Origin of the sequence: Micromonospora hortensis, from assembly GCF_022230935.1 — a bacterium.
In the GTDB taxonomy this organism is placed as follows: domain Bacteria; phylum Actinomycetota; class Actinomycetes; order Mycobacteriales; family Micromonosporaceae; genus Micromonospora; species Micromonospora hortensis.
In genome coordinates, this window is sequence record NZ_JAKKFE010000006.1 from 56,660 (window position 1) to 112,990 (window position 56,331).

Genomic DNA, 56,331 nt, shown 5'->3' on the forward strand with positions numbered 1-56,331 from the left:
ACCACCGGCCGTGCCGACCAGGCCGCCGTGGACCTGCTGCGCCGCTCCAGCCCGGCCGGTGTGCTGGACCGGATCAAGGCACCCACCCTGCTGGTGCAGGGTGAGGCGGACACCCTCTTCCCGCTCGGTGAGGCGGACGCCAACGCGCGCGGCATCGCCGCCGCCGGCACCCCGGTGCGGGTCGCCTGGTTCACCGGCGGGCACGACGGTGGCAGTGGACCCCGCTCGGACGAGGACCGGGTGAAGTTCCTGACCGTCCAGTGGCTCGACCACTACGTCAAGGGCGAGGGCGACGCGCCCGGCGACGACTTCACCTGGTCGCGGATCGCCGGCTTCGACGCGCTCGACAGGGGCCTCGTCGCCACCGGCTTCCGCCGCCCCGACTACCCGGGCCTCACCGGTAACGCCCGTCGGGAGGTGACTGTCGCCGGCCCGGCACAGCCGATCGCGAACCCGCCGAACGGCAACCCGGCAGCCATCTCCTCGATCCCGTTCGCCGGCGGACTCGCCTCGCTGCTGGACGGCGTGGCCGGTGACGTGCCGGGCCAGCACGCCCAGTTCGAGTCCACCCCGCTGACCGAGGCCGTGGACGTGGCCGGTGCGCCCACCGTCACGGTGCGGGCCGCGTCGCCGACCGGCGAGGCGGTGCTCTTCGTCAAGCTCTACGACGTCGACCCGGACGGCGCGGCCACCCTGCCGAACGGCCTGGTCGCCCCGATCCGGCTCACCGGCCTTCCGCAGCAGGTGCAGGACGCCCGCCCGGTCACCGTGACGCTGCCGGGGATCGTGCACCGGGTGGAGGCCGGGCACCGGTTGCGGCTGGTGGTGGCCACCTCCGACCAGGCGTACACCACGCCCGCCGCGCCGACCGTCTACACGGTGGCGGCTGACGGCGCGGTCAGCCTGCCCACTGTCAGCGGTGAGCCGATCCCCACCGCGGCGACGATCTGGCGCTGGGTGCTCGCCGGCCTGCTCGCCGCCATCGTGATCGGGCTCGTCGTGGTCGTCGCACTGGTCCGCCGCCGGCACCGCCGCCAGGACCGGTCGGTGCACCCGGAGTACGCGGACACCCCGCTGGCAGTGCGCGCGCTGCGCAAGGAGTACGCGGACGGCTTCGTCGCCGTGTCGAACGTGGACTTCGAGGTGCACCCCGGTCAGGTAGTGGGTCTGCTCGGGCCGAACGGCGCCGGCAAGACCACCACCCTGCGGGTGCTGATGGGGCTGACCCAGCCGACCGCCGGGGAGATCTACGTCTTCGGTCGTCGGCTGGTGCCCGGCTCGCCGGTGCTGTCCCGGATCGGGGCGCTGGTGGAGGGGCCCGGTTTCCTGCCGCACCTGTCGGGTCTGGACAACCTGAAGGCGTACTGGCGGGCCACCGGGCGGCCGTGGGAGGACGCACAGTTCGACGCGGCGCTGGAGATCGCCGGGTTGGGCGACTCGGTGCACCGGAGGATCAAGAACTACAGCCACGGGATGCGCCAGCGGCTCGCCATCGCCCAGGCCATGCTCGGTCTTCCCGAACTGCTGGTGTTGGACGAGCCGACCGACGGGCTGGACCCGCCGCAGATCGCCGAGATGCGCCGGGTGCTCCAGCGGTACGCCACTGACGGTCGGGCGGTGCTGGTCTCCAGTCACCTGCTGGCCGAGGTGGAGCAGACGTGCACGCACGCGGTGGTGGTGAACAAGGGCCGGATCGTGGCGTCCGGGCCGGTGGAGGAGATCGTGGGCGAGTCGCCGAGCGTGCTCTTCGACGTCACCGACCCGGTGGCGGCGCGAGCGGTGCTGGACCGGCTGCACGGGGTCCGCGTGTTGCCGGAGAGCGACGGCCAACTGGTGGTCGACACCAACGGCACGGCCCGCAGCGAGGTGGTGGCGGAGCTGGTGCGCGCCGGCATCGGGGTGGACCGGGTGGTGCCTCGGCGGCGCCTGGAGGACGCGTTCCTCGCCCTGGTGGGCGAGAACTCTCGGGGAAGCGGTGACCGGTGATGGTTGTTACTGACGCGGGTGAGGCCCGTGGTTACCGGCCGTCGGCCACCATGCCGTTCGTGGCGGAGTTCCGTCGGCAGGCGTCCCGGCGGCGGACCCAGTTGGCGCTCGGGTTCATGGTGTTGCTGCCGCTGATCATCCTGATCGCGTTCCAGTTCGACTCGGGCGGCGACGACGACAACGGTCGCAACGAGTTCGCCAGCCTGGTCGAGCTGGCCACGTCGGGCGGGCTCAACTTCACCCTGTTCTCGATCTTCGTGTCGGCGTCGTTCCTGCTGGTGGTGGTCGTCGCGCTGTTCTGCGGCGACACGGTGGCCAGCGAGGCGAGCTGGGGCAGCCTGCGATACCTGTTGGCGATCCCGGTGCCCCGGGCCCGGTTGTTGACCGTGAAGCTGGTGGTCGCGCTCGCGTACTCGGGACTGGCCCTGGTGCTGTTGGCCGGCACCGCGTTGCTGGCCGGCACCCTGCGCTACGGCTGGTCACCGCTGCGCAGCACCGTCGCCGCCGAGCTGGAACCCACCGAGGGGTTGCTCCGGTTGCTGGCCGTGCTGGGCTACCTGGCCGTCGTACTGCTGGTGGTGGCCGGCCTGGCGTTCCTGCTGTCGGTGATCACGGACGCCGCGCTGGGCGCTGTGGGTGGTGCGGTTCTGCTCTGGATCCTGTCCAGCATCCTGGACCAGATCACCGCCCTGGGCGCGCTGCGCGACTTCCTGCCCACCCACTTCAGCACCGCCTGGCTGGGTCTGCTGTCGACTCCGGTGCAGACCGACGACGTGGTGCGCGGCTGCATCTCGGCGATCAGCTACGCGACGCTGTTCTGGGGGTTGGCGTTCTGGCGCTTCACCCGCAAGGACATCACCTCGTAGGTGGGCTGCTCGGGTCGGCCTTCTTCCAGGCGCTGACGCCGATCCGGCCGGTGTTGCCGAGGTCGATCGGCCCGTCCGGGTCGACCTCCTCGGCCGGCTGCCCGGCGGCGGGCGCCACGGTCAGGAACTCGCCGTTTGTGGCGACCACTGTCGAGTCGGTGACCAGGTTGCGCCAGAGCACCACTGCTGTGGCCCGCTCCCCGGCGGCGAGGGTGACCTGCCGGGGTGGTTGGTCGAAGCCCAAGGTGATCTCCTTGGCGCCGTTGACCACCCGCAGCATGATCGGCTCGCGCGCTTCGTCGAACACGTGCAGCACCGGGTACCCGTTGAGCTGGTAGGGGTGCTCGCCGCAGTTGACCAGCTCTAGGCCGAGGGCGCGCAGGCCCATCGCGGCGTCCCCGCCGGTCGACCGGATCCGAACGCCGCTCGCCGGGCACTCGGCCGACGGCTCGGTGCTGGAGGACGGGCCCGCTTCCGCCCTCGCCGCAGGGGGCGGCCCGCTCGGGTCCCCGCCCTGGCCCCGATGGTCGCCGGGAGTGCAGCCGCCGAGCGCGAGAGCCATCGCGACCGTAGCGGTGACGCGTCGCCGTGCTGCCGTGTCGGGGGAGATCATCTGTTGATCCTCGCCCACGTGCGGGGCACACCGCCGCCCGGCCCCGGCCGCGCCGGCTCTCCCGCGCCGCCGGGCCGGCTCCGCGATCTTGCACTTTCTGTGCCGACATAAGGCGCTTAACCACCCATACCGACTACACAAAGCGCAAGATCGGCGCGGGTTGGGCCGTACTTGACACAGGCGCGGCTCGTCTACGCCGGCGGGCGCTGGGTGAGGACCGCGTCCAGCAGGCCGGGGTAGAGCTCGTCCACCTCGTCCCGGCGGAGCCGGACCAGTCGGCTGGTGCCGGCCGCCCGGGTCCGGGTCAGCCCCGCCTCGCGCAGCACCTTGAGGTGGTGGCTGCGGGTCGCCTTGGAGACGCCGAAGTCGAAACTGCCACAGGCGGCCTCGCCGCCCTCGGCGAGCGCCCGGACGATCTGTAGCCGCACGTCGTCGGCGAGTGCGGCCAACACGCTGGTGACCGGTACGGCGGTCAGGTCGGGCTCGTGCGGCTCCATGTGACCAGTGTAACCCTTGTTCGACAACGATCGAACGACGCCCTAGGGTCGGTGTCGTTGGTTCGACGATACTCGAACATTGGAGTTGCCGATGCGATCCCGCGCCACCGCGTACCCACTGGTCGCCGTGCTCGGCTGGGGCGTGATGTTCCCGATCCTGGCCAGCGCGCTCGACCGGGTCGACCCGCTCAACCTGACCACCGCGCGCTACCTGCTGGCCGCCGTCGTCCTGGTCGCCATCCTGCTGCTCCGCGAGGGTGCCGGCGCGCTCCGGCACGGTGGCCGGGCGCTGGAGGTGGTGGGGCTCGGAGTGGTCGGCTTCGCGGGCTTCAACCTGCTCACCAACCTGGCGCTCGAACACGCCGCCCCGCAGCAGATCTCCCTCTTCGTGGCCACCACGCCGGTGATCACCCAGCTCGTCCGCTGGGCCCGCGACGGCGTACGCCCGAAGCCACTCCTGCTGGCCCTCTCCCTGGTGGCGCTCCTCGGCGTCGGTCTGGTGATCACGCGCGGCAGCCTGGCCGGGCTCGGCCAGTTCGGCCTCGGCGGGCTCATGATGATCGGCGCGGTGCTGGGCTGGGGCATCTACACCCACGGCGCGAGCCGGTTCGGCGAGTGGTCCCCGCTGCGCTTCACCACACTGACCGCGCTCGCCGGCACGGCCGCCATGCTCGTCCTGAGCGTCGGCGCCGACGCCGTCGGCTGGCAGCACGCGCCGGCCGCCGCCGACCTCGTGGCGGTCGCCCCGCAACTGGCGTACGCCGTGCTGGTGGGCGCCGTGATCGCGGTCCTGGCCTGGAACACCGGTGTGCAGCGGCTCGGCGCCGCCAACGCCGCGCTGTTCATGAACCTGGTTCCGGTGACCACCTTCGCGGTGCAGATCGCCCGCGGCTACCGCCCGGAGCCCGTCGAACTGGTCGGGGCCGCCATCACGATCGCCGCCCTGGTCGCCGCGAACCTCGCCGCCCGGCCCCGGACCACGTCGCTGCCCCGGCCGAGCGCGGTGACGGATCCGATCGCGGTGACCGACCCGGTGGCGGTGAGCGCCCGCTGACCCACTACCTGGGATCAGCGGTAGCAGCGACCGACAGCGTTGTCCTAGACTCGACGGCACAACTGAATACCTCATCCAGAGGGGCTGAGGGATACGGCCCGACGACGCCCCGGCAACCACCCCGCGCGCTCACCGCTGAGCGACCCGCGGGGCAGGTGCCAATTCCGTCCCCGCCGCACCGTGCGATGCGGGGAAAGATGAGAGGACCCTCGACATGACGTCGACGCTCGTCGCCTCCGGCATCGACACCTCCGCCAGCCCCGCCCGCGCCCTGGTCTGCCGTGCCTGTTCGGCCCGCTACCCGCTCGCCGCCCAGCACGCCTGTTACGAGTGTTTCGGCCCGCTGGAAGTCGACTACGACACCGCCGCGTTGGCCGCCGTCACCCGCGAGCAGATCGAGGCCGGCCCGAACAACATCTGGCGGTACGCCGCGCTGCTCCCCGCCGGTCAGGACCCGGCCAGCCGGGTCACCCTCGACCCGGGCCTGACCCCACTGGTGGCGGCCCCGCATCTCGCCGCCGAATTGGGCATCACCGCGCCGCTCTGGGTCAAGGACGACAGCGCCAACCCCACCCACTCGTTCAAGGACCGGGTCGTCTCGGTGGCGCTCACCGCTGCCAAGGCGCTCGGCTTCAGCCGGTTCGCCTGCGCGTCGACAGGCAACCTGGCCAACTCGGTGGCCGCCCACGCTGCCCGCGCCGGTGCGCCCTCGGTGGTCTTCATCCCCAGCGACCTGGAGCAGGGCAAGGTCATCACCACAGCCGTCTACGGCGGCGAACTGGTCGCCATCGACGGCTCGTACGACGATGTCAACAGGCTCTGCGGTGAGCTGGTGGAGACCGACGAATTCGAGGACACCGCGTTCGTCAACGTGAACGTCCGGCCGTACTACGCGGAGGGCTCCAAGACCCTCGGCTACGAGGTGGCCGAGCAGCTCGGCTGGCGGATCCCGGCGCAGGTGGTCATCCCGATGGCCAGCGGCGAGCTGCTCACCAAGATTGACAAGGCGTTCTCCGAGCTGGTGGAGATCGGCCTGGTCGAGGCGCCCGCCGACGGCTGGAAGGTCTTCGGCGCGCAGTCCGCCGGCTGCAACCCGATCGCCGTCGCCCTGCACGCCGAGACCGACACGATCGTCCCGGTCAAGCCCACCGGCATCGCCAAGTCGCTCAACATCGGCGACCCGGCGGCCGGCCTCTACGCCCTGGAGGCGGTCCGCCGCACCGGCGGCTGGATGGAGTACGCCGACGACGACGAGATCCGCGCGGGCATCCGCGATCTGGCCCGTACCACAGGGGTCTTCGCCGAGACCGCTGGTGGGGTCACGGTGGCCGTGCTGCGCAAGCTGGTCGAGTCCGGTCGGCTCGACCCGACGGCCGAGACCGTCGTGTTCAACACCGGCGAGGGTCTGAAGACCATCGACGCGGTAGCCGGCCAGGTCGGGCCGACCCACCACATAAAGCCCTCGCTGCGCGCTGCCCGCGACGCCGGCCTCCTGGGCTGACGGGCTCGCTCGGACCCGGGCGGAGTCGATCAGTCGGTAACTGGGTTTTCGCTGTGAGTGTGGAAAACCCGCCGCTACGGACTTGACGGCAGGAACCGGACGGCGCAAGATGCTCCGTGCGGGAGGGCATTTCGCCGAAGACTTTTGAAGTTCTTGCGACCCAACGCCGGAGGCGTTGTGCGAGTGTCCCTCCCGACCAACGTTCGATCGGGCCAGCGAGTAATTCGCTGGCCCGATCGCTTTTGTAGGGTGCACGCTCACCGGCATGAGCATCACGATCGCGTCGTTCGACGGCGCCGACCGGACGCCGGTCGACGAGGCGTACCGGATCGGGTCGGCGGCCAACGACGCTGATCTCCCGGACTTCCCGCCCTTCTGCCGGCGTCGCTTCGACGCGATGTTCCACTCGCCGATGCCCGGCACCCGGTCGCTCTGGGCGCTGGCCCGCCTGGACGGCGTGCCGGCCGGCTACCTCCAACTGGACCTGCCGCAGCTCGACAACCCCGACAACGCCACCGCCGAGCTGCTGGTGCATCCGCGGCTGCGGCGCCGGGGCGTCGGCCGGGCCCTGCACGAGTACGGGCTGCGCCTGCTCCGCGAGCACTGCCGCAAGCGGGTGGTGGCGATGGCCGTCTCCGCGCTGCCCGGCGGCGCTGCCCGAAGCGTGGCCGGTGACGCGTTCGCCGCCGCGACCGGCGCCCAACCCGCCCTCGCCGAGGTGCGTCGCCGGCTCGACGTCGGCGAGATCGACCGGGTCGCTCTGCGGGCGGCGCTCGCCGAGGCCCGACCGCGAGCCGAGGGCTATCACTCCGTCTGCTGGCAGGGCTCCACCCCACAGGAGTACGTGGCTGACATCGCCTACCTCGACGGCCGGCTGCTGATGGACGCGCCCATGGGCGACGTGCAGTGGGAGCCGGAGCAGGTGGACGCCGAGCGGATCCGTGGCAACGAGCGGGCACTGGACGCCCGGGGCCGGCGGCGCTACCACCTCGGGATGCGGCACGAGGCGTCCGGTCGGCTGGTCGCCTGGACGCTGCTGGACGTGGGCGCCTCCGCCGACTGGCACGCGTTCCAGCAGATCACCATCGTCGACCCGGCCCACCGTGGGCACCGGCTCGGCCTCATCGCCAAGGCGGAAAACCTGCACCAACTGCTCACCCACGAGCCGGCGGTACGGGTGATCGACACCTTCAACGCGGCCAGCAACAGCTACATGGTGTCGATCAACGAACAGCTCGGCTTCCGCCCGGTGGACCGCTGGACCGACTGGCAGCTCACCCTCTGAGTCGACAGGTCACCCGTCCGTCCGTTCCAGGCGCTCGACCAGTTCGCCGACCGCGGCGTGGAAGTCGTCGTCGGGAGTGAACCGGTGGCCCTGCACCGGCGGAGGCACGGTGTCGGTCGGTGGGATCAGCAGCCCTTTCGGATCCCGTACCCGACGGTCGACCCGGGCGGCGGGGTCGTCGGGTCCGTCGACGAACGGGACGAACACCGCCCCGCCCACCGCGTCGGTGTACCGCCACAGGTTGATCCACCGCCAGGCCAACCGGCTGCCGACCTCGCGCAACATCTCGTCGCTGACGTACGCCGGGAAGATCCGCCGGTACCGGTTGCCGAGCGGGGAGCCGTAGGTGAGCAGGGCCACCCGCCGGCGGCAGTGGTCGGGCAGTTGAAGGATCGTCACCGCCGCGAGCACGCTGCCGTGACTCTGCCCGGACAGCAGCACCGCGTTCCCGTCGGCGGTGAGCTGCCCGATCCGGCGGGTCAGCTCGGGGACCGCCCGCTCGACGTAGCACGGCGGGGCGAGCGGATGCGCGGCACGCGGCCAGAAGGTGGCCAGCTCCCAGAGCACCCCGACCAGCCGGATCGCGCCGGAACGGTAGGCGACAAGTCCCATTATCGCGAGGACCGTGGCGAACAACCCGATCAGCAGGGCGCCCAGGTCGGTCACGAAGATCACCGGACGGGCCAGCGACTCGCCGCCGAGTCGCAGCGCGAGCACACCCGGGCCGGGACCGATCACCGAGAGCCCGGCCGCAGCCAGGGTGAGCAGCGCCAACACCACGTACGCGGTGGCCAACAGCCCTCCGAGCCGATCCGTCAGCCGGGCGCGCACGACCGCGTCGCGGACGGCCCGGACCCGTTCCGGGGCCGCCCGAGAGGCTTCCGGATAGTCCCGCCGGATCAGCTCCTCGGCCTCCCGACGGCGACGAGCACGGCGAAGCCGGGGCACGAGCACTGCCGTCACGACCACCAGAAGCACTGCGAGGGTGAAGCCGAGGGTGACCCAGCGGTAGGCGATCGGCGGCGACAACGGTGGCGCGCCGGGCGGCAGCGGCCGTGCGGGCGTCGGGCTGGACCCACGGTCCAGATACTCGGCGAGCCCGTAGGTCAGGCCCGAGGAGTAGGCGACGCCCAGCCCGATCGCGACAGTTATCAGCACCGGCGCCCCCAACCCGGCCAGCAGGAAGAAGGGGCGGGGGAGGGAACGGCGCTGCACCGCCACCACCAGGCCGAGCATCGCGAGCAGCACCACCTGCCCGGCGAACAGCCCGGCCACCAGCAGCCCGTACCCCGGCAACATCCCCTCGGCCTTCCACGGCGACCGTGGCACCACCGCGTAGCCCACTGTCAGCGCGGTGAGCGCCACGGCCACCCAGCGGATCGTCCGTGAACTCCGCTGGTCCTGCTCTCCGCGACGTTCTATCGCCGGCCGGCAGAGCAGCACCACCGCGCCGGCGAGCAGCGCCACGTCCGCGGCCAGCAGCAGCCAGCCGGGCACCGTCGCGTCGTGCGGTGCCAGGACCAACAGCAGAGTGATGTCGAGCGTGCCCAACGCCACCGCGACGTGAACCGAGCGCAGGCGGCGCAGCAGCGAGCGGGTGTCCCAGAAAGCGGGCGCGTCGAGCCGGTCCGCACCCACCCCGGGCGCGTGGTCGCTGTCCTCGGGGAGCTGCCAGCTCCGGGCACCGAGTCGCCAGATCAGGAAGATCGCGATGATCGGCGGTACGGCAAGCAGCGCCAGCCGCTGCCCGGGCGGCACGTCGCCCAGCCACGACAACTCCCGCCGCCCCTCCAGGCACCTCGGGTAGGCCGCGCACTGCCACGCGATCAGGTCGACTGACACCCCGACGGTGGAGAGCACGTACATCGCGGTCATCGTCGCTGCCAACAGTCGGCACAGCGCCCGCGCGGCGTGGCCGCCGCGTCCGGTGACCGGCAGCATCCAGGCCGCGATGTTGCTGAGCATGAACGGCAAGAGCAGGACCAGGGAGAACGTCCGGGTGGCGGTCCCGCCGGTCAGCCTGCTCCAGCGGTACGCCTCAAGCGTCACCCCGTTGCGGTCCGCGGCGGCACCGTAGCCGGGCCGCGGCCGGTAGAAGCCGGCGTTGTCGTCTCCCGCGACCCGCGCGACGATCGGTCGGTCGAGGATCGTCTCGGGCCCTTTGTCGGCGACCCCGTGCACCCGGATCTCGGTGATCCTCACCCGCCGCCCTCCCCTGGCCGGCTTTCCTGGCCGGAGGCCCGCGGTTACCCGCTGCCGCCGCGAGCAACCTCGTGCCGTCGGCCATTGGCGCTTCTGCTCGCGGACCGGACTGCGGCATGATGGCGGGCATGACGGAGACCCCGCATCCCCTGTACGACAGGCACGCCGACACCCTCAACCGTGCGCTGACCGCGATCACGGAGCGGGGCTACTGGTCCGCCTATCCCGAATCCCCCAGCCCCCGGGTGTACGGCGAGACTGCCGCCGCCGACGGCAAGGCCGCCTTCGAGGCGTACCTCGGTGGTGACTTCCCGCTCGACCAGCCCGGCGCGGGCGTTCGGGTCGCCACCGAGACGAGCCCGTTCGGGGTGGAGTTGGCGGTGCGTTACCCGCACGCCGGCCCCGGTGAGCTGATCAGCGCCGCCTCCGCCGCGCTGCCGGCGTGGCGCGACGCCGGCCCGCAGGCCCGGGTCGGCGTCTGCCTGGAGATCCTCGACCGGCTGCACAAGCACATCTTCGAGCTGGCCAACGCTGTGCAGTTCACCAGCGGGCAGGCGTTCGTGATGGCCTTCCAGGCCGGTGGCGCGCACGCGCTGGACCGGGCGTTGGAAGCGCTGGCGTACGCGTACGCCGAGATGACCCGGCACCCGGGCACGGCCGGCTGGGAGAAGGCCGCCGGCAAGGGCGACCCGCTGCGGATGACCAAGACGTTCCACGTGGTGCCGCGTGGGGTGGCGCTGGTGATCGGCTGCAACACCTTCCCGACCTGGAACTCGTACCCTGGGCTGTTCGCCTCGCTGGTCACCGGCAACCCGGTGATCGTCAAGCCGCACCCGCGCGCGGTGCTGCCGCTGGCCATCACAGTGAAGTACGCCCGGGAGGTGCTCGCCGAGGCCGGGTTCGACCCGAACCTGATCATGCTCGCGGCCGAGGCGCCCGGTGAGAAGCTCGCCAGCGACCTGGCCCTGCACCAGGCGATCCGGATCGTCGACTTCACCGGCTCCACCGAGTACGGCGACTGGCTGGAGACGCACGCGCGGCAGGCATCGGTCTACACCGAGAAGGCCGGCCTCAACACCGTCGTCATCGACTCCACCGACGACTTCGCCGGCATGTGCCGCAACCTCGGGTTCACGCTGACCCTCTACAGCGGGCAGATGTGCACCACCTCCCAGAACATCCTCATCCCGGCCGGGGGCATCGAGACCGACCAGGGGCACAAGAGCTTCGACGAGGTGGCCGGCGGAATCGCCGCAGCGGTCGGCAAGCTCACCGCCGACCCGGCCCGAGGTGTGGAGCTGACCGGCGCCATCGTCAACGACGGGGTGCTGGAGCGGCTGGCCGAGGTGACCAAGGTCGGCGAGCCGGTGCTGGAGTCGCGGGCCGTGGCCCACCCGTCGTACGCCGACGCGGTGGTGCGTACCCCGACGATCGTGAAGCTGGCCGCTGACGACGCGGAGACGTACGGCCGGGAGTGGTTCGGGCCGATCTCGTTCGCCATCGCTACCGACTCCACCACGCACAGCCTGGAGCTGCTGCGCCGGACGGTCGGCGAGAAGGGCGCGCTCACCGCCGGGGTCTACTCGACCGACGAGGCAGTGCTTGACGCAACCGAGGCGGTGGCGGTCGAGGTCGGGGTTCACCTGTCCTGCAACCTCACCGGGGGCGTCTTCGTCAACCAGTCGGCGGCGTTCTCCGACTTCCACGGCAGTGGGGCCAACGCGGCGGCCAACTCGGCGCTGACCGACGGGGCTTATGTGGCGAACCGGTTCCGGATCGTGCAGTCGCGGCGTCATGTTTGATCTCTAGTCGCGGTGGGGGTTTCCGGGGCGGGCCCCCCGGAAACCCGCCGTGGGCGCGGTGGTCGTCGGCGTGTCCGGCCCGGAGCCTCTGCTTTTCCCATGATCGTGCTCGACCCAGGAAGTAGTGGCCTCTGGTCGGATGATGACCACTACATCCTGGATCGAGCGTGATCATCACGGCTGGGCGGCGCGCGCCGGCCGTCCGCGTGGCGGTGGTGATCGTTGGAGGTGGTTTGTGGGTCAGGCTGTTCGGCGCATCTGTAGCTCGGTGAGGGCTGGGATGTTCGGGTGGGGGACTCGTACCCCGGTGTCCTCGAAGCCCAGGCGCTGGTAGGCGCGGTAGGCGCGGTCGTTGCCGACCACCACCTCCAGCAGCAGGTCAGGTCGGCCACAGGCTCGCGACCAGGCGGCCACCCCGTCGATCAGCTCGCCGAGCAGGCCGCTGCCGCGCCAGGTCGGCGTGACGTACACGGCGTAGATCACGGTCAGCCCCGGTTCGTTCGGGTGGGTCGTACCACCGGCGTGCCCGACCAGCCGGCCGCCCGGGTCGGCGACGAACTGCGCGTTACCGGCACCGGCCGAGGTGTACGCGACCCGGGCGGCGAACTCGTTGTGCGGTCGGGCCGCCGCGTCCGCCAGGGTCTCCAGGAAGGCCAACGGCGCGTCGGCGAGCATCTCCAGGCGCAGCGCCCGCATCCGGGCGGCGTCCTCCGGCCGGACCCGGCGGATCTCCGCGAGCCGTAGGGCCGGCGAGCCCATGTCGGTGGTCATGTCCGCATGCCTACCACAGGGCAGAGATGGCGTTTCGCGAGCTGGGCCCGATCGCGATCATCTCGAGGGCTGCCCTGCGACCCTGCCCCTCTCCGCAATGACGCGGGCGAATCCGATGGCTGGGGAACCCGGCCGATCAGCGCGCTCGGGACGCCCCGAAGTGTGTCTGATTTGTGGCAGTGCGCGGCCGTCACTCCTCGTGTAGCGTGCGATTTCGGCCACCTAATTCAATGGCGGTCATCGATCACTGAGTCGGTGGTCCGGGGCGCCCGGCCGTGCCGTGCGCCGAATCAGGCAACGCCGGGCAGAGTGAGGGAAGTGCACCGTGGCACAGGGCTCCGTGAAGTGGTTCAACGCCGAAAAGGGCTACGGCTTCATCGCCGTCGACGGCGGTCAGGACGTGTTCGTTCACTTCTCCGCGATCGAGATGGACGGTTACAAGGCGCTGGACGACGGTCAGCGGGTCGAGTTCGAGATCACCCAGGGCCAGAAGGGCCCACAGGCGGAGCACGTACGCGTCATCGGCTGAGCTTCCTGGCCGATCGGCCCGTGAGTTGGGGCTGCGGCAGGGGCACTCAGCCGGGAAGATCGTGAACCGTTCCAGCCAAAGCTGAGGAGCGTTCATGACCGACCAGCCACCCCCGCACACTCCTTCCTCCGGGTCGGGGGAGCCGGACCCGTCCGATCCGTCCTCGCAAGCCGGCGGCCCCGGCCACGCCGGTCCGCCCCCCGGCTGGGGGCCGGGCATGCCTCCGGCCGGCCCGTCCTCCGGCCCCGCCGCCCCGCCGCCCGGCTGGGATCCCGCGCAGGGTGCCTGGGGTGCGGCCCCGCCACCGCAGGGCTGGGCGTTCCCGCCCACCGGGGGTTACCCGCCCGGGTCGGGTCCCTACGGCGGGCAGCCGTGGTATCCGGGGCCGCCCGTCGGCTGGTACCCGCCGGGTCACGGGTTCGACCCGAACGACGCCCTGGTCACGCCGCCCGGCGCCGGCATCGGCGGCTGGTTCGACCGGTGCGGGGGAGCGCTGCGCCGGGGCTGGCGGCAGTTGGTGCCGATCATGCTGCTCACCCAGGTGCTGCCTGCGGCGGTGCTCTCGGTGGTCTCCCTCGGGCTGGACCCATCGGCGAAGTGGGCCGCCCAGGCCGAATCGACGTCGACCCCCGCGCTGCCGGACAATTTCGCCGCCGAGCTGCTGAGCCTCCTCGTCCTGCTGGTCGGCGGCAGTGTGGTGGTCGGGTTGGTGCAGGCCGTCGGGTGGGCCGCCGGCACCTGGGTGATCACCCAGCAGGCGGCCGGTCAGCCGGCCAGCCTGGAGGCCGCGCTGCGCTACGGCCTGCGTCGGGCACTCGGGCTGTGGGGCTGGACCCTGTTGATCAGTCTGCTCATCGGCGTCGGTTTCTGTTTCTGCGTGCTGCCGGGCATCTACCTGGCCTTCGCGCTGAGCATGGCCGGCCCGGTCTATCTCTTCGAACGGCACAACCCGATCGGTCGATCGTTCCGGATGTTCCACGACCGGCTCGGCCTGCTGCTCGGACGGGTGGCCCTGGTGGCCGCCGCGGTGATCGTCGGCACCCTGATCCCCGGTGCCCTGGAAGGAATCGGCACCTCCCCGCTCGGAACGGATCCGTTCTCCTCGGCGGGTACCGCCGCCGGGGCGGTGGTGGTGATCGGGATCACCGCCGTGCTGGCCCTGCCGGCCCACCTCGCGCAGATGATCGGTCTGCTGGTGACGTACGCCGAGCAGCGTGCCCATGAGGCACCGGTGAACAGCGCCGGACTGGCTGCGGAACTCGGCTGAGCGGCGGCATCGTGCTTGCACTCGGCAGGTGAGAGTGCTAAACAAGTCATTGGCACTCGCATACCGTGAGTGCCAATGGTCGGGACGGTGGGGCCAGGTTGCACCGGTGTGGAGACACCGGGGCGGCACATGGCCGGTCGTCGCGGGCTATCCGGCCCGGCCGAAGGACGTCGTCGTCGCCAGGTGGCGACGTCCCAAGGTGCGTACACCAGGCGGCCCATCCGGGGCACACATCTCGGGTGGCCCGTGAGTGTCCAGGAGGACAACGCCGTATGGCCAAGATGATCGCGTTCGACGAAGAGGCGCGCCGCGGCCTCGAGCGGGGCATGAACCAGCTCGCCGACGCCGTAAAGGTGACCCTCGGCCCCAAGGGCCGCAACGTCGTGCTCGAGAAGAAGTGGGGTGCCCCCACCATCACCAACGATGGTGTGAGCATCGCCAAGGAGATCGAGCTCGAGGACCCGTACGAGAAGATCGGCGCTGAGCTGGTCAAGGAGGTCGCCAAGAAGACCGACGACGTTGCCGGTGACGGCACGACGACGGCGACCGTCCTGGCCCAGGCCCTGGTTCGCGAGGGCCTGCGCAACGTGGCCGCTGGCGCCAACCCGATGGCCCTGAAGCGGGGCATCGAGGCCGCTGTCGCGAGCGTCTCGGAGGAGCTGTCCAAGCTCGCCAAGGACGTCGAGACCAAGGAGCAGATCGCCTCCACCGCCTCCATCTCCGCTGGCGACAGCACCGTCGGCGAGATCATCGCCGAGGCGATGGACAAGGTCGGCAAGGAAGGCGTCATCACCGTCGAGGAGAGCAACACCTTCGGGCTGGAGCTTGAGCTCACCGAGGGTATGCGCTTCGACAAGGGCTACATCTCGGCCTACTTCATGACCGACCCGGAGCGTATGGAGGCCGTCTTCGACGACCCGTACATCCTGATCGCCAACAGCAAGATCTCGTCGGTGAAGGACCTGCTCCCGATCCTGGAGAAGGTCATGCAGTCGGGCAAGCCGCTGCTGATCATCGCCGAGGACCTGGAGGGCGAGGCCCTCGCCACCCTGGTGGTCAACAAGGTCCGTGGCACCTTCAAGTCGGTCGCCGTCAAGGCGCCGGGCTTCGGTGACCGCCGCAAGGCCATGCTGACCGACATCGCCATCCTCGCCGGTGGCCAGGTCATCAGCGAGGAGGTTGGCCTCAAGCTCGACGCCGCCAGCCTCGACATGCTGGGCCGCGCCCGCAAGGTCGTGGTGACCAAGGACGAGACCACCATCGTCGACGGTGCCGGTGACGCCGAGCAGATCCAGGGCCGGGTCAACCAGATCCGGGCCGAGATCGACAAGAGCGACTCCGACTACGACCGGGAGAAGCTGCAGGAGCGGCTGGCCAAGCTGGCCGGCGGCGTTGCGGTGATCAAGGTCGGCGCGGCCACCGAGGTCGAGCTCAAGGAGCGCAAGCACCGCATCGAGGACGCCGTTCGCAACGCGAAGGCCGCCGTCGAGGAGGGCATCGTCCCGGGTGGTGGCGTCGCGCTGGTTCAGGCCGGCAAGACCGCCTTCGACAAGCTCGACCTGGTCGGCGACGAGGCGACCGGTGCGAACATCGTCAAGGTCGCGCTCGACGCCCCGCTGCGGCAGATCGCCGTCAACGCCGGCCTTGAGGGCGGCGTCGTGGTGGAGAAGGTCCGTAACCTCGAAGCGGGTCACGGTCTGAACGCCGCCAACGGCGAGTACGTCGACCTGCTGGCCGCGGGCATCATCGACCCGGCCAAGGTGACGCGTTCGGCGCTGCAGAACGCCGCTTCCATCGCGGCGCTCTTCCTCACCACCGAGGCCGTTGTCGCGGACAAGCCGGAGAAGAACCCGGCTGCCCCGGCTGGCCCGGGTGGCGGGGACATGGACTTCTGAGTCCAGTTCCGACACCGAACGGGGCGGGCCGCTGACGCGGTCCGCCCCGTTCGTCGTCAGGTCGGTAGTGGGCGCTGGTTGCGCCGCTTCTGTGCCCGGCTGTACGGCGGAGGCAGTTTGATCGGCGCGTCCACCATCTCCTGCGGTTCCTCGGCCACCGTCGGCTCGCCCTCGGTGGTCATCTCGGCCAGTTGCTCGGCGTCGCCGTAGTCGAGCCTGTCGAACGGCAGTTGGCCGGGGAGTTCACCCACCGGTTTCCAGGTGATCGGCGGGCCGTCCTCGGTCTGGTTGTCATCCGTGGTCATGGCTGCCTCCTCTACCGAAACGGTAGGGGGCGTCGATGGCCGATGCGGGCGAATGGATCTTTGTCCTGTTTGCCCCGGTTATGCCGTCGGTAGGGTTCGCCGGTACAGGAAGAAGACCCGCTCGATCCACGCGCCCGCGCTACCCGAATAGAACGGCACCGGTCCCACCCAGCCGATCTGTGCCCGGTCCAGCCCCGCCGCCCGCTGGTCGCGCAGGCAGCGCCGCAACAGCACCCCACCGATGCCCGAGCCCTCCGCGGCCGGCGCGGTGCCCATCGGCCCGAACCAACTCGGCCGCGACGACCCGTACGCGGCGAAGCCGAGCACCTCGCCGTTGCGCTCCGCCAGGTGGCAACCGGCGTCGGCACGCCCCACCGACCCGGCCAGCTCACCGTCCCACGTTCCGCCGAAGGTGGACCGGGCGAACGCGGTCAGCGCCGGCAGGTCCGCCGGCTCCGCCCGGCGTACCGTGACGCCCTGGTCGGCCAGCCGCCGCTCCGTCGCCTCGGTGGACCGCAGTGCCGGCGACCCGTCGTACGACAGGTCCGCGGTCATGTTCCAGGCGGTCCGGTCCTGCTGGTAGCCGAGCGCGAGTGCGGCGCAGACCGCCGGCGTGTAGCGGACGTCGATTCCCGGCCACGCGTAGTACGGCGGGTTTCCGGCCAGCAGCACCTCGGTCGCCCCGCGTTCGGCGAGCACCCGCTCGGCCCGCTGGAGCAGCGTCCGGCCGACGCCCCGACGCCGCTGATCCGCAAGGACCGCGACCAGGTCCACGTGCCCGATCCCCGGCTCGGTCGACGACACCGAACAGATCAGCACCCCCACCAGGTCCGCGCCCCGGTACGCGCCCAGCCCGACCGCCGGCCGCTCGGTGGCGGCCCGGGTCCAGAGCACGTCCACGATGGAAGCCGCCTCGGCGGCGTCCTCGGGCAGGTCGAGAGCCTGCTGGCAGAGCTGTACGACGCTGGTGACCAGGTCGGCGGTCAGCTCGGTGACGGTGATCTCGGCGTCCATGGTCGCCGACCCTAGATGACCGACTGTCGAGCCGCACGCCCGGCTCAGCGCTTCAGGAAGGAAACCTGCCTATTGCTGGGCGGCGCGAACGGCCGCGTAGGCGTCGACCTGGCCGGCGCCGGTGACGTTCGACGGGGTACCGCAGGCGTCGGAAGGGCTGTCGGAGCGATAGGTGGGTGTCGCCACCGTGGCGGTGTCCCGAAGGATCTGCCTGGTCCGGGTCACGTCACCGACCAGCGCCGGGTTCGCCGACCACATCAGCGCGACCACCCCGGCCACCTGCGGGGTCGCCATCGACGTACCGTCCAACGCGGCGTACGTGCCGCCCGGCATGGCCGACACCACCCCCACCCCCGGCGCCAGCACGTCCGGTTTACCCGAGCCGCCCGGCACCGGCCCGCGCGAGGAGAACTCGGCGACCCGCCGCTGGGCGTCCACCGCGCCCACTGTCAGCACGTCCGGGTACGGGGCGGGCGGATCGTCGATCGACGCGCACCACGGGCCGGTGTTACCGGCCGCGGCGACCACGAAGATCCCGGCGGCGTCGAGGGCGGCGGTGGCCGGCCGCAGAACGCGCTGGTCGCAACCCTCGATGGGCGGGCAGCCCCACGAGTTGGTCAGCACCTGCGGGGCGCGCTCCGGACGGCCGTCGGTGAACGGGTCGCCGCCGGCTGGGAAGGGCGCCAACATGAACTGGAGGCAGTCCAGGTAGTGCGCGGGGCTGCCCAGGTTGCGGTCCAGGTTGACGCAGCCCACCCACTGCGCGTCCGGCGCCACCCCGATGCCGTCCCGCCCGACCGCGCTGCCCACCGTGTGGGTGCCGTGCCCGCCCTGGTCGGTCGGGCTCCGGGTGTCGTCCCACGGGTCGTACCAGGAGTCGTCCCCACCACGGAACCCGGCTCGTAGCGCCGGATGGGTGCCGTCCACCCCCGAGTCGGAGCTGCCGACCACGATGCCCGTGCCGGTGACCCGGAGTTGGGACCACACCCGGTCGGCACCGATCTGGCTGATGTTCCACTGCGGGCCGGTGGGCTTGGGCAACGTGCCCCGGTTCTGCCCGGCCGGGGCCGGCAGCGGTCGCAGGCGCTGGCTGACCAGCACCCGCGCCACCTCCGGCCGGCGGGCGAGCCAGGCACGGACCGCTGGGCCGCCGTCCACCTCGACCGCGTTGACCAGGTAGTACGACACCGGGTCGAGGCGCAGCCGGTTCAACCCCCGCAGCAGGTCACCCTGGCTCTGCTCGGCGGTCGTCACCAGTCGCCGGTAGACCTCCGCCGCGCGGGCGTCCCGCCCGGCCCGACCCGGCGCCGCGGCCGGAAGGTCGCTCAGGTCGGCCTGCGTACGCAGCACCACGAACAGCCGCTCGCCGTACAGGCCCGGCTGGCCGGGGCCGAGGTCGACCACCGCGAACGCCACCAGCAGCACCACGGCCGCCACCGCGGCGACCCGCCTGTTCGGGGTGCGTGCCGTGCGTCGGGCGAGCAGCACCGCGTACCCGATGGCGACCACTACCGCGACGGCGAGCCCGACGCCGCTGGCGGCCGCCACCCAGAACGGGATGTCCCGGGTGCCGACCAGCAGCAGGCTGATCTCTTCCGGGTCGGTGAAGGCCAACGGGCCGAGCACGGCCAGGCCCACGAGCCAGCCGGTCGCCGTGCGGCCGGCGCGGGTGGCCTCAACCGGGTCGGCGGTGGCCGGGCCGGGGGTGGCCGGGCTGGTGGTGGCTGGGCTGGTGGTGGCTGGGTCGGGGGTGGCCGGGTCGGCGGTGGGCCGCCAGGTCGCGGCCCAGAGCGCGGCCAGTGCGAAACCCACCGGCGGCACTGTCAGCAGCGCGGGCAACTGCGCGCCGGACTGGCCGGTCCCGGCCGCGAGCAGCAGCAGCGCCACCCCGGCGACCAGGCCGCCGACCAGCACCAGCCGAGCCGGCCGGGGCGGTCGCCCAACCGCGAACAGCGACCAGAACGGGGCATCCAGCAGAGTCGCGGCGAGCACCCCGAGCGCGGCGGCCGCCAGCAGCGCGAGCGCGGTCTCCAGGAGGCCGCCGAGCGCGCCCAGCCAGGCCCACGGCAGCAGCAGCGCCAACCCGGCGGCGACAGCGAGCAGCGGCACCGGGCCGGGCTGGCGCACGCGCCGTCCGACCGACTCCGCGTTCCCAGCGGCCTCGGACCGCGTGGCGTCGCCGTCTCCGCTGGCCTCGGGCCGCGTGGCGTCGCCGTTCCCGGTGGGCGCGGGCCGTGTGGTGTCGCCGTTCCCGGTGGCCTCGGGCCGCGTGGTGTCGCTGTTCCCGGTGGGTGCCGGGCCGCGGACCGAGCCAATCAGCCCGGGGTACGCCCAGCGGCGCGCCGACCAACGAACGGCGAGCGCGCTGAGCAACGCGGCGCCGGCCAGCGCGGCGAGGTATGCCTCGTGGTGCACCGGCGGCACGACCCGCAGCACTGTGAGCACGCCGAGCGCGAGTGCCCCGATCAACCAGGCCCGCCCGGTGGCCCGGACCGCGCCCGACCGGGGCAGGAGGGCCAGCAGCAGGGCGGGTGTGCCGGCCAGCACGACGGTGGCCAGGCCGAGCACCGGCCAGAGCCAGCCGAACCGGTCCCGTCCGAAGCCCAGCAGCACCTGATCGGTGAGCCAGCCACCGGTCTGGGTTCCCACTGTGACCGCCACCGTCCAGCAGCCGACCAGCACGGCCGCGACCACCGGCCACGGGGAACTGCGGTCGCTGTAGCCGGGGTGCGCAGGTTGACCTTGCATCCGAGAACCTTACGACTACGAGGAAGGGTTTCGACCCGACCGTCGGGTTCCGGGGCTACGAGGAACCGTGCAGATCTTGGACAATTTCCGTCAGGAGATGACGGAAACTGTCCAAGATCTGCGAACGGTCGGCATGGGCCGGGTGGCGAGACGTGTCGTGCGCTTCGGAGCAGGTAGGCGCGGTGCGGAGCGGGCGGCGAATGTCGACACGGTGGCTCGACGGTTACGGTGGACGGGTGCGCGACCCCAATATCTCCCGATCCGTCGCCGGTCAGCTCTCACCGGTCCGCCGTGCGTCCGACCTGCGTCGACTGCGTGCCGAGCGCTTCGACGTGCTGGTCATCGGGGGCGGGGTGACCGGAGCCGGCACCGCCCTGGACGCGGCGTCCCGTGGCCTGAAGGTGGCGCTGGTCGAAGCGCGTGACCTTGCCGCCGGGACCTCCAGCCGGTCCAGCAAACTCATCCACGGTGGCCTGCGCTACCTGGAGCAGTTGGAGTTCCACCTGGTCCACGAGGCACTCACCGAGCGTGGTCTGCTGGCCACCCGGCTCGCGCCGCACCTGGTACGCCCGGTGCCGATCATGGTGCCGCTGCCGGCCGGGCGGGGCCTGCGGGACCTGCCGGCCCGGGTCTTCCGCCGTTCCTACTACGGCGCCGGCGTGGCCGCGTACGACGCCTTCGCCGGGATCTTCGGCGGTGGCAGGGGCATGCCCCTGCACCGGCACCTGACCCGGGAGGGCGCCCGGCGGATCTTCCCGAGTCTGCGGGCCGACGCGCTGGCCGGGGCGATCCGCTACTACGACGGGCAGGTCGACGACGCCCGGCTGGTGGTCACCCTGGCCCGCACTGCGGCCAGCCTCGGTGCCACTGTGGTGAGCAGTGCCCGCGCCGTCGGGTTGATCCGGCAGGCGCGCGAGGTGACCGGCGTCCGCGTCCGGGACCTGGAGGCGCCGTCGGGCTCGCCGGACGCGGAGTTCGAGGTGCAGGCGCGCACCGTCATCGCCGCCACCGGTGTGTGGAGCGACGACATGTCCCGGATGCTCAACGACGTCGGCCTGCGGCCCGGCGTCCGGGTGCGCGCCTCCAAGGGGGTGCACCTGGTGGTGCCCCGCTCGGCGATCACCGGCGAGACGGGGCTCATCCTGCGTACGGCGAGTTCGGTGCTCTTCGTCATCCCGTGGGGCGGGCACTGGATCATCGGCACCACTGACACCGACTGGCGGCTGGACCGTTCCCACCCGGCCGCGTCGGCCCGCGACATCGATTACCTCCTCCAGCAGGTCAACACCGTGCTGGACCGGCCGCTGACCACCGCCGACATCGAGGGGGTGTACGCCGGGCTGCGGCCACTGCTGGCCGGCGAGGCCGACTCGACCTCGAAGCTCTCCCGGGAGCACGCGGTCTTCGAGCCGATGCTCGGGCTGCTGCTGGTGGCCGGCGGCAAGTACACGACGTACCGGGTGATGGCGTCCGACGTGGTCGACCGGGCCGCTCGCCGGCTCGGTGGCGCCCGCGCGTCGCGTACCGCCGATCTGCCGTTGCTCGGCGCCGACGGCTACCCGGCCATGTGGCGGGACCGGGCCGACCTGGCGCGCCGGCACGGTGTGCCGGTGGGTGTGGTGGAGCACCTGCTGGAGCGGTACGGCACCCTCACCCTGGACCTGCTGGCGCTTGTCGACGCCGATCCTCTGCTGGCGTCCCCGTTGGCGGGTGCCCCGGAGTATCTGGCGGCCGAGGTCGCCTACGCGGCGCGGGCCGAGGGCGCGCTGCACCTGGAGGACGTGCTGACCCGGCGAACCCGGATCTCGTTCGAGACCAGCCACCGGGGGCTGGAGTCGGCGGAGCACACCGCCGAGTTGATGGGCGCGGTGCTCGGTTGGGACGCGGCCACCCGGGCGCGCGAGGTCGAGCACTACCGGGCGCGGGTGGAGGCGGAGCGGCAGTCCCAGTTGATGCCGGACGACGCGGCGGCGGATGCGGCCCGCCTCGGCGCTCCGGACGTGCGGGGTTACGCGGCTGACCGGGGCGACGACGATCAGGCGGAGCTGCGCCCGTCCGCTCGATGACGAATTGCGACGTTACCGATGGGTAACCATCGATACCGGCCCGGATGGTGGTTTCGAACGCTACCTACGGTGGGGTAGGTTTCCGCGCGTGCTACCCCGCGCGCGCCCTCGTCTGCTCGTACCCCTGCTCGTCGTCGCGCTCGTCGGCGCCCTGACCGGGTGCTCCCTTTTCGACGGAGACAAGCCGAGCACCCCGGTGGCGCAACCGACCGCCGGCCCCGCAGGTGGCGGATCGCAGCTGGAGATCCCCACCACTGTCGCCGCCGGTCAGGTCAGCCTGCTCCAGCGGCTCGGCGAAGACGGGCCGATGCGCACCCTGAGCGTCGAGCGGAACGGCGCGTGGCAGTGCGTCGACTGCGCCGGCGACGGCGTGACCTCCCGGGGCACCCTCGCACCGGAGCTGACCGAACGGCTGCAGGTGCTGCTCGCCAACCCGGCGCTGGCCGACGAGACCGATCAGGCCCGGCGATACAGGACCACCTGCATCGACGCGCTGACGTCCAGCCTCATCACCTCGGCCGGGCTGATCACCTCGCAGGACTGCCCGGGTGAGGAGCTCACGCCGGTCGCCGGGGAGATCCTGCTGCTGCTCACCCAGGCGACCCCGGCCGAGGTCAAGGGCTGACCGTAGCCGGTCAGAGCACCTTGCCCGGGTTGAGCAGGCCGGCCGGGTCGAGCGCCGACTTGATCGCCTGATGCACACGGACACCGACCGGCCCGATCTCCCGGGCCAGCCAGTCCCGCTTGAGCAGCCCCACCCCGTGCTCGCCGGTGCACGTGCCGCCCAGGTCCAGGCCGAGCCGCATGATCTCGTCGAAGGCCCGCCGGCCCCGCTCCACGCTCGCCGGGTCGGCCCGGTCGACAACGATGTTCGGGTGCATGTTGCCGTCCCCGGCGTGCCCCACCACGCCGATCGGCACCGCACACTCGACAGCGATCCGGGCGACCCCGTCCAGGAGCGCGGCGAGCGCGCCGCGCGGCACCGCCACGTCGTCGATCACCAGACCGCCGTTGCCGCCCGGGTAGGCGTCCGCCGCGAACTTCTCCATCGCCGGGTGGGCCAGCCGACGAGCCTGGAGCAGCGCCGCCGCCTCCACCGCGTCGGTGGCCGCGTAGACCTCGTCGGCGCCAACGGCCTCGCACACCTCGGCCAGCACGGCCAGGTCGTCCGCCGCCCGGGAACCGGTGTCGGCGGCGGCCAGCAACAGGGCCTGCGCGTCGGTCCGCAGACCCATCGGCTGGTACGCCTCGATCGCCCGCAGGTGGGTCTGGTCCAGCAACTCCAGCAGGCTGGGAGTGAGCCCGCGAGCCGCGATCTCGGCCACCGCCGCGCCGGCCGTGGCGGTGGAGGGGAAGACCGCCACCAGGGTCAGTGAGTCGGCCGGGGCGGGCCGCAGCGCCACTGTCACCTCGGTGATCACGCCGAGGGTGCCCTCCGAACCGACGAACAACCGGGTCAGGTCGTAGCCGGCCACCCCCTTGGCCGTACGCCGGCCGGTGCGCAGCACCTCACCGGAGGCGAGCACCACCTCCAGGCCGAGCACGTACTCGGTGGTCACCCCGTACTTCACACAGCACATGCCGCCGGCGTTCGTGGCCACGTTGCCGCCGATCGTGGACGACTGCCAGGAGCCGGGGTCCGGCGGGTACCAGAGGCCCTGTTTCGCCACCGCCCCGGCCAGCGCCGCGTTGACCACCCCGGGCTGGACCACGGCGATCCGGCTCACCGGGTCGATCTCCCGGATCTCGTTCATCGCGACGGTGCTGAGCACCACGGCGCCGTCCACAGCGTTCGCCGCGCCGGCCAGCCCGGTCCGCGCGCCCTGCGGCACCACCGGTACGCCGTGCCGCGCCGCCGCCTGGATCACGGCGACCACCTGCTCGGTGTCGCGCGGACGGGTCACCACCAGCGGGACGCCGGCGGCGCACAGGTCGGCCTCGTCCCGCTGGTGCATGCGCAGCAGGTCCGGGTCGGTGAGCACGGCGTCGTCACCGAGCGCGGCGCGCAGGTCGTCGAGGAGCGCGGTGGGGGCCATGCAGCCGAGGCTAGGTCGCCGACCGGCGATCATCAACATGATCGACTGGGCGGGATAACTTGGGCACCATGCTCTACCTGGACCGGCCGGCCTGGCCGTGGCGCGGTCGGCTCTGGTCGCACCTGATCAGTGATGTCTCGTACGCCGAGCTGCACGCCTTCGCCGAGGCGCTCGGCGCGCCCCGGCGCGGCTTCGACCGGGACCACTACGACATCCCGGCGGATCGGTTCGCGGCGGCGGTGTGGCTCGGCGCCCAGGTGGTGCCGAGCCGGGAGCTGGTCCGGTTGCTCCGCGCCGCCGACCTGCGTCGGCCGAAGCACCTGGTCAACCCGCGTTCTCCGGCGCCCCGGTGAGGGTGGCCAGCTCGCGGCGCACATTGTCCCGGGCGGGCTCTTCCCACCGGCTCACCAGCGGTGGCGACCGGAACAGCGCGGGCAGCGACAGCAGGCCGGTCAACACGGCGGCCCGCCCAGCCCGGAAGGCCGGCTCCGGCACGTGGGCGTACTCGTGGCGGATCGCCGCCGCGTAACGGTCGTAGCGGGCCGGCGGCGCGGCCAGAACGGCCAGGTCCGCGTCGCAGAGCAGCGCGCCATCCCGGTCGTTCGGCGTCACCGTGTGCCCGGCGGTGAGCAGCACGAGCCGGCGCACCTCGGCCACCGTGGGCGCCGGCACTCCGAGCCCGGTGAGCACGCTCTCGGCCAGTTCGGCGCTGTCACGTTCGTTGGCGTCGCCGGCGGCCCGGGGGTCGTAGACAGCGTCGTGGAACCAGGCCGCCAGCCGGACCGCGTCGGCCCGAATGGCCAGGTCGGCGTGCTGGTCCACCACATCGAGCACAGCCGTCAGGTGGGCCAGCGTGTGGTAGTGCCGGTGCGGCTCTCGCCACCGGACGGTCAACTGCTCCCCGGCCCTTGTCGTATCCGGGTCGGGCCTCGCGCCGGCACCCCGGGCCGCCGCCCGCCACCGGTCCAACAGATCAACCACCGCCCGAGTCTCCCGCATCGGCCCCCGCCGCGCGGGAAGGGAGGGTTCAGCGGGCCCACCACGGGTAGTCGCGCCCATGGCCGTGGCCCGGGACAAGCGACAGCCGATGGTGCGACGTACCGCGCTGCGCGACGGTTTGGTGGACATCGACGGCGCGCGAATCGCCGAGGCCACCGAACAACTGCGCCACCGCGGTCGGGCCACCCTGCACGACCGGTTGCACCGGGTACGGATGGCCGGCGGACTCGCCGTACAGGCCGGGCTGGCCGCCGGGCTGGCCTACCTGATCTCGCACAAGGTGCTCGGCAACCCGCAACCGGTCTTCGCGCCGATCTCCGCGGTCGGCACCCTGGCCGCGTCGGTCGGTCAGCGGTTCCGCCGGACGGTGGAGCTGATCGTCGGGGTGGGGGTCGGGGTGGCCGTCGGCGACCTCCTGATCTACCTGCTCGGCACCGGGGCGTGGCAGCTCGGCCTGGTGGTCACAGTGGCGATCCTGCTCACCATCTTCGCCGGAGCGAGCGTGGCCATCGTCATCCAGGCGGCGGCCACGGCCGTGCTGATCGTGACGCTGAGCCCGTCGACCCAGAACCTGGAGATCCCCCGCTTCGTCGACGCGTTCCTCGGCGGTGGGATCGCGCTGCTGGTCACGGCGGTGCTGCTGCCACTGAACCCACTCCGCGTGATCAACCGGGCGGCCCGCCCCGCCCTGGACCTGCTCGCCGCCCAACTCGACGCCACCGCCGACGGGCTGCGCAACCGGAATCGCGCCACCATCCAGGGCGCACTGGAGAGGCTGCGCAACAACAAGGAGGAGTTGGCCACGTTGGGCGAGGCGATCGAGGGGGCGAAGGAGACCGCCACCCTCTCTCCGGCCCGCTGGCACCGCCGCGACGAACTGACCCACTACGCCGAGGCGGCCGACCCGATCGACAGGGCGATGCGCAACAGCGGCACGCTGATCCGCCGGTCCGTCACGCTGGTCGAGGACGAGGAACCGGTGCCCGATCCGATGCCGGACGCGATCGGCCACCTCGCCGAGTCGGTCCGGCTGCTCAAGCACGAGTTCGCCGCCGGTGAGGAGCCGGAGAAGGCCCGGGAGCGGTCGCTGCGGGCGGTCAGCGAGGCCGGCCGGGCGTACGGCGCCGGGGTGGGCTTCTCCGGCAGCGTGGTGATCGCCCAGATCCGCACCACCGCGAGCGACCTGCTGGTCGCCTCCGGGATCGAGCAGGAGGAGGCGAACCGGTGGATCCGCACCGCCTTCGGAGAGCAGGAGCGCCCGGTCGGTGAACCCGCCGAGCCCGGCGAGGCGCCGAAGCCACCCACCGCCCCGCCGGTCGGCTGAGCGCTGGCAACCGCCGGTCGGGCGTCAGCCCAGCTCGGCCAGCGCCGCGAGCAGCCGGTCCACCTCGGCGGCCGTGCTGCCCAGCCCGATGCTGGCCCGCAGCGCGGTGGGCGGCAGGTCCCGCCGGCCGGTACGCCCCGCCGCCTCGCCGAGCAGACGCCGGGCCAGCGGGTGGGCACAGAACAACCCGTCCCGTACGCCGATGTGGTGTTCGGCGGCGAGCCGGGCGGCCACCTCGGTGGAGTCCCAGCCGGCGACCACGAACGAGACGATGCCGACCCGGGGCGCGTCCGGGCCGAAGGTGCGCAGCTCGACGACGTGCGGCAGGGCGGCGAGGCCGGTCCGTAGCCGGGTCAGCAGGCCCTGCTCCTGGGCGGCCAGCGCGCCCTGGTCCGCCTCGTCGAGCGCCTTGCACACCGCCGCCAGCGCGACCGCTCCGAGCAGGTTCGGGGTGCCGCCCTCGTGTCGGGCCGGGCCGGTCGCCCAGGTCACGTCGTGGGTGGCCGGCCCGACGTGGCTGGTGGCGCCACCGCCGGCCAGGTAGGGCGGCGCGGCGTCCAGCCAGTCGGCCCGACCGATCAGCACGCCCGCGCCGAACGGCGCGTACAGCTTGTGGCCGGACACGGCAAGGTAGTCGACGTCGAGCGCGAGCAGGTCGACCGGGGCGTGCGGGGCGAGCTGCGCGGCGTCGAGGGCGATCCGGGCGCCGTGCCGGTGGGCCACCCGCGCCAGTTCGGCGACCGGCCACCGCTCACCTGTCACGTTGCTCGCACCGGTCACCGCGACCAGCACCGGCAACGCCGGGCTGCTGCCCCGGCGCAGCTCGCTGAGGGCGGCGGCGAGATCGCGTACCGCCCCGTCGGGGTCGCTGGGCACCGGCAGCCGCACCGACCCGCGCGGCCAGGGCAGCAGGTTGGCATGGTGTTCGGAGGCGTTCGTGACCACGGTGGTGCCGGCCGGCACGGCCCGCGCCAGCAGGTTGAGCGCGTCAGTGGTGTTGCGGGTGAAGATCACATGATCGTCGGCGCGAGCGCCGAAGAAGTCGCCGATCGTCTGCCTCGCCTGCTCGTACGCGAGGGTGCAGCGCCGCGACAGCGCTCCCGCTCCGCGATGCACGCTGGCGTACCAGGGAAGCAGCTCGGCCACTGCGTCGGCGGCGACCCGCGCGCACGGCGCACTGGCCGCGTAGTCGAGGTTGATCTCGCCGGGAACGCCGAGGACGTCGAGCGGCGCGGACGGCGCCGACGGCACCGTGGGCAGGCTGGGCAGGCTGGGCAGCGAGGGGACGAGAGTGACGGACACGCCGGAACCTCCGGGGTCAGGGACCCCGGGTGCGACATCGGGACGGGGTCCGCGCTTGCCCAGCACACCGATCGGGCTGGGCCCGGTCATCACCCGGGGCACCCCACCGCGAACTCGACGAGGGTTGCCGGCCAGCAAGCCGGGGCTGAACGCTGGCACTCGTGACCTGCCGGCAGCATAGCGGCTACCGATGCGACCGAACCAGCCGGCGGCGGATGGCTACGCTGACCGCATGGCCGACACCCCGCCCGGTTCACCGCTGCCGCCGTCGCCCGCCGCCGCGCCTGCGCCCGCCGTCCCGCCCATGGGTGAGACGCCCCGGATGCCGCTGCGCCGACTGGGCTGGCGGCGGTTCCTGGTGCTGGCCGGGGTGGTGCTGTTGATCGCGGCGTGCGCGGTCTTCATGGTCTTCACGCTCGGCCAGTCGCTCGGTGTGCAGGCCCTGCTGATCGGGGTGGTCGCCGCCATCCTGCCCGTGCCGGTGCTGGTGGGCTGCTTCCTCTGGCTGGACCGGTACGAACCGGAGCCGCTCAAGTATCTGATCTTCTGCTTCGCCTGGGGGGCGTTCGTCTCCACCGCCGCCTCGCTCACTGTGAACGACTTCGCGGCCAACCGCTTCGCCGACTGGGGCCTGCCGTCCGCGCTCACCGGAGTGCTGGTGGCGCCGTTCATCGAAGAGCTGACAAAGGCGCTGGGCCCGATCCTGTTGCTGGTGTTCCGCCGCCGCGAGTGGTCGGGGATCACCGACGGCCTGGTCTACTGCGGGCTCGCCGCGGTCGGCTTCGCGATGGTGGAGAACATCCTCTACCTGGGTGGTCTGGGGTACGCGTCCGGCGCCGACCGGTACGGCCCGGCCACCGGCATCCAGCAGGTCATCGCGATCTTCATCCTGCGGATCCTGCTGTTCGGGTTCGCCCATCCCCTTTTCACAGCGATGACCGGTGTGGGGTTGGGTATCGCCTCCCGGACGGCCGACCGGCGCATCCGGGTGCTCGCCCCGATCGCCGGCCTGCTGCTGGCGATGATGTTGCACGGCACGTGGAACCTGCTGCCCACGCTGACCCAGGCCACCGGCGAGACCATGATCATGCTGTACGGCTTCCTGGGCCTCATGGTGCCGGTCTTCTTCGGCACCGTGGGACTGGCGCTGTGGCTGCGCGCCTGGGAGGGGCGGCTCACCGAGCGGGTCCTACCCGACTACGTACGCGCCGGCTGGCTCAGCCCGCCCGAGGTGGCCGCCCTGAGCGGTCTCGGCCGGCGGCACGCCGCCCGCAGTTGGGCGCGGCGGGTGGCCGGCGACGCCGGGGTGCGGGCGATGCGGGGTTACCAGTCCGCGGCGACCCGGCTGGCCCTGCTGCGCGACGGGGCGTTGCGCGGCCTGGACCGCAAACCCGCCGACCAGGAGCGGACCGCCCGGGAGGAGCGGGAGCTGCTGGACGCGATCACCGAATACCGGTCGTTCTTCGTGGGTCGGGACCCGCAGGCCCCGGCGGGGGTCTGGGACGGCAGCCGCTACCACCTGCGCTTCCCGGACGGCACCCAGCGCGCTGTGGACGCACCGGACGAGCCGGTGGTGCCGATCCCCGTGGTGCTGGCTCCGGCCCCGGCTCCGGTGGGGTACGCCCCGCCCGGTTGGCCCGGCCTGCGCCCGGCGTCGCCCTGGCCGCCGACGCACCCCTGACAGCTGCGGCCCCCGGCCTGGCGGCTGACCGCTGACGGCGGGCCAGCAGCGCGGCTCAGGCCAGCAGCGCGGCTCAGGCCAGCAGCGAGGTGAGGAAGTCACCGAGGCCCTGGAACATCGCGATCAGCGCGGCCCCGATCGCCCGGAACATCTGCGCGGCACCGTCCGGCCGAAAGGCCATGAAGTAGATCAGGAACGCGACACTGCCCCAGGTCAACAGCTTCTTCACGAATACCGGCATCGTCCCTCCCCAGGGCCACGGTCGCCGGATGGCTTCCCGTCGTGCGGCCGGGCAAACGGTGCGCGACAGGGCCTGAGGGCCGGGGGAGGTGCGTCAGAGGTAGAGGCCGGTCGAGTCGTTCTCGATCCGCTCGGCGGCCACGGCGTGCACGTCCCGCTCCCGCAGCAGCACGTAACCGCGGCCGTGCAGCTCGACCTCGGAGCGCTCGTCCGGGTCGAAGAGCACCCGGTCGCCGGAGACGATGGCGCGGACGTTCGGCCCCACCCCGACCGCTGTGGCCCAGGCGAGGCGCTTGCCGACCGCCGCGGTCGCCGGAATGACGATGCCAGCGGTGGAGCGGCGTTCGCCCTCGCTGCCCTCCATCCGCACCAGCACACGGTCGTGCAGCAGGCGGATCGGCAGGCCGGCGTCGAGATCGTTGTCGGCGGTCACGTCGCAGACGCTACCGTGTGGCCAACGGTGGCCGGCCGGTGGTTACGCCGGAGGTGGTCGGGGCATTGTGTGGCGGAACCGCCCTACGGTGTCGGGAACGGACGTATGCTGTCCGACCTGTCGCCGTCGGCGGGCCGGGTTTTCTGCCAGGAGGTGCGCTTGAGCCGCTTCGAGCGGGTACGCGGGCGGCTTCGCCGCGCCTACCAGTCACGACAGGAGTCGGCGCGCGCCGATGAGGGCGTCTCCAGTGACGCGTTGAGCGACGCGTCGGAGGCGGCCCGGGTGGCGTCGCCGACGGTGCCGGGGCCGACCGCGCCGTCGAGCGCCACCGTCTACGGCGCGGAGCCCCCGGTGGACCTGCACAGCTCCACCTCCAGCCGGGACGACGCCGACGTTCCGCACGGGCTGCGGATCGCCGCCGCGTGGTGTTGGCGACTGATCGTGATCGGCGTGGTGGCCTGGGCGCTGCTGCGGATCGTCGGCACGGTCAAGATCGTGATCATTCCGCTGGCCATCGCGCTGCTGCTCTCCGCGCTGCTCGCCCCGGCGGTGGGCTGGCTGCTGCGGGCCCGGTTCCCCCGGTCGCTGGCGACGGCGGTGGTGCTGGTCGGCGGCCTGGCCGCGGTGATCGGCACGCTGACGCTGGTGGTCAACGAGTTCATTCGTGGCGTACCGGAGCTGAGCGAGAAGTCCTCGGAGGGCGTCCGGCAGATCCAGAACTGGCTGAAGACAGGCCCGCTGCACCTCTCCGACGGGCAACTCGACCGCTACATCGACGAGGCGCAGGGCTGGATCAACAACAACACCTCGAGGTTCACCAGCGGCGCGTTGAGCACCGCCGCGACGCTGGCCGAGGTGTTGACCGGCACGCTGCTGGTGCTCTTCGCGACGTTCTTCTTCCTGCGCGACGGCAACCGGATCTGGCGTTTCCTGGTCCGGTTGCTGCCGGTGGCCGCCCGCTGGAAGGTCGACGACGCCGGCCGCGCCTCCTGGCAGACGCTCGTCGCCTACGTTCGCGCGACAGTGCTGGTCGCCTTCATCGACGCGGTCGGCATCGGCATCTTCCTGGTCATCTTCGACATCCCGTTCGCCTTCCCGCTGGCCGCGCTGGTCTTCCTTGGCGCGTTCATCCCGATCGTCGGTGCGGCGCTCTCCGGTGGCGTGGCGGTGCTGGTGGCACTCGTCGACAGCGGCCCGGTCACCGCGTTGATCATTCTCGGTGTGGTGATCGGCGTCCAGCAGGTCGAGGGGCACGTGCTCCAACCGCTGATCATGGGCCGGGCGGTGGCACTGCACCCGCTCGCGGTGATCATCGGTATCGCCGCCGGTGTCGTCCTCGCCGGGATCACCGGCGCGCTGGTCTCCGTGCCGCTCATCGCGGTGCTGAACACGGCGGTCCGCCGGCTTGCCGCCCGCAGGGTGCCGGACACCCCGCCCGACGCCGTGGTCGTCGCCTCCCAGGCTCCCTAGACCCGCGCGTCCCGCCAGATCACGCAGGATCAAGGAAAGAGTGGCCTCCCGCCAGCGGGAGACCACTCTTTCCTCGTCGTAGCGCGATCGTGGCCTGCCCAAGCGGCGCGCGGGTCAGGACTTGGCCAGGCGTTCCAAGGCGCCGCGGGCCACCTCGGGACGGGTCGTGTACCAGAAAGGCGGCAGCGAGCGGCGCAGGAACGGCCCGTAGCCTCGGGCCGTCTCCAGCCGAGAGTCGAGCACCGCCACCACACCCCGGTCACCGGTAGCCCGGATCAGCCGGCCCACACCCTGTGCCAGCCGCACCGCGGCGATCGGCACGCTGACCGCCGCGAAGCCGGAGCCGCCGCCCGCGTCCACCGCCGCCGCGCGGGCCGCCGCCAACGGCTCGTCCGGACGGGGGAAGGGCAGCCGGTCGATGACGACGAGCTGGCAGGCGTCGCCCGGCACATCCACCCCCTGCCAGAGCGACATCACCCCGAACAGACAGCTGGCGCGCTCCTCGCGGAAGCGACGCACCAACAGCGGCAGCGACTCCTCCCCCTGGAGCAACACCGGCAGGTCGGTCCGCGCGCGCAACAGCTCCGCCGCCTGCTGCGCGGCCCGCCGGGAGGAGAACAGCCCGAGAGTACGACCACCGAGCGCCTCGACCAGCCCGAGCAACTCCTCCCCGGCAGCCTCGGGCAGCCCGGAGACACTGGGGCGGGGGAGGTGCGCGGCGACGTACAGGATGCCCTGCCGGGCGTAGTCGAACGGCGATCCGACGTCGAGTGACCGCCACCCGGGGCCCTCGGTGGCCGGGACGACGGCGTTCGGTGTGACGTCGCCGGCGAGGCGACGGCCCGGCGCCTCGGCAGCCGGCCGGCCGGGACCGGTGCGGGCGGCCAGTGCGGCCGCGGCGGGGGTCGGCGGGGCGGGCGGCGGCGCGTCCAGCCCGAGGGCGCGGGCGACAGTGTCGAACCGGCCGCCCAGCGCCAGGGTCGCCGACGTGGCCACTACTGTGCGTTCGTCGTACAGGTGGGTGGCGAGGGTGCCGGCCACCGACAGGGGGGCGACCACCAGTGCCCGGCGGTTGCCGCTGTCGTTCTTCTCCACCCAGGCCACGTCGTGGTCGCCCTCCTCCAGTAGCCGCTGCGCGGTGGTGGAGAGTTCGTCCAGGGCGGCCTTGGCCTGCTGCTTGCGGACCGGGTCAGGGTCGTCGGACTTGATGTCGCCGATCGCGTCCAGGGCTGAGCGGGTCGCCGCGTCGAGTAGCGTGCACGCCTCCCGCAGTGGCGTCGGCAGCCCCGCGGTGATCCGCCCGGCCGGCGCCTCGGCCAGCCCGACCGCCAGGGCGTCGCCGGCGGCGGTGAGCGCTTCGGCGGTCTCCGGGCGCAGCAGCGTACGGGCCCGCCGGGTGGTCCGGTCGATCAGCTCCGGCACCAGCTCCGCCTGGGCGGCGGAGGAAACGCGGTCGGCCAGCTCGTGCGCCTCGTCGACGATGAGCAGCTTGTGCGGCGGCACGATGTGCCGGTCGGCGAGCATGTCGACAGCGAGCAGGCTGTGGTTGGTCACCACGATGTCGGCCTCCCGGGCGCGGGCCCGCGACGCCTCGGCGAAGCACTCCTGCCCGAACGGGCAACGGGCCGCGCCGACGCACTCGCGGGCCGGCATCGACACCAGCCGCCAGGCCTGGTCTTCGACGCCCGGGTCCAGTTCGTCCCGGTCGCCGGTGGCGGTCTTCTCGGCCCAGTCGCGCAGCCGCTCGACCTGCTTGCCCAGCCGGCCCGCCTCACCGAGCCACTTCGTCCCGCCGCCGGGGCGCGACGCGGGGGCGTCGAAGAGGGTGTCCTCCGGCTCCTCCTCGGTGGAGTTGTCCAGTCGGGCGAGGCAGAGGTAGTGGTGGCGGCCCTTGAGCACGGCGAAGGTGGGCCGACGGCCGAGCACCGGCTCGACCGCGTCGGCGAGCCGGGGCAGGTCGTGGTCGACCAGCTGGGACTGCAACGCCAGGGTGGCAGTGGAGACCACCACCGGGCCGTCCACGGTGAGCGCCGGCGCGAGGTAGGCCAGCGACTTGCCGGTGCCGGTGCCCGCCTGCACGAGCAGATGCTCGCCGCCGGCCACGCACTCCTCGATCGCCGTGGTCATCTGCAGCTGGCCGGGGCGCTCCGCGCCGCCGGGCACCGCGCCGACCGCCGCCGCCAGCAGCTCGGTGCCACTGGGCCGGGCACCCCGCCGCCGGCCCTTGGCACGGGCCGACGGGGTGGCGGAACCGGTGGCGGTGCGGGGCGGAGTCACCGTGCGACGGTACCCGGCGCCGCCGACACCGACAGCGCCCATCCGCCGCGTGGCGCGATGCCGACCGGAGCGGGCGTTGCGGCCGACCCCGTCCGGTTACGGCCGCGCTACGACGCGTTGGGCTGTATCGGTTAGGGTGCGAATCATGCCGAGCGACATGGTCCGTGTGATCTACCGCAAGTACGACGGCAGCGCCCACCGCGACTACCCGGCCCGCCGGCTCACCGAGGACGATCTCGGCGTCTGGCTCGGCGTGCCCGAGGGCACCGAGTCGGTCTACCACGGCCGGCCCTCGGTGGAGAAGATCCCGTTCGTGCTGTTGGTGCCACACCGCGCCTGGTGGACGGCCATGTTCAACCCCCCGCCCCGCACCAGCGAGGTCTACTGCGACATCACGACCCCGGCCCGCTGGGAGTCCAACGACACGGTCCACCTGATCGACCTGGACCTGGACGTCGTCCGGCGTCGGGCCACCGGCCTGGTGGAGCTGCTCGACGAGGACGAGTTCGCCGAGCACCGGGCCCGGTTCGGCTACCCGGACGACGTGGTGGCCGAGGCCGAGGCCGCGGCGCAGCGGCTGTTGGGGGCCCTGGGCGACGGCACCGAGCCGTTCGCCACCGCGTACCGCAAGTGGTTGGCTCTGGTGGTCTGAGGCCGCACGCCCGGTCGGGCCGGCTCACCAGCGTGGAGGCCAACCGTCGTCGGCGTTCAGCGGCGGCAGGTCGGTCAGCTTCTCCGGGTTGAGCTGGTTGTAGATGGCGGTGATCCGGCCCTGGTCGACAGCGAACGCGGTGACCAGGCGGATCGGTCGCCCGTCGCTGTGCGTCGTCTCCAGATGTAGGCCGAGAATGCCGTCGACGAGCACGGGCCGAGCCAGCACCCGGTCGGTGTAGCGGCCGGTTCGGCCGAACAGGCCGAGCGTGAGGCGAGCCACGGAGTCCGCGCCGAGCACCGGCCAGCGGGCGGCCGGGAAGTGCCCGCCCGAGTCGCCGACGAAGACCACGTCCGGCGCGAGCACCTGGAGCAGTTGGTCCAACTCGCCGGACTCGGTGGCGGCGACGAACGCCTTGAGCACCCGGCGTTGCTCGGCCGGGTCGGCGGTGTGCCGGGGTACGTCCGGCGCGGTGACCGCCCGCCGGGCCCGGGAGGCGAGCTGCCGGGCCGCCACCTCGGTGGTGCCGAGCACCCCAGCGACCCGGGCGAACGGCAGCGCGAACACGTCGTGCAGCACGAGGGCGACCCGTTGCTCCGGCGCGAGCCGCTCCAGCACCACCAGCAGCGCCGTGCCGACCTCGTCGGTGCGCACCGCCCGCTCCGCCGGGTCGGGCGCGTAGCCGTCGGCCGGCGACCGGCCGCCCGACGGGCTCACCACCGGCTCCGGCAGCCACTGCCCCGGGTACGCCTCCCGGCGGACCCGGGCCGAGCGGAGCACGTCCAGGCAGATTCGAGCGCAGGCGGTGGTCAGCCACGCGGACAGGTCCCGGATCTCGGCGCGGGCCGCCGGATCGGCCAGCGCCCCGGCGTAGCGCAGCCAGGTCTCCTGCACCGCGTCCTCCGCCTCACTGCGGCTGCCCAGCATCCGGTGGGCCACCGCGAGCAGCCGGCCCCGCTCGGCCTCGAACTCCGTCGCCAACTCCCGCACGACCTCCACCCCTTCCGGTCGGCGTTCCGGCCTACATCCTCTCGCCGAGTGGGCCCGCCGGCAGCCCCGAAACGGCTCGGTGGACCGGTGCCTGCCATCGGCGCAGGTCGGTCGGGGCCGATCAGCGGGCCAGGTTCGGAGGTGGGCCTCGGCGGGCGAAACGGCTGAGGGTGGGCGATGATCCGTGCATGAGTGCACCCCAGCAAGGGCAGATCGTGGCACCGGACGGCGGTTCCGTGCGGGACCTGCTGCGGGTCACCGCGCCGGTGGATCTCGGCGCGATCGATCCGCGGTCCATGCCCGGCCTGCCGGAGCCCGCGGGTCGTGGCGAGCACCGTAAGACCTGGGCGCGGGAGCAGGTGGAGCTGGTCGGCGAGGAGTTGGGCCGGCGACAGGAGATGCTCTTCGCGATGGCCAAGACCGGGTCGGAGCGGCCGGCGCACCGGGTGCTGCTGGTGCTCCAGGCCATGGACTGCGGCGGCAAGGACGGCACGATCAAGCGGGTGGCCGGCGCGATGAACCCGCTGGGCCTGCACATCCGTTCGTTCGGGCCGCCGACCCGCCAGGAGCTGCGGCACGACTTCCTCTGGCGGATTCGCCGGGAGCTGCCACCGCCGGGGTACGTGGGGATGTTCAACCGCTCGCACTACGAGGACGTGTTGATCGCCCGGGTCGGCTCGCTGGTGCCGGAGACGACCTGGCGAGCCCGCTATGACGAGATCAACTCGTTCGAGCGGGAGCTGACCGAGGGTGGCGTCACCCTGATCAAGGTGATGCTGCACATCTCGTACGCCGAGCAGGGCAAGCGCCTGATGGACCGGCTCAACGACCCGCGTAAGCACTGGAAGTACAACCCCTCCGACATCGACTCGCGAGGGCACTGGGACGACTATCAGGCCGCGTACGCCGAGGCCCTGAGCCGGTGCGGCACGGACGCCGCGCCCTGGTTCGTGGTGCCGGCGGACCGCAAGTGGTACCGGGACTGGGCGGTGGCCCACCTGCTGCGTGAGACGTTCGACACGCTCGGTCTCGGGTATCCGGCTGCCGATTTCGACGTTGCAGGGGAGCGGAACCGCCTGCTGGCTGGGGGAGTGGGTGCGGGTGGGGCGGCCGAGATGAACGGCAGGTGAACGAGCGGTGAATGGTGCCTGGCCAGGGGTGGGCCGGCGAATTCGCGGTTCTGGCGTTTCCTAGCATTCACCGAGCGGGCGCTCTCGGGTGCCGCCACCCTTCCACCGACGCGACGAGGTCTGTGCTGTGAAGTTTTCCTTCCGCCCCACCGAGGGCGCCTTCTACGAGCTCTTCACCAGGGCCGCGCAGAACCTGGTCCGGGGCACCGCGCTGCTCAACGAGCTGGCCCTGCCCGGCGTGGACGTGCAGTCCGTCAGCGAGCGGCTCACCGAGGTCGAGCACGACAGCGACCAGATCACCCACGAGCTGTACAAGAAGATCAACTCGACCTTCATCACCCCGTTCGACAGGGAGGACATCTACCGGCTCGGCTCGCTGCTGGACGACGTGATGGACCACCTCGAAGCGGTCGGCGACCTGCTCTACCTGTACGGGCTGACCGAGCTTCCGGCGCTGCCCCGCGAGCTGCACGAGATGGTCAACGTGCTCGACCAGCAGGCCAAACTGACCGCCGACGCGATGCCCCGGCTCAAGTCGATGAAGGATCTCGAGGACTACTGGATCGAGTGCAACCGGTTGGAGAACGAGGGCGACCGGATCAACCGGCAGCTGCTCGTCCGCCTCTTCTCCGGTGAGTACGACGCGTTGACGGTGCTGAAGATGAAGGAGGTCGCCGACGAGCTGGAGGCCGCCTGCGACGCCTTCGAGCACGTGGCCAACACCGTCGAGACCATCGCGGTCAAGGAGTCCTGAACCTGTGACTGTGACACCCGAACTCATCGCCGTGCTGGCGGTGATCGGGGTAGCCCTGGCGTTCGACTACACCAACGGCTTCCACGACGCCGCCAACGCGATCGCGACAAGCGTCTCCACCCGGGCGCTGACCCCTCGGATCGCCCTCGGCCTCGCCGCGGTCGGCAACTTCGTCGGCGCCCACTTCGGCGCTGGCGTGGCCAAGACCGTCGGCGACAACCTGGTCACGCTTCCCACCGGGGTGAGCAGCCTCGGGGTGGTCTTCGCCGGCGTGCTCGGCGCGATCGCCTGGAACCTCATCACCTGGTACTTCGGCCTGCCGTCGTCGTCCTCGCACGCGCTCTTCGGCGGCCTGGTCGGCGCGACCCTGCTGTCCGCCGGCGGGATCGTGCAGTGGGTCAACATCGGCGAGAAGGTGCTGCTGCCGATGGTCCTGTCGCCGATCGTCGGCCTCACCCTCGGTTACCTGCTGATGCTGGCCATCCTGTGGCTGTTCCGGAAGGGGCAGCCGGGCAAGCTCAACCGGGGCTTCCGCTGGGCGCAGACCGCCTCGGCGGCCGCCATGTCGGTCGGTCACGGCATGCAGGACGCCGCCAAGACCATGGGCATCGTGGTGCTGGCGCTCTACACCGGTGGTTTCCAGGAGAGCAAGACGCACATCCCGGGGTGGGTGTTCTGGACCTCGGCGACGATGCTGGCCCTCGGCACGTACGCCGGCGGTTGGCGGATCATCCGCACCCTCGGGCGCAAGATCATCGACCTGGGGCCGCCGGAGGGCTTCGCCGCCGAGACCGTCGCCAGCGCCGTGCTCTACTTCAACGCACTGGTTCTGAAGGCGCCGATCTCCACCACCCACACCATCACCTCCGCGATCATGGGTGTGGGCGCGACCAAGCGGCTCTCCGCCGTTCGCTGGAACGTGGCCGGCAACATCGTGCTCGCCTGGATCATCACGTTCCCGGCCTCCGCGCTGATCGCGTGCGTCACGTATCTGCTGGTCCGGCCGCTCTTCGGCTGAGTTTTCGGTAGGGCCCCGGTCACGGTTGGACCGTGACCGAGGCCCTACCGCTGTTCAGACGTACCGGACGCCGATCTGCTCGCGGACCGTGTCCAGCAGGGTCATCACCTCGAGGGTCGTGGCGTGCGGCACCACCGGGCTCTCGGTCAGCCCGGCGGCGAGGCAGCGCTGCACCTCGATCGCCTCGTACTGGTAGCCGTTGCCGGCACCGTCGGCGACGATCGTCTCCGGCTCCGCGCCGGCCCTGTGCACCGTCACCGAACCCGGCCGGAAGAACGGCTCCGGTAGGTCGATCCGCCCCGTGGTGCCCGTTACCGAGGCGGTCTGCCCGCTCAACCCGACCATGCCGCAGCTCAGGGTCGCCAGGGCTCCGGTGTCGTAGCCGAACAGCATGCCGGTGTTCTCGTCCGTCCCCTCCGGGCCGAGCTGCGCCCAGGACCGGATGTGCTGCGGCACCCCGAGCAGCAGGTGGGCCAGGCTGATCGGGTAGATCCCCAGGTCGAGCAGGGCGCCCCCGCCCAGCGCCGCGTTGCGCATCCGGTGCTCCGGCGGGAACGGCCCGGCCACCCCGAAGTCGGCCCGGACGCCGGTCACCGTGCCGATCGCCCCGTCCGCGATCAACTCGACCACCCGCAGGATCGTCGGATTCAGCCGCATCCACATGGCCTCCATCAGGAAGACCCCGGCGGCGCGGGCGGTCTCCACCAACTCGGTGCTGGTGGCCAGATCGAGGGTGAACGGCTTCTCCAACAGCACCGCCCGCCCCGCGGTGAGGCAGGTCATCGCCGCCTCGTAGTGCGCGGAATGCGGGGTCGCCACGTAGATCGCGTCCACCTCCGGGTCCGCGGCCAACTCCACCCAGGAGCCGTAGGCGCGCTTCGCGCCGTACGTGTCGGCGAAGCGCCGGGCGCTCTCCGCGGCGCGGGAACCGACCGCTACCAACTCGGCGTCCGGCACCAGCCGGAGGTCTTCGGCGAAACGGCTGGCGATGTGGCCGGTGGCCAGGATGCCCCAACGAGTCATGCCGGAACGCTAGCCGAGCCAGGTGAACCCCTGCCTCCCCCTCCCACCCCCCGACCACCCTCGTCGATCATGAAGTTATTGCCCGGCGGCGCGGCGTGTCGTGGCAACAACTTCATGATCCTTCATCGCCTGGCGCCCGCCGGTGGTCGCGCTGCCGGGAACTAGGCTCGCGGCATGACGATCGACAGTGACGGCTTCGCCGCCCCGGCCGCCCTGGTCGAGCACGCCCGCCGGTTCCAGGCCGAGGGTGGCACCCCGGCGACGCCGCGGGTCGCGGCCACCGTGTTGCTGCTGCGTCCGACCGACGCCGACTTCGAGGTGTACGTCATCCGCCGGGTCGCCGCGATGACCTTCGGCGGGATGTACGCCTTCCCCGGAGGCGGGGTGGACCGCTCCGACTCGGAGGCGCACCTGGACTGGGCTGGCCCGACGCCGGGCGAGTGGGCGGACCGGCTCGGGGTGGCCCCGCAGGCCGCGCAGGCGGTGGTCTGCGCCGCCGCTCGGGAAGTCTTCGAGGAGGCTGGCGTACTGCTCGCCGGCCCGAACCGGGAGACAGTGGTGGGCGACGTCAGCGGCGACGACTGGGAGGCTGCCCGGCAGGACCTGGAGGGGCGCCGGCTGGGCTTCGCGGCGCTGCTCGCCGACCGTCAGCTCACAGTTCGGTCGGACCTGCTGCTGCCCTGGAGCCGGTGGATCACTCCCGAGTTCGAGCCGCGCCGCTTCGACACGTACTTCTTCATCGCCCTGTTGCCGGCGGGCCAGCGGACCCGCGACGTCTCCGGCGAGGCCGACCACACCCTGTGGATCCGCCCGGCGGACGCGCTGGCCCGCGCTCGGGCCGGCGAACTGACCATGCTGCCGCCGACGCTGGTCACGCTGGCCCAGGTGGCCGCGGCCGGCGACCTGGCCGGGGTGGCGCGGGCGGCGGCCGATCGGGACGCCGCCAGCCCGATCACCCCGCGCCTCGACCTGCCCCCAGACGGCGAACCCCGCTTCGTCCTGAGCTGAGCCCCCACACCCTCACCCCCGCCCCCGCCCCCGCCCACGCCCCCGCCCCCGCCCCCGCTCCCGCTCCGCGATCTTGCGCTTTCTGTCGCGACACAAGGGGCATCCCACCCATCTCGACAACCGAAACTGCAAGATCGGCGCGATCTTGGTCGACGGGCGGTGTCGGCGGCGGATATGGCACCGGCGCCCACGCCGGGAGGCGGGGCGCCGGTGACCGGACGTGGTCGGCTCAGCCGAAGCGGCCGGTGATGTAGTCCTCGGTCTTCTTCACGCTCGGGTTGCTGAAGATCTTCTGGGTGTTGTCGTACTCGATCAGCCGGCCCGGGTCGCCGGTCTTCTCGATCGAGAAGAAGGCGGTCCGGTCCGACACCCGGGCGGCCTGCTGCATGTTGTGCGTCACGATGATGATCGTGAACTTGTCCTTGAGCTGGAACATCAGGTCCTCGATCGCCAACGTGGAGATCGGGTCCAGGGCGGAGCACGGCTCGTCCATCAGAACGACCTGCGGCTCGACAGCGATGGTCCGGGCGATGCAGAGCCGCTGCTGCTGACCGCCGGAGAGGCCCGCGCCGGGCTTGCCCAGCCGGTCCTTGACCTCGCCCCACAGGTTCGCGGCGCGCAGGGCCTTCTCGGCCGCGTCCTCCAGGATCGACTTCTTGCGGACCCCGTTGAGCTTCAGCCCGGCCACCACGTTCTCGAAGATGCTCATGGTGGGGAACGGGTTCGGCCGCTGGAAGACCATGCCGATGGTGCGCCGGACCGCTGTGACGTCCACGTCCCGGTCGTAGATGTCCTGGTCGTCGATGGTCAGGCTGCCCTCGACCCGGGCCCCCGGCAGCACCTCGTGCATCCGGTTGATCGACCGCAGGAACGTCGACTTGCCGCAGCCGGACGGCCCGATGAGAGCGGTGACCGTCTTCGGCTCGACAGTCAGGTTGATGTTCTCGATTGCCTTGAAGCCGCCGTAGTACGCGGTGACGTTCGAGGCGGAGACGCGCTTGGCCATGGTGGTACCTCCGGGGTTCATCGGCTGAGCCTGTTGCGACGGGCCAGCAGCTTCGCCGCGATCGTCAGGATGAGCACGAGGGCGACCAGGGTCAGTGCCGCGGTCCACGCCCGTGCCGGGGCGTACTTCGACGCGTCGCCGGCCTGCTGGTAGACGAAGAGGGACAGCGACGACTGGCTGTTCTCGAAGGGGTTGGTGTTGATCGCGGCGCCACCACCGGCGACCAGCAGCACCGGCGCGGTCTCACCGGCCGCGCGGGCGATGGCGAGCATGACGCCGGTGACGATGCCGGGCAGCGCCGTCGGCAGCACCACCCGCAGGATGGTCTTCCACTTGGGTACGCCGAGCGCGTACGCGCCCTCGCGCAGTGGCGCCGGTACGAGGCGGAGCATCTCCTCGGTGGACCGGACGATGGTGGGCAGCATGAGCACGCTCAACGCGAGCGCGGCGGCGAAGCCGGAGAAGCTGGGCCGACCGTCGTTGAACCACGGCGACACGATCAGCACCCAGAACGCCAGCACGAAGAGGCCGGAGACGATCGACGGGATGCCGGTCATCACGTCCACGAAGAACCGGATCGCGAAGGCGAACTTGCCCCGCCCGTACTCGACGATGTAGATCGCGCAGAGAACGCCGAGCGGGACGGTGATCAGGGTGGCGATGCCGACCTGCTCCAGCGTGCCGACGATCGCGTGGTACGCGCCGCCGTTGGCGTCCCGGGCCCCGATGTTGTTCATCGAGGTCTGGAAGAAGTTGACGTCCAGTCGGTCGGCGCCCTTGCTGACCAGCGTCCAGACCACCGACACGAGCGGCAGCACCGCCAGCACGAAGGCGGAGTGGATCAGTGCGCTCCAGGTGCGGTTGCGGGCCGATCGGCGCCCCTCGACCGCGTTGGAGGCGGCGAAGAGCCCGACCAGGTAGAGGATCGCGCCGAGGACGACCACGAGGACCGGCCCGCCGATGCTGGTGCCGTAGACGATCACGGCGGAGAGCGCCAGGGCCGCCACGGCGATGGCCGGGGCGGCGTACCAGGGCAGCCGTTTGGTCCGCAGCGAGTTGGGCTGGGCCGGCGGCCGGGTGCGGTGGGAGGTGGCGGTTGTGGTCATGCGGCCGACTCCGTGAACTCCCGGCGGCGGTAGATGATCGCCCGCGCCGTGATGTTGACGATCAGCGTGATGGTGAACAGCACCAGACCGGAGGCGATGAGTGCGCCCCGGCCGGTCTCGTTCGCCTCGCCGAACGCATTGGCGATGTTGGCGGCGATGGTGTTGCCGCCGTTCTGGATCAGGTTGAACGAGATGCCGAAGGTGATGCCGAGGGTCAGCGCCAGGGCGATGGTCTCGCCGAGCGCCCGGCCGAGGCCGAGCATCATCGCGGCGATGATGCCGGGACGGCCGTAGGGCAGCACCGCGGTGCGGAGCATCTCCCAGCGGGTGGCGCCCAGGGCGAGGGCGGCCTCCTCGTTCGCGGTGGGGGTCTGGAGGAACACCTCGCGGGAGAGCGAGGTGATGATCGGCAGCACCATGATCGCGAGCACCAGGGCGCCGAGCATGACGGACGCCCCGAAGGGGCCGTCGCCGCCGAAGAGCGGGATCCAGCCGAAGTGCTGGTTCAGCCAGACCGAGAAGTCCCGGACGGGGCTGCTGAAGACGTCCCGCCCCCAGAGGCCGAAGACCACGCTCGGTACGGCGGCCAGCAGGTCGACCAGGAAGCCGAGCGCGGTGCCCAACCGGCGCGGCGCGTAGTGCGAGAGGTAGAGCGCGATGCCGAGCGCCACCGGCACAGCGATGAGCAGTGCGAGAGCCGAGCTGAGCACTGTGCCGAAGGCGAGCGCACCGATGCCGAACTTCGGCTCTGTCTCGTTGGGGGACCAGCCCTCGTAGGACCAGAAGTTCTCGGTGTTGGCGCGTAGGGCCGGCACCGCCTTGGCGACCAGGAAGATCGCGATGGCGGCGATGATGACCAGAACGGCGGTGCCGGCGGCCAGGGTGAGACCGCGGAAGGCCCGCTCGGCGCCGAACCTACGGCTGCGCGGCAGCGCGCCGCCGCCGCCCAGCCCGGTGCCGCCCGGGGATCGGGTGCTGACTGGCGCCTCGGCCACACGCGCCGAGGCACCGGCGGGCCACTCGTGACTCTGGGTCACGCGCGTCCCGCCGGTGCCGGCGTCGGCCGAGCGGTGAGGGGTTTCACCCATCTGCTCGCTCGATTCCGTTGCTGAGGTGGTGGGGTCGGGTCAGGAGAGGTTCTTGACCGCGGTCTCGACCTTGGTGCGGACCGTCTCGGGCAGCGGGGCGTAGCCCAGCTCGGTGAGAGAGGCCTGGCCCTCGGCGCTGGCGGCGTGGCCCAGCAGGCCCTTGACCAGCTTCAGCTTGTCGGCCGCGAGGCCCTTGCTGCAGACGATCTCGTACGTCGCCAGGACGATCGGGTAGGCCCCGGCCTCCTTGGTGTTGTAGTCGATCTTCAGCTTGAGGTCGTCGCCCTGGCCCTCGACGGCAGCGCCGGCGATGGTCTTGCCGGCCGCCTCGGCGGTCAGCGCGGCGAACTCGCCGTTGCCGTTGCCGATCTTCGACATCTTCAGACCGGCGTTCTCGGCGAACGACCACTCCATGTAGCCGATGGAGCCGTCCGCGCCCTTGACCCGGCTGGCCACGCCGTCCGAGCCCTTGGCGCCGGTGCCGCCCGGGGCCTTCCACGCCTTGGCGTTGCCCAGGGTCCAGTCGCTCTCAGCGGTCTTCGAGAGGTACTTGGTGAAGTTGTCGGTGGTGCCCGACTCGTCCGAGCGGTGGACGGTCTGGATCGTGGTCGCCGGGAGAGTGGCGCCCGGGTTGTCGGCCTTGATCGTGGCGTCGTCCCACTTGGTGACCTTGCCGGCGAAGATCTTCGCCAGGGTGGCCGGCTTGAGCTGGAGGTTGTCCACGCCGCTGACGTTGTAGGCGACGGCCACCGGGCCGATTACCATCGGCAGGTGGATGGCCTTGCCACCGACGCACTTGGCGTCGGCCTGCGGCTGCTCCTCCGGCTTGAGCGCGGAGTCGGAACCGGCGAAGTCGGCGGTCCCGGCGATGAACGCCTGGATGCCGGCGCCCGAGCCGGAAGCCTCGTAGTTGATCGTGGTGCCCTGGCACTTCTGCTGGTACGCCTTGATCCACTCGGCCATGGCGTTCTTCTGCGCCGACGAGCCCTGGGCGTTCAGCGTGCCGGTAGCGCAGTCGACCGCGGCGGCCGAGCCCGAAGCACTCGCGCCGGAGGCGGGCTCGTTGTTGTCCGAGCCGCATGCACTGAGGCCGAGCGTCGCGGCAAGAGCGAGGCAGGCAATAGTGCCGTACCGCTGGAGCTTCACCTGAGGGGTTTCCCTTCGCGTCTGACTTGGCGCCCCGATCCCGGGGCCCGAGGACCGGCACTGACCGGCTGACACGAAAGTTAGAAGTGCCAGGTAGCCGGTTCGCCGGTCGCAAGTGAACGCAAGGTGAACACGTACGGCCCCTGAGGTGACCGCTTGCCGAGGGTGAGTTGTCCGTTAAATGAACCCGGGTACACCTGTCGGATGTATGGGCATATTTCCGGTTCGGCGTTATCCCGCCGACGCTCGGCCGTTACCCACCGGTGACGCGGGTCGGGGCGACGGCCGACGGTCAGCCCAGGTGGTAGTTGATGTGCGCGGACCAGCGGGCGAAGCCCAGCCGCTCGTAGAGCGCGACGGCCCCGGTGTTCGAGTCGTCCACGAAGAGCATCACCCGATCGAGGCCGCGCCTGTCCCGCAGGTGCGCCAACCCGGCTGTGGTCAGGGCCCGGCCGAGCCCGCCGCCGTGCGCTGTCGGTTCCACCCCCAGGACGTACACCTCGCCGATCCGGGCCGACCCCGGCCGCTCGTGCACCTTGGTCCAGTGGAAGCCGAGCAGTCGGCCGGTCGCGGTCTCCTCGGCGAGCAGGAAGCCGGCCGGATCGAACCACGGCTCGGCGAGGCGGACCCGCAGGTCGTCCGACGTCCACCGGCCCTGTTCGGGGTGCTCGGCGAAGGCCCGTGCGTTGAGCGCCAACCAGGCCGCGTCGTCGGCCCCGGGCCGGAACGCGCGGAGCGCCACCCCGTCGGGTAGGCGCGGCTCACCCAGCGGGGCGGCCAGGGGCCGGCGCAACTGCCAGAGCACCCGGGCGCGGGCGAAGCCGAGGTCGACGGCGAGCGCGGCGGCCGAGGGGTGGTCGCCGTGTGCCCAGGCGCGCAGCGGCCCGGTGGCCGAGGCGAGTACGCCCCGGGCGAGCGCCCGTCCGGTGCCCCGCCGCCGGTACGCGGGGTGCACCACCAGCTCGACCCCGATCCCACCGACCGGGTCGGTGGTGTCCAGGTGCGCGTACCCGGTGAGGGTGCCGTCATCGGCGCGGGCGATCAGATGAACGGCCGGGGCGTCGGCGTCGCGCAGCCGCAGCAGGACGTGTTCGTCGAGCGGGTCCGCTCCGTCCGTGTCACCTGCGGCGCTGGCGAGGGCGAGTACGTCGGCGATCTCCGTCGGCGCCAGTTTGTCGCTCCGGGTCACCTGGTCGCTGGTCGGCTCCGCGCTGCTCATCCCGCCACCGTATCCGTTGCGTGTCGTGACGCCCGGAGCGTCGCCGTAAAGCCGCGGCTCACACCGGGTCGGTGGGAAGTGCCTCCAGCTCGAACCGGGCGGTCAGGTCGGGCAGGATCCGGCGTAGCGCCTCCAGCGTGCCCTGTCGGTCCCCACCGGCGTCGTGCAGCAGCACCACCGATCCCGGTTCGGCCTGGCTCAACACCGTGGCGGTGATCTTGCTGGCGCCGGGTAGTTCCCAGTCCGACGGATCCACCGACCAGTGCAGCGGGGTCATGCCGAGCTGCTGCGCCACCGACACCACCGGGTACGTCCAGGCTCCGCCGGGTTGGCGGTACCAGACGATCGGGGCGTTCGGCACCGCCGCCCGGATCGCCGCGTTGGTGCGCAGGAGGTCGGAGCGGATCGCGTCGGCCGACCGGGCGCCCAGGCCGATGTCGTGGTGCCAGGAGTGGTTGCACAGGGTGTGCCCGCCGTCCACGATCGACTGGACCAGGTCGGGGTGGTTCTGCGCGTTCTCGCCGACCACGCAGAACGTGGCGCGTACGTCGTATTCGCGCAGGAGGGCGAGGACCTGCGGCGTGTAGCGCGGATCCGGCCCGTCGTCGAAGGTCAGCGCGAGCCGCGGGGTGCCGGTGGTGGCGTGCGCGCCGAACAGGTTGTCGTCTCCGGCGTCCCGTCCGGACCCGTCCTGGCCGGTCTCGGCCGGGCCGGTCTCAGCCGCGCTTGCGCTGGCGCTCGGGGCTCCGCCCGGCTCGCCAATGCTGGGTTGGTCGGCGTACTGCGGTCCGTCGGCGCTGGTGGTGACACCGGTGGACTGCCGTGGCGTCTGGTCGGGGACGAGACTGCGGCCCAGCACGTACGCGGAGCCGAGCAGCCCCGCCACCACCAGCGTCACGATCCCCGCGGCGCGCGCGGTGGAGCTTCCCCGCGTCACGACGTCCGCCTGGCTTGCCGGTCACGCCGGCCCGTCGCCCCCGTGGTCAGTGCGCGCACCATTGCCCCTTTCGCCGACAAACCCGGCAGTCAGAATAGAGCTGCCAAGCTGCGCAAAAAGGGCATATGGGAAATCGCCCGGAGTGCTCTCCCGATCAGACCGGCAGGGGCGCGTGCTCCGCCTCGGGAAGCGACCGCGACGGCGGAACGACGAACTTGTAGCCGACCTGGCGGACGGTGCCGATCATCGACTCGTACTCCGAGCCGAGCTTGGCGCGCAGTCGCCGGACGTGCACGTCCACAGTGCGGGTGCCGCCGAAGTAGTCGTAACCCCAGACCTCGCGCAGGAGCTGGTCCCGGGTGAACACCCGGCCCGGGTGCTGGGCCAGGAACTTCAGCAGCTCGAACTCCTTGTAGGTGAGGTCGAGCGGACGGCCCTTGAGCTTGGCCGCGTAGGTGTCCGGGTCGATGGTCAACTCGCCGGCCCGGATCGAGCCACCCGCGCCGGCGGTGGCGTTGCTGAGCCGGCCCACCGCCAGCCGCAGCCGCGCCTCGACCTCGGCGGGGCCGGCCGAGGCGAGGATGACGTCGTCGACGCCCCAGTCGGCGTTGAGTGCGATCAGGCCGGCCTCGGTCACCACCGCTACCAACGGCACGCCGAGACCTGTGGCGTGCAACATCCGGCACGTCGCGCGGGCCTCGCTCAACTCCGATCGGGCATCCACCATCACCGCATCCGGGCTGGGGCCCGCTACCAGGGTGCGAACATCACGCGGCGCGGTGCGGACCGAGTGCGGCAACAGGTCGAGCGCCGGCAACACAGCCGACGGCTCTCCTGCACGCGCGGTCACCAGCAGCAGGATCTCCACGATCACCTCCGTCCCGGCGGCGCGAGGCCGCACGCGACCAGTCGCACCCATCAAGGAGTGCGCTGAGAAATTGCGTGGTCCCGGCGTCGCTGACGGGCGGGTAACGCGTTGAGCCTAACCGATCGCCTCGGCCGCGCCGTCAGGCCATTTCCCGTTTGTCTACCTTGCCCCTGATCGTGGCCCGGATTTTAACGTCGCTGAAACCCGTGACCACCGCGTCGGGCCGTCGGTCTGGCACGATCGGGTCGTGTTTCCCTCCACCTCGCCCGAGGCCAGCCGCGAATCGTGGCCCGCTGGGCCCCAACCGGGTCCGGCCGCCGCAGCGACGCGCGGCCAACCGCCCGCGCCGCATACCGGCCCGGCCACCACCGATGGCGACCGCCGCGAACGGGGTGGGCCGCGCCGTGCCCGCCGCGCCGGCGAACCGGCCCGCCGATCCGAAGAGGAGATCGACGAGCCGGAGGAGGAGGTCATCCCCCCGGTCGCTGTGCACCGCCAACTGGCGCTGACCATCGCCGGCTTCGCCGCGTTGCTCGGTGTCGGCCTGGTGCTCGGCGCGCAGACGTCGGGCCCCGGTCACCGGCTGCCGTTCGCCTTCATCATCTTCGGCGTCCAACTGCTGTTCGTGCTCGCCTGGACGATGGCCATGCGTCCGCCCGCGCTGCTGGTGGTCGCCGGGATCAGCGCCGTTGTCGCGGCGTTGGTCGACATCGCTGCGGTGCAGACCGACGTCGCCGGCCTGGCGCCGCTGGGTTACCTGGCCGCCGGTGGGTTCCTCGCCGCGGTGCTCGGCCAACTGGTTCGTCGGGTCGACCGGGTGCGGGTCACCGACTCCCTCGGCTCCACGCTGCTCATCGTGGTCGGGGTGGTGGCCTTCGGCACCCTGATCGTGCTCAGCCGGATCCCGGCCGGCACCCAGGCGATCACCGTCTGCCTGACCGCGAGCGGTGTCGCGCTCACCGTCGCCCGGCTCACCGACGCCGTACTGCCCTGGCCCCGGCTCGCACCGCAGGTGCCCAGGGGCGCCGCCGGCGTGGTGGCCGGCGCGATGGTCGGCACGCTGACCAGCGCACTCCTCGGCAGCTACCTGGTGGCGCCCTTCACGCCGACCCGGGCCGCCGTGATCGGCCTGGTCGCGGCGGTCACCGCCGTCCTCTCCGACCTCGCCGTGGGGTACGCGGAGGCGGGCCGGTTGATGGCCGGCGAACCGCCCACGATGTGGGTGGCCCGGCACATGCAGGGCCCGCTCGGCGGCTTCGCCCTGGCGGCGCCCGCCGCGTACGCCATGTGCATGCTCTTCCTCTGAGCCACGGTTGAGCGCTGAGCCGGTCGGGTACCTACGGGTGCGCCGCCCTGCGGCGTCGGTACGAACGACCCGTCGCGGCGCGGCGGGCGGAGACAGGAGGCGGCGTGGCGCAGGACTATCCGGTGGACCAGGCGCGACCCCGACGGCGCGGCCGCAAGCTGCTCATCGGGCTGTTCGTGCTGCTCCTGCTGCTGGCGGGGTTGCTGGTGGTCGCCGACCGGGTCGCGGTCGGGGTCGCCGAGCGGATGATCGGTGACCGCGTACGCCAGGAGATCGCCAAGCAGGGCGCACAGTCCGCCGCACCTGAGGTGGAGGTAGGCGGAACTCCGTTCCTCACCCAGGTGGTGGATGGCCGCTACCAGCGGATCACCATCAACCTGCGGGACGTGCAGGCCTCGGTCGAGGGCGACGCCGTTCGGCTGCCGGTGCTCGACGTGACAGCCCGCAACGTTCGGGCCTCGCTGGACACCCTGCGCACCGGCCAGGGTGACGTCGTGGCGGACACCGTCAACGGTGCCGGCACGATCAGCTACGAGAGTCTGGCCGCGCTGCTGAACCGCCCGGGTCTCACCCTCGGCGAGCAGAACGGCAAGCTCACCGTGAAGGCCCCGGCCGACATCCTCGGTCAGAAGCTCACCATCAGCGGCACCGCCGACGTCACTGTCGCCGACAACGGCGCGGTCGCCCTGCGGTTCAACGACCTGGACGCCGCGGGTCTGCCGAACCTGCCGCTGGCTCGGGCCTTCCTGAGCAACTACGCCAAGAGCATCTCCATCGACGTGCCCCTGCCGGAGTTGCCGTTCCAGCTCGCGGTCCGGGAGGTCCGTCCACTGCCGGAAGGGCTGGCGGTCACCGCCGACGCCAAGAACGTGCCGATCAACTCCGCTGGCTGACGCCGGAGGCGCTGTGGGCCGCCGAATGTCTCGGCGGCCCGAACGATCCCGGATGGTGGTCGGCCCAGTGGCAGCACGGTCACTGGCTGGTACGCTCCCTGACCATGGGGACCCACCTCACCAAACGGCGCGCGGTCGACCTGTGCCGCGTGGCCACCTGCCTGTGTCGCCCCGTCATCTGACGGCGGGGCTGTCTCCGGCCGCCTGACGGCGGCCACCGGCACAGGGTTCTCACACCCTCCGGTTATCCCACCGAACGCCCGGCAGCGGCGCCGTCGCACGAACCCGTGATCCCGTCCTTCCGCTGGGTCCCGCGCGTGGTGCGACAGTTACACACATCGATTCGCGCGCGTTGGCTCACCATCCATCCTCACCAGGGAGTGATTCGATGAGTCGCGACACCGCACTCGTTTCGGCCGAGTGGGCCGAGAAGAACCTCGACGCCCCGGGCGTCGTCTTCGTCGAGGTCGACGAGGACACCTCGGCCTACGAGACCGGCCACATCGCCGGCGCCATCAAGATTGACTGGAGGACCGACCTCCAGGACCAGGTCCGCCGGGACTTCGTCAACAAGACGCAGTTCGAGGCGCTGCTCTCCGAGCGGGGCATCAGCAACGACGACACCGTCATCCTGTACGGCGGCAACAACAACTGGTTCGCCGCGTACGCCTACTGGTACTTCAAGCTCTACGGCCACCGTGACGTGAAGCTGCTCGACGGCGGTCGCAAGAAGTGGGAGCTTGACGCCCGCCCGCTCGTCACCGACGCGGTGTCCCGCCCGGCGACGCAGTACGTCGCGCAGGAGCCGGACACCTCCATCCGGGCCTTCCGCGACGAGGTCGTCGCCGCGATCGGCACCAAGAACCTGGTCGACGTGCGCAGCCCCGACGAGTTCGCCGGTCGCCTGCTCGCCCCCGCCCACCTGCCGCAGGAGCAGGCGCAGCGGGCCGGCCACATCCCCACCGCGATCAGCGTTCCGTGGTCCAAGGCGGCCAACGAGGACGGCACCTTCCGGTCCGACAACGAGCTGCGCAAGATCTACGGCGACGCGGGGCTCGACGACGGCAAGGAGACCATCGCGTACTGCCGGATCGGTGAGCGCTCCTCGCACACCTGGTTCGTGCTGCAGGAGCTGCTGGGTCACCGCAACGTCAAGAACTACGACGGTTCCTGGACCGAGTACGGCTCGCTGGTCGGTGTGCCGGTCGCTCTCGGCGACGAACCCGGGGAGGCCTGATCATGACTCTTCCCACCGCCGCGGGTTGCGCCGCACCGGACCAGGCCGCGCCGCTGCCGGCCAGCCTGGACCTGGAGAAGGAAACCGTCATCACCGGCGTCGTCCGCTCAACCGAGGCGGAGCCGGTGCCCGGCGCGTACGTCCGGCTGCTCGACTCGACAGGTGAGTTCACCGCCGAGGTGGTCACCTCGGCCGCCGGGCAGTTCCGGTTCTTCGCCGCGCCGGGGTCCTGGACGCTGCGGGCGTTGTCCCGGCACGGCAACGGCGACACCGCTGTGACTGCCGGCCGAGGCGTCAACGAGGTTGCCGTCACCGTCGCCTGACCCACTGCTCTGATCGACCGGGGCCGGTCACCCTCACGGGGGTGGCCGGCCCCGGTCGTCTCTTCGCAGCGCGCCGGCACGCCGGGACGGGTGCCGAAATCCATCGGCATGCGTCACTATCTACTAGTGCATTTCAGGGATGAAAGCGGCGGGTCCGACGAAGCGGTCCCCATCGTTCTCTGCGTGGGCACGGACACATCGCTGCGGGAGCGGGTGCTGAGCCAACTCGACGGGCGCGCCCCGGTGCTCAGCTGTTCGGATCTGACCGAGCTACGCGAGCTGTTGTCGTCGCCGACCGGTCCGACGCCGGTCAGTCCCACAGTCCTTCCACTCGCCGAGGCGCGCGGCCTGGTGACGTGGGGTGAACTGGTCGTCGACCGGGTCGGACAGCGGGTCACCTGGCGTGGCGAGGTGCTCCCGCTGACCCCCACCGAACGGGAGTTGCTCACCCTGCTCGTCGGCCCACCGCTTGCGGTGTGGAGCTACGAACGGCTCTGCGTCTCCGCGCTGGGTGGCGCGGACACCGCAGCGCTGCAATCCACCATCAGACGGCTTCGTCGCAGGCTGCGGAGCCTGCCGGGCGGCCCGCAGGTGCACACCGTGCGGGGGATCGGCTACCGACTCGACCCGCCGCCCCGGCGAAACCACCACTGACCCGCTGTCGCTCCACCAGGGCGACCGCCTCCGCTGCCGGCCCGGCGGCGGGCGCGTGACACCATGGCCGGGTGAGCGGTGCTGTGCAGACGGGTTGGGCCTCTTCGACCGGCCCCGCCGCGCCGACACCGGCCCGGTCGCGGCGACGTTGGCTGCTGGCCGTGACAGTGGCCTGGGCCGTGCTGCTGGCCGGGCTCACCTGGATATCGGTGCGGAACGACCCGCCGACCGTGCGCGAACAGCGTTCCCTCGATCAGGCCGGGCCGGTGGTCGACCGGGCGGTCGGCGAGTTGGCTGGTGCGGCCGGTGCCGCCGGGCTGCTGGAACTGGGGCCGGCGCGGATCGCGTCCGGCTGCCGGGTCACCCCGTTCGCCGATGGGGCGAGGCTGCGGCGCGAGGTCGGGGTGCTCGCTGCCACCGGTGACGAGCGGGCCGTCCTGGTCGGCATCGCCGAGCGGCTGCCGGCGAGCTGGCGGGCCGGGGTCCGGCCCGGGGTGGACGGCCCCGAGCTGCGCGCCGACGCCGGAGACTTCGTGGCCGTCGAGGGCCGGCCGACGGTCGACGGCCGGGTGCGACTGGTCGTCGACACCGGTTGCCGACCGGTCGGCGCCGGCTACACGCCGTCCCCGGCCACCGCTGCCGGCCCGGAGGCCGCCGCGCTGACCGCCGCGCTGACGGCCCTCGACCGCCCGGGTGACGCCACGTCGGAGCAGGTCACCGCCCCCTGCCCGGGCGGCGGGCTCGCCCGTACCGCGTGGTCCGCGAACGGTTCCGGCCCGGCGGCCTCGACGGCCGCGCTCGCCCCGCTGGCCGGCAACGCCCCACTGCTGGACCAACCCCCGGTGTACGCGTACCGCAGCGGTGCCGTCACGGTGCTGGCCGAGATCAGCCCGGACGCCACCCGACTGGCCGCCACCGTCGGCTGCCCGAGCTGAAGCGGGCAGCCCGCTCGGGTCAACCGTCGCCCGGCTGGTCCTCCGGGTCGCGGCTGCGGCCCAACGCGTCGACCATGCCCCACCGGCCGGGGATGTCCAGCAGCTCGACCCGGCCCATCCCGGGTGGCACGGCCGGGTCGATGATCAGGTGCTCACCCTGTGGCTCCAACCCCAGCATCACCCGCAGCAGCAGCAGCGGGGTGCCGGTCGACCAGGCCTGCGGGCTGCACGCGGTCGGGTACTCCACCGGGTAGTCGGTGAGGTCCCGGGCGTAGCCGGCGAACGCCTCCGGCAGCCGACCCTCGAAGTACTGGGACGCGGCAAGCATCGTGTCGCAGAGCAACCCCGCCTCCTCCCGGAAGCCGTACCGCCACAACCCCCAGGCGATGATCGAGTTGTCGAACGGCCAGACGGTGCCCACGTGGTAACCGATCGGGTTGTACCGTCCCTCGTCCGCGGCGAGCGTCCGCACTCCCCAGCCGGAGAACAGTCGTGGCCCGAGCAGGTGCTCGACCACCTTGCCGGCGCGCGACTCGTCCACGATGCCGCTCCACAGCAGGTGCCCGATGTTCGAGGTCAGCGCGTCCACCTGCCGGCCGTCGGCGTCCAACGCGAGCGCGTAGTACTCGCGGTCGGCGATCCAGAAGTCGCTGTCGAACCGCCGTTTGAGGTCGGCGGCCTGCCGCTCCAGCTCGTCGGCGAACTCCGGGTCGTTCCAGAAGGTCCGGGCCATCCGGGCGGCCCGGATCTTCGCGTCGTAGGCGTAACCCTGCAGCTCGCAGGTGGCCCGGGGGAAGCCGGGCAGTTGACCGTCGGCGTACGAGATGGCGTCCCAGGAGTCCTTCCAGCACTGGTTCTGCAGGCCGGTCTCCGGGTTGCGGGTCTGGTACCAGAGGTAGCCGGTGCCGAGCAGGTCACCGTAGGTGTCGATCCACTTCAGCGCCGCGCGGACCTGCGACTCCAGTTTGCGGACGAGTGCGGCGTCCCCGGTCCACCGCTCGTACTCGTCGAGCAGGATGATGAACAGGGGCGTCGAGTCGGCCGACCCGTAGTACGGCGAGTGTGGCTGCTCCTCGAAGCCGGCGGTCTCCCCGTACCGCAGCTCGTGCAGGATCTTGCCGGGTTCCTCGTCTCGGAAGTCGTCCACCCGCTGCCCCTGAAGTCCGGCCAGCATCAGGATGGTCGGCGGGACCAGCTCCGGCAGGAACGGCAGCACCTGCAACGAGGTGATGATGCTGTCCCGGCCGAACAGGGTCATGAACCAGGGAAGTCCTGCGGCGATCAGCCGTACGCCCAGGGCGATCGACTCGTAGCGCAGCGCGGCCAGGTCGTTGAGGCTGCGCCGGTACGCCCCGGCCAGCGGCTCGCAGTCGCAGCCGAGCTTCGGCGCCCGGTCGATCAGCTCCTGCTGCTCGGCCCGGATGGCGGTCGCGCTGCGACTGCCGCCGTACGGGAGGGTGGCCCGGATGTCCTCGCCCCGGGCACCGAAGACGACACTGGACACGTGCAGCCGGGTGGTCCAGCTGTCGTTGCGGGCTACCCGGATCCGGAAGGTCAATCCGGTGTCGTCGACCTGCGCCGGCGCGGTGCTGCTGACCACCATCTCCCGGTGGAACGCCTCCCGCCGGTAGGTCAGCCGCAGCTCGTTCTCGGCGACGGTGACTGTGGTGCGGCCCCGCTTCTGCCGAGAGTTCTTGATCTCGAACAGGTCGGCGAAGTCGGCCCCGACCTCGATCCGGAGGGTGTACTCGACCTCCGCGCCGAGGTGGTTCAGCACTGTCAGCTCCTCCTCGAAGCTGCCCACGATCGCCCGGCTGCGGATCACCGACGCCTTGGCGTCCAGATAGTGCGTGGGTTCGCCCGGGGCGAGGAAGAACCTGGTGCGGTACGACTCGGCATCGTCGACGGAGAGGGCGTGCAGCCGTTCGCCGTCCAGTGTGAGCACCCACGTGGACAGGAAGCGGGTGTCGAAGGAGAACAACCCGGTGGGGAAGTCGTAGGACGGTTCGATGTCCCCGCGCCGGTCGCTGACCAGGAAGGTGTTGCCGTCCAGAATGCTGACGAGGTCCTTCACCGAAGTCGCCCGGCTGCTCGACGGGCCGTTTCGCGGGGGTCGCGGGTGCCGGGCGGGTTCGGAAAGAACCGACGGAAGGCGAGGAAGAGCACCACGTTCCCGCTGAACGTGCTCTCGTTGCGCAGCACCGCCGCGACCCCCTGGGCCTCACCGGTGATCAGCCTCTCGAAGAGGGCCGCGCTGCTGTACCAGATCGCGTCGGCCGGGCCACGTCCCCGGCTGACCTGCACCGACCCGGGCCGCATCCGGACCCGCCAGTGTTCGGTGCGGTGGTCCTCGCCGAGGTCGATCTGGAGGGTGCCGTCGGCCAGGCCGCCCAGGACCTCGGCGGCGCGCGACGGCAGTGCCTCGAAGAACCTCTCCGCCGCCTCGGTCACATCCGAATCGTAGGCAGCCGTCCGAGATGTCGGGTCGGTATCGGCACTCCGCTCGGATGGACCCACAGCCGCCGTGGGTCAGTAGACGAGTGCCTGCGCGCCCTCGGCCAACGCCTCCTCGACGAAGACCGCGGCACCGGCGATCCGGACCCCGGGCAGCACGTCGTCCGGGCCGATCTCCCGTCGGGCCGCGCACTGGGTGCACGCGGTCACCCGACCGCTGGTCAGGATGACGTGCAACAGCTCGGCCAGGGGCGCGGAGTGCGGCAGGTCGAACTGTTGGGCGCGACCGGGCAGCGCGAACCAGGTGGACTCACCGGTCAGCCAGAGCGAGACGTCCACCCCGGCCGCTACGGCCGTCGCGGCGACGGTGAATGCCTGCGCGCACCGCTCCGGGGCGTCCGCCCCTGCGGTGGCCTTGACG

At 71.8% G+C, this 56,331-nt stretch carries 52 protein-coding genes and 2 riboswitches (2 of these 54 only partly in view); of the genes, 27 read left to right on the top strand and 25 right to left on the bottom strand.

Going from position 1 to position 56,331, the window contains the following annotated elements:
* Both NIE111_RS03940 and NIE111_RS03945 read left to right on the top strand, forming a co-directional pair.
* Positions 1 to 1,986: the 3' portion of an alpha/beta fold hydrolase gene (locus tag NIE111_RS03940; RefSeq protein ID WP_238683076.1), read on the top strand. The gene continues 879 nt to the left of window position 1, outside the view; the window shows 1,986 of its 2,865 coding nt (coding positions 880-2,865); the start codon falls outside the window, past its left edge; the stop codon is at positions 1,984 to 1,986.
* On the top strand, positions 1,986 to 2,852 hold the full coding sequence (locus NIE111_RS03945; protein WP_238683077.1) for an ABC transporter permease: 867 nt from the start codon (positions 1,986 to 1,988) through the stop codon (positions 2,850 to 2,852). Before NIE111_RS03940 ends, NIE111_RS03945 begins: the two co-directional genes overlap by 1 nt.
* On the opposite strand, the gene NIE111_RS03950 is transcribed toward NIE111_RS03945, so the two are convergent.
* Both NIE111_RS03950 and NIE111_RS03955 read right to left on the bottom strand, forming a co-directional pair.
* Positions 2,842 to 3,465 (bottom strand): DUF4232 domain-containing protein, encoded by a 624-nt coding sequence (locus NIE111_RS03950; RefSeq protein ID WP_238683078.1) that lies wholly within the window; start codon positions 3,463 to 3,465, stop codon positions 2,842 to 2,844. The genes NIE111_RS03945 and NIE111_RS03950 overlap by 11 nt on opposite strands.
* A gap of 191 nt (positions 3,466 to 3,656) precedes the next feature.
* A complete protein-coding gene (locus NIE111_RS03955) occupies positions 3,657 to 3,962 on the bottom strand; it encodes an ArsR/SmtB family transcription factor (RefSeq protein ID WP_238683079.1) in 306 nt (101 codons plus the stop codon).
* 91 nt (positions 3,963 to 4,053) lie between these two features.
* Between NIE111_RS03955 and NIE111_RS03960 the strand changes: the two genes are divergently transcribed.
* The 3 genes from NIE111_RS03960 to NIE111_RS03970 all read left to right on the top strand — a co-directional run bounded on the left by NIE111_RS03960 (position 4,054) and on the right by NIE111_RS03970 (position 7,802).
* Complete coding sequence (locus tag NIE111_RS03960) at positions 4,054 to 5,016, top strand: DMT family transporter (RefSeq protein WP_238683080.1); 963 nt, start codon at positions 4,054 to 4,056, stop codon at positions 5,014 to 5,016.
* Positions 5,017 to 5,084: 68 nt separating this feature from the next.
* Positions 5,085 to 5,220, top strand: a riboswitch (SAM riboswitch).
* Between the two features lie 10 nt (positions 5,221 to 5,230).
* On the top strand, positions 5,231 to 6,517 hold the full coding sequence (thrC, locus tag NIE111_RS03965) for a threonine synthase (protein ID WP_210780906.1): 1,287 nt from the start codon (positions 5,231 to 5,233) through the stop codon (positions 6,515 to 6,517).
* 265 nt (positions 6,518 to 6,782) lie between these two features.
* Entirely contained in the window at positions 6,783 to 7,802 is a 1,020-nt protein-coding gene (locus tag NIE111_RS03970) for a GNAT family N-acetyltransferase (RefSeq protein ID WP_238683081.1), read from the top strand.
* Positions 7,803 to 7,811: 9 nt separating this feature from the next.
* Here NIE111_RS03970 and NIE111_RS03975 read toward each other — a convergent pair whose 3' ends face one another.
* On the bottom strand, positions 7,812 to 10,004 hold the full coding sequence (locus NIE111_RS03975; protein WP_238683082.1) for a hypothetical protein: 2,193 nt from the start codon (positions 10,002 to 10,004) through the stop codon (positions 7,812 to 7,814).
* A gap of 128 nt (positions 10,005 to 10,132) precedes the next feature.
* On the opposite strand from NIE111_RS03975, the gene paaN reads away from it, so the two are divergent.
* Positions 10,133 to 11,806: a phenylacetic acid degradation protein PaaN gene (gene paaN, locus NIE111_RS03980; RefSeq protein WP_238683083.1), complete on the top strand. Its 1,674-nt coding sequence runs from the start codon at positions 10,133 to 10,135 to the stop codon at positions 11,804 to 11,806.
* A gap of 240 nt (positions 11,807 to 12,046) precedes the next feature.
* Here paaN and NIE111_RS03985 read toward each other — a convergent pair whose 3' ends face one another.
* A complete protein-coding gene (locus NIE111_RS03985) occupies positions 12,047 to 12,577 on the bottom strand; it encodes a GNAT family N-acetyltransferase (protein WP_238683084.1) in 531 nt (176 codons plus the stop codon).
* A 325-nt stretch (positions 12,578 to 12,902) separates the two neighbouring features.
* Here NIE111_RS03985 and NIE111_RS03990 point away from each other — a divergent pair, with 325 nt between their 5' ends.
* The 3 genes from NIE111_RS03990 to groL all read left to right on the top strand — a co-directional run bounded on the left by NIE111_RS03990 (position 12,903) and on the right by groL (position 16,268).
* Positions 12,903 to 13,106: a cold-shock protein gene (locus NIE111_RS03990; protein ID WP_091402914.1), complete on the top strand. Its 204-nt coding sequence runs from the start codon at positions 12,903 to 12,905 to the stop codon at positions 13,104 to 13,106.
* 94 nt (positions 13,107 to 13,200) lie between these two features.
* Positions 13,201 to 14,373, top strand: a complete 1,173-nt coding sequence (locus tag NIE111_RS03995; protein WP_238683085.1) for a hypothetical protein — start codon at positions 13,201 to 13,203, stop codon at positions 14,371 to 14,373.
* A 272-nt stretch (positions 14,374 to 14,645) separates the two neighbouring features.
* Complete coding sequence (groL, locus tag NIE111_RS04000) at positions 14,646 to 16,268, top strand: chaperonin GroEL (RefSeq protein ID WP_088950420.1); 1,623 nt, start codon at positions 14,646 to 14,648, stop codon at positions 16,266 to 16,268.
* Positions 16,269 to 16,324: 56 nt separating this feature from the next.
* Here the strand turns inward: groL and NIE111_RS04005 are convergent, their stop codons facing one another.
* From NIE111_RS04005 to NIE111_RS04015, 3 genes are all read right to left on the bottom strand, one after another.
* Positions 16,325 to 16,573 (bottom strand): hypothetical protein, encoded by a 249-nt coding sequence (locus NIE111_RS04005; RefSeq protein WP_238683086.1) that lies wholly within the window; start codon positions 16,571 to 16,573, stop codon positions 16,325 to 16,327.
* A 78-nt stretch (positions 16,574 to 16,651) separates the two neighbouring features.
* The gene (locus NIE111_RS04010) at positions 16,652 to 17,587 is read right to left on the bottom strand and encodes a GNAT family N-acetyltransferase (protein ID WP_238683087.1); all 936 of its coding nucleotides are present in this window, start codon (positions 17,585 to 17,587) and stop codon (positions 16,652 to 16,654) included.
* Positions 17,588 to 17,656: 69 nt separating this feature from the next.
* The gene (locus NIE111_RS04015; RefSeq protein WP_238683088.1) at positions 17,657 to 20,335 is read right to left on the bottom strand and encodes a S8 family serine peptidase; all 2,679 of its coding nucleotides are present in this window, start codon (positions 20,333 to 20,335) and stop codon (positions 17,657 to 17,659) included.
* 251 nt (positions 20,336 to 20,586) lie between these two features.
* On the opposite strand from NIE111_RS04015, the gene NIE111_RS04020 reads away from it, so the two are divergent.
* Complete coding sequence (locus NIE111_RS04020) at positions 20,587 to 22,401, top strand: glycerol-3-phosphate dehydrogenase/oxidase (protein ID WP_238683143.1); 1,815 nt, start codon at positions 20,587 to 20,589, stop codon at positions 22,399 to 22,401.
* 88 nt (positions 22,402 to 22,489) lie between these two features.
* Entirely contained in the window at positions 22,490 to 23,026 is a 537-nt protein-coding gene (locus tag NIE111_RS04025) for a hypothetical protein (RefSeq protein ID WP_238683089.1), read from the top strand.
* A 10-nt stretch (positions 23,027 to 23,036) separates the two neighbouring features.
* On the opposite strand, the gene NIE111_RS04030 is transcribed toward NIE111_RS04025, so the two are convergent.
* Entirely contained in the window at positions 23,037 to 24,437 is a 1,401-nt protein-coding gene (locus tag NIE111_RS04030) for an FAD-binding oxidoreductase (RefSeq protein ID WP_238683090.1), read from the bottom strand.
* Positions 24,438 to 24,505: 68 nt separating this feature from the next.
* Between NIE111_RS04030 and NIE111_RS04035 the strand changes: the two genes are divergently transcribed.
* Positions 24,506 to 24,790 carry a DUF4031 domain-containing protein gene (locus tag NIE111_RS04035; RefSeq protein WP_112674123.1) on the top strand — a complete coding sequence of 95 codons (285 nt, stop codon included), beginning with the start codon at positions 24,506 to 24,508 and terminating at the stop codon, positions 24,788 to 24,790.
* On the opposite strand, the gene NIE111_RS04040 is transcribed toward NIE111_RS04035, so the two are convergent.
* On the bottom strand, positions 24,762 to 25,418 hold the full coding sequence (locus tag NIE111_RS04040; protein ID WP_238683091.1) for an HD domain-containing protein: 657 nt from the start codon (positions 25,416 to 25,418) through the stop codon (positions 24,762 to 24,764). The two genes, NIE111_RS04035 and NIE111_RS04040, sit on opposite strands and share 29 nt — an antisense overlap.
* Before the next feature lie 106 nt (positions 25,419 to 25,524).
* Here NIE111_RS04040 and NIE111_RS04045 point away from each other — a divergent pair, with 106 nt between their 5' ends.
* Positions 25,525 to 26,760, top strand: a complete 1,236-nt coding sequence (locus NIE111_RS04045; RefSeq protein ID WP_238683092.1) for an FUSC family protein — start codon at positions 25,525 to 25,527, stop codon at positions 26,758 to 26,760.
* A 24-nt stretch (positions 26,761 to 26,784) separates the two neighbouring features.
* On the opposite strand, the gene NIE111_RS04050 is transcribed toward NIE111_RS04045, so the two are convergent.
* Positions 26,785 to 28,062, bottom strand: a complete 1,278-nt coding sequence (locus NIE111_RS04050; RefSeq protein WP_372488277.1) for an aminotransferase class V-fold PLP-dependent enzyme — start codon at positions 28,060 to 28,062, stop codon at positions 26,785 to 26,787.
* 46 nt (positions 28,063 to 28,108) lie between these two features.
* Positions 28,109 to 28,229, bottom strand: a riboswitch (SAM riboswitch).
* Positions 28,230 to 28,252: 23 nt separating this feature from the next.
* Here NIE111_RS04050 and NIE111_RS04055 point away from each other — a divergent pair.
* Positions 28,253 to 29,743, top strand: a complete 1,491-nt coding sequence (locus tag NIE111_RS04055; protein WP_238683093.1) for a PrsW family intramembrane metalloprotease — start codon at positions 28,253 to 28,255, stop codon at positions 29,741 to 29,743.
* A gap of 73 nt (positions 29,744 to 29,816) precedes the next feature.
* Here the strand turns inward: NIE111_RS04055 and NIE111_RS04060 are convergent, their stop codons facing one another.
* Together NIE111_RS04060 and NIE111_RS04065 are read right to left on the bottom strand one after the other, a co-directional pair.
* A complete protein-coding gene (locus tag NIE111_RS04060) occupies positions 29,817 to 29,984 on the bottom strand; it encodes a hypothetical protein (protein WP_167457715.1) in 168 nt (55 codons plus the stop codon).
* Positions 29,985 to 30,077: 93 nt separating this feature from the next.
* Positions 30,078 to 30,416: a GroES family chaperonin gene (locus tag NIE111_RS04065; RefSeq protein ID WP_091402887.1), complete on the bottom strand. Its 339-nt coding sequence runs from the start codon at positions 30,414 to 30,416 to the stop codon at positions 30,078 to 30,080.
* A gap of 105 nt (positions 30,417 to 30,521) precedes the next feature.
* On the opposite strand from NIE111_RS04065, the gene NIE111_RS04070 reads away from it, so the two are divergent.
* Entirely contained in the window at positions 30,522 to 31,886 is a 1,365-nt protein-coding gene (locus NIE111_RS04070) for an AI-2E family transporter (RefSeq protein ID WP_238683094.1), read from the top strand.
* Positions 31,887 to 32,000: 114 nt separating this feature from the next.
* Here NIE111_RS04070 and NIE111_RS04075 read toward each other — a convergent pair whose 3' ends face one another.
* Positions 32,001 to 34,205 carry an ATP-dependent DNA helicase gene (locus NIE111_RS04075; protein ID WP_238683095.1) on the bottom strand — a complete coding sequence of 735 codons (2,205 nt, stop codon included), beginning with the start codon at positions 34,203 to 34,205 and terminating at the stop codon, positions 32,001 to 32,003.
* Positions 34,206 to 34,308: 103 nt separating this feature from the next.
* Here NIE111_RS04075 and NIE111_RS04080 point away from each other — a divergent pair, with 103 nt between their 5' ends.
* Entirely contained in the window at positions 34,309 to 34,815 is a 507-nt protein-coding gene (locus NIE111_RS04080) for a DUF402 domain-containing protein (RefSeq protein WP_238683096.1), read from the top strand.
* Positions 34,816 to 34,839: 24 nt separating this feature from the next.
* Here NIE111_RS04080 and sigJ read toward each other — a convergent pair whose 3' ends face one another.
* Positions 34,840 to 35,805 (bottom strand): RNA polymerase sigma factor SigJ, encoded by a 966-nt coding sequence (gene sigJ, locus NIE111_RS04085; RefSeq protein WP_238683097.1) that lies wholly within the window; start codon positions 35,803 to 35,805, stop codon positions 34,840 to 34,842.
* A 188-nt stretch (positions 35,806 to 35,993) separates the two neighbouring features.
* Between sigJ and NIE111_RS04090 the strand changes: the two genes are divergently transcribed.
* The 3 genes from NIE111_RS04090 (at position 35,994) to NIE111_RS04100 (ending at position 38,707) form a co-directional block, all read left to right on the top strand.
* Positions 35,994 to 36,935: a PPK2 family polyphosphate kinase gene (locus NIE111_RS04090; protein ID WP_238683098.1), complete on the top strand. Its 942-nt coding sequence runs from the start codon at positions 35,994 to 35,996 to the stop codon at positions 36,933 to 36,935.
* Between the two features lie 127 nt (positions 36,936 to 37,062).
* Complete coding sequence (locus tag NIE111_RS04095) at positions 37,063 to 37,689, top strand: DUF47 domain-containing protein (protein ID WP_030327784.1); 627 nt, start codon at positions 37,063 to 37,065, stop codon at positions 37,687 to 37,689.
* A 10-nt stretch (positions 37,690 to 37,699) separates the two neighbouring features.
* Positions 37,700 to 38,707: an inorganic phosphate transporter gene (locus NIE111_RS04100; protein ID WP_238683145.1), complete on the top strand. Its 1,008-nt coding sequence runs from the start codon at positions 37,700 to 37,702 to the stop codon at positions 38,705 to 38,707.
* A 54-nt stretch (positions 38,708 to 38,761) separates the two neighbouring features.
* Here NIE111_RS04100 and NIE111_RS04105 read toward each other — a convergent pair whose 3' ends face one another.
* Positions 38,762 to 39,730, bottom strand: a complete 969-nt coding sequence (locus NIE111_RS04105) for a Gfo/Idh/MocA family protein (protein WP_238683099.1) — start codon at positions 39,728 to 39,730, stop codon at positions 38,762 to 38,764.
* A gap of 174 nt (positions 39,731 to 39,904) precedes the next feature.
* Between NIE111_RS04105 and NIE111_RS04110 the strand changes: the two genes are divergently transcribed.
* Positions 39,905 to 40,738, top strand: coding sequence for an NUDIX hydrolase (locus NIE111_RS04110; RefSeq protein ID WP_238683100.1), 834 nt, complete (start codon positions 39,905 to 39,907; stop codon positions 40,736 to 40,738).
* A 229-nt stretch (positions 40,739 to 40,967) separates the two neighbouring features.
* On the opposite strand, the gene pstB is transcribed toward NIE111_RS04110, so the two are convergent.
* The 7 genes from pstB to NIE111_RS04145 all read right to left on the bottom strand — a co-directional run bounded on the left by pstB (position 40,968) and on the right by NIE111_RS04145 (position 48,114).
* Positions 40,968 to 41,744 carry a phosphate ABC transporter ATP-binding protein PstB gene (gene pstB, locus NIE111_RS04115; protein WP_112584183.1) on the bottom strand — a complete coding sequence of 259 codons (777 nt, stop codon included), beginning with the start codon at positions 41,742 to 41,744 and terminating at the stop codon, positions 40,968 to 40,970.
* 17 nt (positions 41,745 to 41,761) lie between these two features.
* Positions 41,762 to 42,850 carry a phosphate ABC transporter permease PstA gene (pstA, locus tag NIE111_RS04120; RefSeq protein ID WP_238683101.1) on the bottom strand — a complete coding sequence of 363 codons (1,089 nt, stop codon included), beginning with the start codon at positions 42,848 to 42,850 and terminating at the stop codon, positions 41,762 to 41,764.
* Positions 42,847 to 43,938: a phosphate ABC transporter permease subunit PstC gene (pstC, locus tag NIE111_RS04125; protein WP_238683102.1), complete on the bottom strand. Its 1,092-nt coding sequence runs from the start codon at positions 43,936 to 43,938 to the stop codon at positions 42,847 to 42,849. Before pstC ends, pstA begins: the two co-directional genes overlap by 4 nt.
* A 39-nt stretch (positions 43,939 to 43,977) precedes the next feature.
* The gene (gene pstS / locus NIE111_RS04130; protein ID WP_238683103.1) at positions 43,978 to 45,084 is read right to left on the bottom strand and encodes a phosphate ABC transporter substrate-binding protein PstS; all 1,107 of its coding nucleotides are present in this window, start codon (positions 45,082 to 45,084) and stop codon (positions 43,978 to 43,980) included.
* A 292-nt stretch (positions 45,085 to 45,376) separates the two neighbouring features.
* On the bottom strand, positions 45,377 to 46,303 hold the full coding sequence (gene mshD / locus NIE111_RS04135; RefSeq protein WP_238683104.1) for a mycothiol synthase: 927 nt from the start codon (positions 46,301 to 46,303) through the stop codon (positions 45,377 to 45,379).
* Between the two features lie 58 nt (positions 46,304 to 46,361).
* Positions 46,362 to 47,240, bottom strand: a complete 879-nt coding sequence (locus NIE111_RS04140) for a polysaccharide deacetylase family protein (RefSeq protein WP_238683105.1) — start codon at positions 47,238 to 47,240, stop codon at positions 46,362 to 46,364.
* A 154-nt stretch (positions 47,241 to 47,394) separates the two neighbouring features.
* Entirely contained in the window at positions 47,395 to 48,114 is a 720-nt protein-coding gene (locus NIE111_RS04145; protein ID WP_181518701.1) for a winged helix-turn-helix transcriptional regulator, read from the bottom strand.
* A 241-nt stretch (positions 48,115 to 48,355) separates the two neighbouring features.
* Here NIE111_RS04145 and NIE111_RS04150 point away from each other — a divergent pair, with 241 nt between their 5' ends.
* The 7 genes from NIE111_RS04150 (at position 48,356) to NIE111_RS04175 (ending at position 53,456) form a co-directional block, all read left to right on the top strand.
* Positions 48,356 to 49,414 (top strand): hypothetical protein, encoded by a 1,059-nt coding sequence (locus tag NIE111_RS04150; RefSeq protein ID WP_238683106.1) that lies wholly within the window; start codon positions 48,356 to 48,358, stop codon positions 49,412 to 49,414.
* 104 nt (positions 49,415 to 49,518) lie between these two features.
* The gene (locus NIE111_RS04155; RefSeq protein WP_238683107.1) at positions 49,519 to 50,307 is read left to right on the top strand and encodes an LmeA family phospholipid-binding protein; all 789 of its coding nucleotides are present in this window, start codon (positions 49,519 to 49,521) and stop codon (positions 50,305 to 50,307) included.
* A gap of 104 nt (positions 50,308 to 50,411) precedes the next feature.
* Positions 50,412 to 50,489 (top strand): Ms5788A family Cys-rich leader peptide, encoded by a 78-nt coding sequence (locus NIE111_RS32380; RefSeq protein ID WP_310503780.1) that lies wholly within the window; start codon positions 50,412 to 50,414, stop codon positions 50,487 to 50,489.
* Positions 50,490 to 50,695: 206 nt separating this feature from the next.
* Entirely contained in the window at positions 50,696 to 51,544 is an 849-nt protein-coding gene (locus NIE111_RS04160; RefSeq protein WP_238683108.1) for a sulfurtransferase, read from the top strand.
* Positions 51,545 to 51,546: 2 nt separating this feature from the next.
* Positions 51,547 to 51,867, top strand: coding sequence for a DUF1416 domain-containing protein (locus NIE111_RS04165; protein WP_238683109.1), 321 nt, complete (start codon positions 51,547 to 51,549; stop codon positions 51,865 to 51,867).
* A gap of 108 nt (positions 51,868 to 51,975) precedes the next feature.
* Complete coding sequence (locus NIE111_RS04170) at positions 51,976 to 52,521, top strand: winged helix-turn-helix domain-containing protein (RefSeq protein WP_238683110.1); 546 nt, start codon at positions 51,976 to 51,978, stop codon at positions 52,519 to 52,521.
* A 71-nt stretch (positions 52,522 to 52,592) separates the two neighbouring features.
* Positions 52,593 to 53,456 (top strand): hypothetical protein, encoded by an 864-nt coding sequence (locus NIE111_RS04175; RefSeq protein WP_238683111.1) that lies wholly within the window; start codon positions 52,593 to 52,595, stop codon positions 53,454 to 53,456.
* 19 nt (positions 53,457 to 53,475) lie between these two features.
* Here NIE111_RS04175 and NIE111_RS04180 read toward each other — a convergent pair whose 3' ends face one another.
* The 3 genes from NIE111_RS04180 to NIE111_RS04190 form a co-directional block, all read right to left on the bottom strand.
* A complete protein-coding gene (locus NIE111_RS04180) occupies positions 53,476 to 55,530 on the bottom strand; it encodes an amylo-alpha-1,6-glucosidase (RefSeq protein ID WP_238683112.1) in 2,055 nt (684 codons plus the stop codon).
* Complete coding sequence (locus NIE111_RS04185) at positions 55,527 to 55,907, bottom strand: SCP2 sterol-binding domain-containing protein (protein WP_238683113.1); 381 nt, start codon at positions 55,905 to 55,907, stop codon at positions 55,527 to 55,529. The genes NIE111_RS04180 and NIE111_RS04185 overlap by 4 nt, the downstream gene beginning before the upstream one ends.
* 78 nt (positions 55,908 to 55,985) lie before the next feature.
* Positions 55,986 to 56,331, bottom strand: the 3' portion of a protein-coding gene (locus tag NIE111_RS04190) for a DsrE family protein (RefSeq protein ID WP_124820325.1). Its footprint extends 29 nt past the window's final position; the window shows 346 of its 375 coding nt (coding positions 30-375); its start codon lies beyond the right edge, outside the window; its stop codon occupies positions 55,986 to 55,988.

Bases quoted from the DNA above. Each gene is read 5' to 3' on its own strand.
- NIE111_RS03945 (WP_238683077.1), top strand. From the start codon at position 1,986: ATGGTTGTTACTGACGCGGGTGAGGCCCGTGGTTACCGGCCGTCGGCC.
- NIE111_RS03950 (WP_238683078.1), bottom strand. From the start codon at position 3,465: ATGATCTCCCCCGACACGGCAGCACGGCGACGCGTCACCGCTACGGTC.
- NIE111_RS03955 (WP_238683079.1), bottom strand. From the start codon at position 3,962: ATGGAGCCGCACGAGCCCGACCTGACCGCCGTACCGGTCACCAGCGTG.
- NIE111_RS03960 (WP_238683080.1), top strand. From the start codon at position 4,054: ATGCGATCCCGCGCCACCGCGTACCCACTGGTCGCCGTGCTCGGCTGG.
- thrC (WP_210780906.1), top strand. From the start codon at position 5,231: ATGACGTCGACGCTCGTCGCCTCCGGCATCGACACCTCCGCCAGCCCC.
- NIE111_RS03970 (WP_238683081.1), top strand. From the start codon at position 6,783: ATGAGCATCACGATCGCGTCGTTCGACGGCGCCGACCGGACGCCGGTC.
- paaN (WP_238683083.1), top strand. From the start codon at position 10,133: ATGACGGAGACCCCGCATCCCCTGTACGACAGGCACGCCGACACCCTC.
- NIE111_RS03985 (WP_238683084.1), bottom strand. From the start codon at position 12,577: ATGACCACCGACATGGGCTCGCCGGCCCTACGGCTCGCGGAGATCCGC.
- NIE111_RS03995 (WP_238683085.1), top strand. From the start codon at position 13,201: ATGACCGACCAGCCACCCCCGCACACTCCTTCCTCCGGGTCGGGGGAG.
- groL (WP_088950420.1), top strand. From the start codon at position 14,646: ATGGCCAAGATGATCGCGTTCGACGAAGAGGCGCGCCGCGGCCTCGAG.
- NIE111_RS04005 (WP_238683086.1), bottom strand. From the start codon at position 16,573: ATGACCACGGATGACAACCAGACCGAGGACGGCCCGCCGATCACCTGG.
- NIE111_RS04010 (WP_238683087.1), bottom strand. From the start codon at position 17,587: ATGGACGCCGAGATCACCGTCACCGAGCTGACCGCCGACCTGGTCACC.
- NIE111_RS04015 (WP_238683088.1), bottom strand. From the start codon at position 20,335: ATGCAAGGTCAACCTGCGCACCCCGGCTACAGCGACCGCAGTTCCCCG.
- NIE111_RS04030 (WP_238683090.1), bottom strand. From the start codon at position 24,437: ATGGCCCCCACCGCGCTCCTCGACGACCTGCGCGCCGCGCTCGGTGAC.
- NIE111_RS04035 (WP_112674123.1), top strand. From the start codon at position 24,506: ATGCTCTACCTGGACCGGCCGGCCTGGCCGTGGCGCGGTCGGCTCTGG.
- NIE111_RS04045 (WP_238683092.1), top strand. From the start codon at position 25,525: ATGGTGCGACGTACCGCGCTGCGCGACGGTTTGGTGGACATCGACGGC.
- NIE111_RS04055 (WP_238683093.1), top strand. From the start codon at position 28,253: ATGCGACCGAACCAGCCGGCGGCGGATGGCTACGCTGACCGCATGGCC.
- NIE111_RS04060 (WP_167457715.1), bottom strand. From the start codon at position 29,984: ATGCCGGTATTCGTGAAGAAGCTGTTGACCTGGGGCAGTGTCGCGTTC.
- NIE111_RS04070 (WP_238683094.1), top strand. From the start codon at position 30,522: ATGCTGTCCGACCTGTCGCCGTCGGCGGGCCGGGTTTTCTGCCAGGAG.
- NIE111_RS04075 (WP_238683095.1), bottom strand. From the start codon at position 34,205: ATGGGCGCTGTCGGTGTCGGCGGCGCCGGGTACCGTCGCACGGTGACT.
- NIE111_RS04080 (WP_238683096.1), top strand. From the start codon at position 34,309: ATGCCGAGCGACATGGTCCGTGTGATCTACCGCAAGTACGACGGCAGC.
- NIE111_RS04090 (WP_238683098.1), top strand. From the start codon at position 35,994: ATGAGTGCACCCCAGCAAGGGCAGATCGTGGCACCGGACGGCGGTTCC.
- NIE111_RS04105 (WP_238683099.1), bottom strand. From the start codon at position 39,730: ATGACTCGTTGGGGCATCCTGGCCACCGGCCACATCGCCAGCCGTTTC.
- NIE111_RS04110 (WP_238683100.1), top strand. From the start codon at position 39,905: ATGACGATCGACAGTGACGGCTTCGCCGCCCCGGCCGCCCTGGTCGAG.
- pstB (WP_112584183.1), bottom strand. From the start codon at position 41,744: ATGGCCAAGCGCGTCTCCGCCTCGAACGTCACCGCGTACTACGGCGGC.
- pstA (WP_238683101.1), bottom strand. From the start codon at position 42,850: ATGACCACAACCGCCACCTCCCACCGCACCCGGCCGCCGGCCCAGCCC.
- pstC (WP_238683102.1), bottom strand. From the start codon at position 43,938: ATGGGTGAAACCCCTCACCGCTCGGCCGACGCCGGCACCGGCGGGACG.
- mshD (WP_238683104.1), bottom strand. From the start codon at position 46,303: ATGAGCAGCGCGGAGCCGACCAGCGACCAGGTGACCCGGAGCGACAAA.
- NIE111_RS32380 (WP_310503780.1), top strand. From the start codon at position 50,412: ATGGGGACCCACCTCACCAAACGGCGCGCGGTCGACCTGTGCCGCGTG.
- NIE111_RS04160 (WP_238683108.1), top strand. From the start codon at position 50,696: ATGAGTCGCGACACCGCACTCGTTTCGGCCGAGTGGGCCGAGAAGAAC.
- NIE111_RS04165 (WP_238683109.1), top strand. From the start codon at position 51,547: ATGACTCTTCCCACCGCCGCGGGTTGCGCCGCACCGGACCAGGCCGCG.
- NIE111_RS04170 (WP_238683110.1), top strand. From the start codon at position 51,976: ATGCGTCACTATCTACTAGTGCATTTCAGGGATGAAAGCGGCGGGTCC.